Raw genomic sequence first — 57,267 nt, forward strand, 5'->3', positions numbered from 1 at the left:
CCTTGACGCCCATCTGGCCGGACGAGCCTTCGCCTTCCAGCGCGAGGCGGTAGATGAGCCGGATCGTGTCGGCGTGCAGCGGGTCGATTTCGAGCTTCTTCTTGACCTTCGCGCCGCGCTGCTCGGCAGCGACCACGCGGTAGCCGATGGGCGGTAGGGAGCCGTTCCAGAAGCCTTGCCGCGCATTCTCCTTCAATGCACGCAAGACGTGCTTGGCGTTCTCCTTGGACTGGTATTCGTCGAACAGCGACATGATCCGCCGCATCATGTCGTGGATCGGTTCGCCGCCAAGCTCCTGGGTAATCGAGACGAGCTTGACGCCATTCTTAGCCAGCTTGCGGTAATAGAACTCCATCTCGAACTCGTCGCGGAAGAAGCGCGAGAAGCTGTGAACCACGACGACATCGAACGATGCCGGTTTGGCGGTTGCAGCTTCTATCATCCGCTGGAACTCCGGGCGGCGGTCGTTCGTGGCGCTGTTACCCGGCTCCACGAATGTTTCAACAAGCTGGTAGCCACGCGCCTCGCAATAGGCTTCACCCTGGCGCTTCTGGTCGGGGATCGACACGTCATGTTCGGCTTGCCGGTTGCCGGTCGAGTAGAGTTCTTCGCCCCCCGTGCCGCCATCGCGGGTTTGAAGCGCATAGATCAGCGCGCCGCCGACCCCGACGAGCGCGATGGCGGCCGCGCTGGCGAGCACTTTGCGAGACAGACGGGTGACGCGCGGCGGCTCTGCGCGAAGCCGCATCGGCGCGGCGGTGTTGGTGTCATTCTCACTCATGACGATGGCCTCCCGTCCGTGCGGACAATCCTGACAGTCTGCTGGCGGTCGCCGCTGCCAAGGCGCAGCTCGGCCGCGCCGAACAGGCGATCCACGATCAGGATGTGTTGATGGATGCGGCTGTTGACGATCTGCGCCTCGCCATCCGCGCCAAGCACAAAGATCGGCGGCATCTCGCCCTGCACGATGCCGCGCGGAAATCCTGCGACTTCCTCGCGGCGATCGTCACGCATCTGTTGCAGGCGAAGGCGCTGTGCCCACAGTGGCGGGGCCGCAGCATTCGCATCGCCGATGGAAGCTGCGTCAGCAAGCCCGGTAGTCGCGGCGCGGATTGGCGCGTGCATGGCGTTTTCGACCTGGGCGGCGGCTTCAGCCATCTGGAGCTGACCGACAAGCACGGCGGCGAAGCGCTCGACCGCGGCGTCGGGATCGAAGGCGAGATCCGCATCGCCGACCGCGGCTATTCGGCGGCGAAGGCGTTGCGCCGCTTCATGGCGAGCGCGCCGGCGGAAGCCGCCGACTATCTCGTCCGGCTGCGCTGGAGCTCCTTGCGCTTGCGCAAGCCCGGCGGCGACAAGCTCGACCTCGTCGCGCATCTACAAAAGTATGCCGAGCGATCGATTGATCGACGAGATCGACGCCCTCGTCGAAGGCGCCGGGGAGTCGATGCGAACGCGCGCGACAAAGGCACTCATCGCTTTCCGCCGGCAATCTGCGCGCGACGCTCATCGATCATCGGGGGATCGCTATCCGGACCTTTTCGGACGAGCTTTGGACTGAGATCGCGCTTTGGAAAAGCCGCGGTCGGTCGCGATAAAGCGTTGGAGCATCGGAACGATCAGCTCGACCGGATCGGCGATGGTCTGCCCATTCGCAAAATGTGGATCGGTTAAGAGCGCCGTTGCCGAACACCGTCTATGCGTCGCAGAGATCGAACACCACAAGCGCCATCCTGCAATCCGCGCTGCTTTATCGAAAAGTCATGGTTGCGGGCATAGTGCTCGAGTTTTTCTGCAGCGAAGGGACAAGTTGTCTACGGGATCGTCGAAATGCATAGCATCGTTGCAAGAGCTCGGTTAATTGCTGGGCAAAAATATTGTCTGGAACACGCCACCTTTTTGTATGAAGTAATATAAAAAGGTGTCTTGAGTACGACAAATAAAAATACCTTGACGTATGCAGACAGCGATGCGGTTATATAACCAACCTACATGTCGTCAGAGCTCTCACAGATGGCGCGCAACCCATTGCTTCCGAAGCGTCGAATCCGCTGGCAGGGCGGATCCCTGAAAGGCCTGGTCGGCGTTCCGTCTTTGTCTCGTGACGTTCCCGTGTCCGCCCGTGAGAATGACGAAAGCAGCCAAATCTACCGAAAGGACAGGCGCGGCCGTAAGCCAAAGAGCCCAGATCTCTCGATTCCGGCGAGCGGAGCCCCTCACCGAGAACAGGACGCGCCGCATCCTCGAGCGCATCCTGATGCCGGACGTTTGAGACATCGCACCGGCTCTTTCCAGCTCGAGAGCAACGCCATCTGGGGCGCTAATCTGGATATGATCGCAATCGCCCATGGCCCTGTCGGCTGCGGCGTATTCACCCAAGCGTCACGTTTGATCCTGCCGGGGTTCACTCAGGGCGTCGACTCCTTCACCGCTCTCCACGCGTCCACGAATCTCGTCGAAGACGATCTAGAGGATGGCGGGGACACGAAACTTTCGCTCGCCCTCGAGGAACTCGACACGCTGTTCCCCCTCGCGCGTGGCGTTACGATCTTGAGCGAAGATCCTCTCGCGCTCGTCGACCAGAATATCAAAGGTATCGCCAAGAGCCGCGCCAAAGTGTCCGGCAAGCTCGTCATTCCACGCTTTTGTGAATATGTTCGCAGCTCACGACAATGGGTCACCGAGACTGCCGCCGCCCTCAAATCCGCCGCCTGTCGATCGAGGCCGCCGCGTTCTACGCGTTACGACGTCGCCTTGGCGTTTTGCAGAGAGGCGGCGGGGCTCGTTTGGATTGTCGACAAGCTCTTGCGAGATATTGGACTCGATCCCGTCCATAAACTGACGGGATCCTCGTCGAGCGATATGGCGCGCATCGGCGGATGCAAGCTCGCCATCGGCTTCGCGCAGACGCTCGATGTGCCGGCAGATCACCTTCCGGGAGGCGATGCGCAGCTTCTGAAATCGTGGTTCGATATGCCCCTCGTATGGACATGCTTTTGGGGACCCTCGGCGACCGACGCCTCACTGCGCGCGATAGCGCGCCGGTTCGATCCGAAGATTCAAGACCGTGCTGAGCGAACGATCGCCGCCAATAGAAAGAGCGTCGAAGCGATCGTCTCGCGCTACCGGCCCCGGCTGGAAGGCAAGCTCGTCGTCCACTTCCTTCCGATGACGGAGGAGCAACTCGAGCCGTATCGCCTCCTGGGCTTCAGGATCGGCAACGCCGGCGGATGGCCGGGGAAGACCGGTGTATGGCGCACTCCGCGTCTCGTCTGCCAAAGCGAAAAACCGAGCGACAAGTCGGTCGACTCCTATCTCGTCGTCGCCAGGCCTGATCTCGTCCTGGGGCTCGATCGCGACGAACACGACTGGCGAAAGCGCGGATTGCCCGCATTGTCCTTCTCTTCTCTCTTCGATCAAAAAGGCAATGCGTTCTGGGGCTACGACGGCTTCGCATGTCTCGCCGCCGAGCTCGACCGTTGTCTCAATGCGCCTTGGCGTGGGCTCATTCCGGCGCCCTGGCGAAAGAAGCAAACATTGAAACATCGAAACTCGGCCTCGGACAGGTCGAGCCCCGACGACGAAGGCGTTTCGACCGGTCCCTGAGTAACCGGCGCCTTCGCATTTTTTCTGGAGATGCGCGCATTTCGGCGCGCGAACAGTCGAACAGGCCGCGGCTTCGATCCGAAGCCCGCGAAGAAGAACCTGCGTCCAAACGACAGGATGAAAGGAGTGGGCCATGAATTACTGCAGCATTCCACAACCATCGACTCTGACATGGTCGCGTGGGGCGCTTCTCGCCTCCGTGTCCTTCGTCGCGGCGCTCTCGCGCATGGATCACGTGCATGCCCGAGATGCGACGCCAGTCCCCGATATTTCCGTCACGGCTCCGAGCCAGAGCCGTTCGCGCGCCGCGCCGAAGAGCCAACCGGCGGAAGGAAGCGAAGCCGCCGGATACAAGCCCGAGACGGTGACGAACGTCGGCCCCTTCGGAAAGAAGCCGATCCTCGACGTGCCTTACTCGGTCAACGTCGTTCCAACCGCGTTGATGGAGAACCGCCTGGCGTGGTCGACCGACGATCTCTACAAGATCAGCCCTGTCGTTCAGATACGTACGACCTATACGCGGGGCGCGAATTCGAATTTCAAAATACGCGGGTTCACATTCAACAATGCGAATGGCAGAGCCGAGGATGGAATGCGATTCCAAAATCAGGCTCTGGTTCCTCTGGAGGACAAGGAGCGCGTCGAAATCTATACCGGCCTCACCAGTTTTCTTTATGGACCGAACAATGTCGGAGGTCTCATCAACTTCGTCTACAAGCGACCGACGGAGGCGCCTCTCGCCAATGTCACAGTCGGCAATTACGGTGGGCTGTCGCCTTTCGTGCATGGCGATTTCGGTGGTCCGATCGACAAAGATGGTCAGTTCTCGTACCGACTGAATCTGGTCGGTCAGACCGGCGACACTGTGGTGAACAATCAGAGCATCAAACGAGACGTGCTCACGGCGGCGGTCACTTGGCGACCGACGCAAGACATGTCGCTCACGGCAATAGCCTCACACGCCGATCAGAATCTACGCGGCATCGAAGCCGGTTGGATCTTGGCGCAGAACGGCGACGGCTCAAGCAGGATTCGTCATCCGAACGCGCCGGATCCAAGCAAATTATACGCTCAGCCTTGGACGACCTACACGGTGCAAAGAGACAGAATTAGCCTCGACTACAACTGGCGAATCAATGACATTTTCACAGCGAGAACATCGTACATATATGTGCAGAACATCAGACGTGACAACGTCTTCAGTAACAATAATGTCGCCAATGCCGACTTGACATATAGCCAGACATCCACTCACTTCAGCAACGATCATGAGTTCGGCCATTCGGGCTTCGCATTTGTCGACGCCATTTTTGAAACGGGTTTTGTCCGCCATAAGCTCACAACTGGTTTCTACGGCAATGATTATCGCGCAACGAGCAGTCCGGAATTCTTCCGAAATTTGGTTCTGGGTGGCCTGAATTTCGCTACACCTGTCTACTATGCCCAGCCAGGATGGATTCAGACCGACTTCGGCTCGGTGAGAACCAGTAACTACAACAACAACAAGAATGTAATTCTCGGCGACGACATCAAGTTCGACGAGCAATGGTCTCTGCTGATCGGGGGAAATTACACATGGCTGCACGGAAGCAATTTCGATAATTCGACGGGCGAGGTTACGTCCTCCTACGATCAGGGCCGCCTTTCGCCCACTGCTTCCTTGATCTTCAAGCCGGTAGATTGGATTTCGACCTACGGAACCTATAGCGAGTCGCTGCAAAGTGGAGCGGTTGTTCCTACAGGCGGCACGCCAATTTACACCAATGGTGGTCAAACGCTGCCGCCCTACGTTGGGCGTCAATACGAAATCGGCGCGAAAGCCAATGTGGGTGGGATGTTTCTCACAGCCGCCTTCTTCCAGATCGAGCAGGCGCTACAATATGCGCGATACAATAATGACGGAGCCTTCACTTATGTGCAGGATGGTCGTCAACGCAATCGTGGAATAGAGCTGACATTCGCCGGCAACCTCTACGAAGGTTTGCGGATCTTCGGAGGCTTGACCCTACTCGACCCTCGAGTGACCCAGAGCAAGATATCTGTGGCGGCGCAATCGCTCAACGGCAAAGCGCCCCCCGAAATTTCTCGCGCGGTTGCAAAGGTTAGTTTGGAATATGATCTGCCCTTTATCCAAGGCTTGACTCTCACTGGCGGTTATTATTTCACAGGACAACAGGTGGTCGACAGGCTCAACACAGAATATTTGCCGTCGTTCGCCACAGAGGATCTCGGGTTCCGGTATCGGACGTCCGATGTCCTGGGGAGGAGGCTTCCGTTGGGCGAGGAATTCATCCTGCGCTTCAACGTAACGAACATCACCAACAAGGCCTATTGGCTGACGACGACCAATTATGTGGGACCACCCCGAACTTTCGCGGTTTCGGCTCAATTGAAATTCTGATGAGCGTCGGAGAACGTCATGTCGATCGTACGGCCCGAGAGCTTGCTCATTCATGCGAAACTATTTGCCTGCGCCCATAGTTGCAGATATTGCCTGATGGGCGACAAAAGGCTTGCGCGGATGACCTCGGTCCGTTTTCTCCGCCTCGTCGAGCGCTTTTTGGAATGGGAAGAGGTGACAGGCAAAACAATTCCTGTCGCCTATGTGCTGAATTATACGTCGGACTACGACCGCACGACGCTCGAACTCATCAGCGAGCTGGATCGAAAGTTTCCGAGGGACCGCCATCCGCTTTCTGCAATTACGTTGGGAGGGTTGCCACAGCGGACGAAGGACGAGCTGCGCGAATGGCTTTCGGAACGGCGGGCGTTCGGCTGCCGGACCGCCCATGCCTCACTCGCCGGCGCCGGCGCGGTCCATGACCGTTGGAACGGCCGCGCCGGCAATTTCGATCTCATCATGTCCACTCTGCAAGTTGCCGGCGAGCTCGGCATGGCTTTGGGGGCGCGTCTCTTCGTGGCGAAAAGCACGCTTCCTCACCTGCGAGAGCTCAACGAATTGCTGGACCGATTGCCCAGGAACGAAGGTGAGTGGCGGTACATGCTGCCATTTTTCTACTTTGGATGGGGTGTCCGGCACGAGGAGGAGCGCATCGACGAGGCAATACGTGACCGCCTCCCGCAATGGTGCGATCCATTGATACGATATTCGACGGAGGACGGCTCGTGGCGTTCGGAACGTGAGTGGATCGAAGTCGTGCGCACGGGGCGTGCAGAGTCCCGTGCTCTGCGCCTCGTCCTGAATGTCGATGATGACAATATCGAACGGTTGGAGAGCATGAGATGCGATGAGGTCGTCGCCGACTACGAAACACGCACGCGGGCGGCTTATGCGGCGATCCCGTCACTTTCCGAACTATGTGATCGTTACGGCGATCGCAACGGAACGAAAATCTATCCGCAGCAACGCTGCATCGAAGGGAAATGGCTCGATCGGCATCTTCAAGAGCATCCGACCGAGTTCGAGCGTCGGCTGACGCATCTCCAAATGGGCAATTGAGTGACACACCGCTCGAACGCTGTGCGAACGCATGCCGTCGTCATGGGTTTCCTGCTGTGCTGCGGGCTGATCCTGGCGCTTGCGCTTTGTCGACCTGAAACGAAGCGAAGAAACCCATCACCGGCTCCTTTTCGTGTAATCGACATGCTCGGACGGCCGCATGGTTTCGCGCAGGCGCCGCTGCGCATCGTCTTTTCTGCGCAGATCATGCCGTCATTCGTGACACTCACGCAAGACCTCCATGCTGTCATCGGCGCGAGCGAAGTCGCTCAAAGGGGAATGACCACGGCGTATCTCGATCGTATTTTCCCCGACTACAAGAAGCTTGCATCGATCGGCGGCAATTCCCTTCCCAATTTTGAGGAAATCCTGCGCCTTTCCCCGGATGCCGTCTTCGGGTGGTCGGCACATCGTGAGCTCCTCGAAAAAGGAGCGTCGTTCGAATTCGTTGCATTCGAGACCTCCTATCCCTTGACGGTGAGCCATCTCGCACTCTGGCGTAAATTGGCGGAACTCTGCGAATGTTCAGCGAGAGCGGAAGCCCTTATAGGGCGTTATCGTCAGGGAACGGTTTCGATCGACGCCAATATTCATACTGCTCGTGAGCGCGTAAGGGTGATGATTGTGATGTCCGACATGAACAGCATCTGGATAGGCGGCCCGAAGCATTATCTCAATGAACGGCTGGAGCGCGTCGGCGCGACGAATGTCGCCCGCCAAGGCGCCCTTGCGGCGCCTCTGTCGTTGGAGCAAGCCGCGCTCTTCGATCCTGATGTGATTCTCCTCCTGGGCTCCACCGGGTCACTTGCTCCCAGTGACTATCTAATGTCGCCTCAGTGGAGGTTGCTGCGCGCCGTTCGATCCAGGAAAATCTATCGCGTTCCCGATTTTCCGCTTTATGTCGTTCCGGTCTTCGACAATTTGCTCGATCAGTGGTTCGCGGAGGTCTTCCATCCGGATATCGGAAACCGTATGCGCACTGACGTACGTCAAACCTATGAAGAGGTCTACCAATACATTCTCGATGATGACGACATCGACACGCTGCTTGCTTTGTCTGCTAATCGCGGCTCTTGGGGCTACCATCGGTTCGAGTCCGGCTTCGCTGATCGATCTCGGTAGAACACCATTGTCGCTCTTACGTAACAGCATTCATTGAGCGCGCATCCGGTGCTTCGCTGGCCGTAGCTGTCGGACGAACGCATACGGCGTCGATCCGGAGCTCGAACAGCTTCTGAGAGCGAGAATCCCGAGCGCCGGTCCACGAGTCTCCTATCAGGATGCCGGCTTCGATCGGTTGTTGAGCCTCGTCGGCGCAGGCTATGGCGTATCGCCCGTGCTCGAAGGCGCGACGGGGGCTTCTTATGCGGGAGTCGTCTATCGTGAGCTGCATGACGGCAGTGGGCCGACCCGGCTGCATTTCACGGCCTATTGGCGGGATGGAAACAGCAATCCGACCTCGGCGCCCTTTCTCGATCTGCTCCGGGATCGCTATCAGGATCTCTCCGTTTCCGCTGCGCCGGGACGAGCTTTTTGGACTGAGATCGCGTTTTGGAAAAGCCGCGGTCGGTCGCTATGACGCGTTGGAGCATCGGAACGATCAGCTTGAGCGGATCGGCGATCGTCTGCCCATTGGCTCGGCCGAGCGTCTCCGCATAGGCGACGAGCACAGAGGCGGCCTTGCCGAACGGCCCGGGACGAAAGGCCATTACGCCGACATTGGTCTCCATGCAGGGCTGATTTGCCTCAATGGTCCACGACATTCGTATCGATTCGCACGAGCAGGAGATAATCAGTCGCTGGAGTTCTTTGGTCTTCAGACGAAGCGCGCCTCGATCGCATGGAAAGCTCGAAGCCGGTCCTCTCCCAATCCGCCGCGCCGGACCGCGGGAAGCACGACCGTCGTGGCCATCGAGACGCCGCCGATCCAGATCACGACGGCGAGGATGTGCAGAGCGCGAGCGATGACGACGTCGTCCATCGGACTATATCGCTCCGTGAGCCGCAGGTGAGAACCGCTCGCTGAAAATGCGGTCGCGAGGAACACCGGCGCGCAGACCGACGGCCTCCGTCGCGTCGATCAGCGCCGGCGGCCCGCAGACATAAATATCAGGGCGCGCAGAGCCGTCCGCGAGCGCCGCGGCGAGAGCTTCGGCCGGCGTTCCGGCAAAATCGGTCCATCCCGGATGCGCCTTCCAGACGCAAATCGTCGCATCGAGGCGCGGAAGAGTCTTCTTCAATTCTTCGATCGAGGCGATCGCGAACAGCTCCTCCTGCCTGTTGACGCCGAAGAACAGGCGGGCCTCGCGGGCGTCGCCGAACTCCGCCATTTGCCGCAACATCGACAATATGGGCGCGACGCCCGTGCCGCCGGCGACGAACCAGCGCGGCGCCTGGCTCGCCTCGTCCGCGGCGAAGCTGCCCTGCGGCCCTTTGACGAGCAGGAGATCGCCGGCTTTCGCCCGATCCTCGAGATAAGCGGAAAAAGCCCCTTGCGGATGCAGACGGATCAGGAATTCCAGCATTCCGTCCCAATTGGGCGTGTTGGCGAGCGAATAGGCGCGCGTGATCGGCGTTCCGGGAAGCGTGAGCTCCATGAACTGCCCCGGCGTGAACTCTGCCGCGCGCCCATGCGCGGGATCGTCTTCATATCGCAGAACGAGCCGCACGGCCCCGGCGCCGGCCGGCGAGATTTCCGCAATGCGCGCCTTGCGCTTCGGAATCGCCAAAAAGCCGATGGCGCTCTTGTCGAAAGGCGCGGACAGTTCGAGATCGCTGTAGGCTTTGGCGCGGCAGAGAAGAATGTCTCCGGCGGCGCGGTCGGCGTCGGTGAGGGCCGATTGGCTGTAGGGCTCGAGCGTCACGATCCCCGTCTTGCGCGTCACCCGGCACGTTCCGCAGCCTCCTTCGCGGCAGGCCGCGGGCAGGAAGATATTCGATTTTGCCGCCGCATCGAGAAGCGTGTCGGAAGAGTCGGCGTCGAAGGCGATCGACGCGCCGTCGCGCGTGACGAGATTGATCTTGAACATGAGCGGATTCCATTTCGGCGCGGCGTCGCCCGGGCGCAAAAGGGCGTCCGGGCGGCTTGCGTTCTATGATGTCAGGCGGCGCGGGCGAGCGAAGCTTCGATGTCGGCCTCGGCGTCGCCGATCGGCAGGACGCCGAATTTCTCGACGAGCACATCGACGAGCGCCGGCGTCAGAAAGGCCGGCAATGTCGGGCCGAGACGCACATTGCGCACGCCGAGCGCGAGCAGGGTCAGCAGCACGGCGGCGGCCTTCTGCTCGAACCAGGAGACGATCAGCGACAGCGGAAGCTCATTGACGCCGACGCCGAAGGCCTCCGCGAGTTTTGTCGCGACGACGAGCGCCGAATAGGCGTCGTTGCACTGGCCCATGTCGAGAAGACGGGGCAGGCCGCCGATCGTCCCGAAGTCATGCTTGTTGAAACGATACTTGCCGCATCCGAGCGTCAGCAGCACCGTGTCCTTCGGCGCATGTTCGGCGAAGTCGGCGTAATAATTGCGGCCCGGCGCCGCTCCATCGCAGCCGCCGATCAGGAAGAAGTGCCGGATGGCGCCGGCCTTCACCGCCTCGATGATCTTGTCCGCGGCGCCGAGCACCGCGTCGCGGCCGAAGCCGACGGTGATCGTCTGTTCCGCCGCATCTTCCGCGAAGCCCGGCAAGGCCAGCGCCGCCTGCGCGACGATCGAGAAATCGCCGTCGGCGATGTGGCGAACGCCCGGCCAGCCCACGGGGCCGCTGGTGAAGATGCGGCCGCGGTAGCGCGGCTGCGGCTCGATCAGACAGTTGGAGGTCATGACGATCGGGCCGGGGAACTCGGCGAATTCCTTCTGCTGATCCTGCCAGGCGCCGCCGTAATTGCCGGCGAGATGCGGATAGGCCTTGAGCCTGGGATAGGAATGCGCCGGCAGCAGCTCGCCGTGGGTGTAGACGTCGATCCCCTTGTCCTTGGTCGCCTCCAGGATCGCGGCGAGATCCTTCAAATCGTGGCCCGACACGAGTATCGCCTTGCCTCTCCTCGGCGTTGTCCGCACCTGCGTCGGCTCGGGCGTTCCGAAATTGCCGGTGTTGGCGGCGTCGAGCGCCTCCATGGCCGTGAAATTGGCGCGGCCGAGCGCCAGCGCCTCATCGAGTAGTAGGCCGATGTCTTCGGGTTCGCCGGCGAGAAGATCGAGCGCGCGTTCGACGGCCTCGTAGACGGCGTCGCGCTCCTCTCCGAGCACTTCCGCGTGATGCGCATAGGCGCAGGCGCCCTTGAGCCCGTAGAGAACGAGCGAGCGCACCCCCACGACGTCCTCGCCGAGAGCGGCGGCGTCTTTTCTGATCGCGGCCTCCCCGGCCTGGGCGAGCAGGCCGTTCAGGTCCTCGGCGGGAACGAAAGTCGCAGGTCCTGTCAAAGTCTCGGGACACTTCGCCGCCGCCAGCGCGGCTTCTTCATAGAGCGTCCTCGCGCGGTCGCGGAGTCTCGCGGCCTGCCGGATGAGTTCGACGAACTTGCCGGCGTTGAAGTTGACATTGGTCAGCGTGGTGAAGAAGGCGTAGAGAATGAAGCGGTTCGCTTCGACATCCGTCGCGCCGAGAGCGCGCGCGCGATGCAGATATTGGCCGATCCCCTCGCATATGTGCAGCAGGATGTCCTGCAGATCGGAGGTCGTGGCGTCCTTGCCGCACATGCCCTTCGGACCGGCGCAGCCCGCGCCTTCATCCGAACGATAGGTCTGCTCGCATTGATAACAGAACATCTGCGCGTCCCCTCTTCGTTGCAATGATCTGCGGCGCAGCTGGTGCGCCGCGCTAAATTAGGTATCAGAAATACTGATTATGCGCAAAAAAAATGGAGAGGGCCGGGCCTTTCGAAAAAGCGCGCGCGGCGGCGCTCAGTCGACCGCCTCCGAAGCGGGCAGAGGGCTTTTCGTTTCAAGACAATCGCTGATCGTGAAGCGATCGAGCTCGCGCAGGAATCCCTGCTTTGCGCCGGCCAACATGCCCTTCAGGCGGCAGCGCGGCAAAAGAGCGCAGTCGTTCCATCCCTCTTTAAAGCAATCGACGAGCGCCTCGTCCCGGTCGAGGCAGCGCACGACGTCGCCGATGCGGATCTCGCGGGGATCTCGCGTCAGCCGCACGCCGCCCTGGGCGCCGCGGATTCCCTCGACATAGCCGCCGGCGGCCAGCTCCTGCAGCACCTTGGCCATATGGTGACGGGAGACATGGAAATGATCGGCGATCGCAGCGGCGCTCAAGATCTCCCCTTTCCGATCCGCCAGGAGGATCAGCGCGCGCAGCCCGAAATCGGTGAAGCTGGTCAGTTTCATGGAACCACGCTATCACGGTATCAAAAACTCTGAAATAGACATGCCGCAGGCTCGAACATTGCCGCGCCCGGCGCACACATCATCGAAATCTGCTCGGCCGATCACGGAGCCGTCGCCTCGAACCAGCGCCCGCAGATCGCCGAGATCAGCGCGAGTATGAAATCGGCGTGCGCGTCGGCGCCGCCCATCTTCGCCGGGCCGACGTTGCCGGTGTTTCCACGCGTTTCGCCCGGCTACGACAGCCGCCGGACCGATATCGAGCCACGTCGCACGCGACGAGGATAATGTGATTTTCTGCCGCGCGGGCGTATCCCGGGCGACCGCACGCCTGCCGAACTTCGAGCATCTCTCGGCCCGTCATGTCATCCGAATTTTCGGCGCGGAGCGCGATAGCCGGCCCGGCGGCTGCTCGACAAGGCGCTCGGAAGGGGGCGGACGGCGGACGTGGGTGCAGGAAAACCGCCGCCGCCGTTTTCACGAAGGCGGAGGGAGTCGAAAAAACTCGCTTCTGGGAAAGATGCGGAGGAAGGGGGCCAGCCGAAAATAGGGCCTACGAAATCCGATCCTCGGTGCGAACCGGAAATCGACCATCGCACAAGTCGCGCTCGCGAGCCCGTTGACCGCATTGTCATTTCAATTATAATGGAAATATGGAAAAGAACGGAGCCATCGCGGCGCTCACCGCCCTCGCGCATGAAACCCGCCTCGATATCTTCCGTCTGCTCATGCAGGCGGGGCCGAGCGGCTTGCCTGCGGGACAAATCGGCGAGCGGCTTTCGCTCCCGCCCGCTACTCTGTCTTTCCATCTGAGCCAATTGAAGCACGCCGGTCTCGTGACCTTCCGGCGCGAGGGCCGCTCGCTGATCTATTCGGCCGCCTATCCGGTCATGAACGCTCTGCTCGCCTATCTGACCGAGAATTGCTGCCGCGGCGACGCCGCCGCCTGCGGCTCTTCGCCTTCGACCTGTCAGCCAGAGGAACGCAATGAAACGCCTGCGCGCGCACCTGTCCGTTGAAGACCCCGATCGATCCGCACGCTTCTACAGCGCGCTGTTCGGGATGACGCCGAGCGTCTCCAAGGCCGACTATGCGAAACGGCTCGACGATCCGCGCGTGAGTTTCGCGATCTCGGCGCGGGGCCGCTGTCCGTCGAAACCTTCGCTGACGAAAACGCATCCCGCTGCGGATCGTGAGGAGCCTTTCCGATGAACGAGCGCGTCTATAATGTGCTGTTTCTCTGCACCGGAAACACCGCCCGCTCCATCCTCGCCGAAAGCATATTGCGCAAGGAAGACCGGGGGCGTTTTGTCGCCTTCTCCGCCGGGAGTCGCCCCAAGGGCGTCGTCGATCCCTTCGCGATCAGAACGCTCGAAGCCTTCGGCTATCCGACCGACGGCCTGCGGTCGAAGAGCTGGGACGAATTCGTCGGCGCGGAGGCGCCGAAAATGGATTTCGTCTTCACCGTCTGCGACAATGCGGCGGGCGAGGCCTGCCCTTATTGGCCGGGGCAGCCGACGACTGCGAATTGGGGCATCGAGGATCCCGCAGCCGTCGAAGGAAGCGACATCGAAAAGGAGCGCGCCTTCAATCTCGCCTTCCGCTATCTGCGCAATCGCATCATCCAATTCACCGCGCTGCCGATCGGGAGCCTCGACCGGCTCACTTTGACAAATCGCCTGCGCGAAATCGGCGAGGGCGAAGGCGCGACCATGCAAAAGGCGGATTAGCGATGAGTGAAGCGACGACTTCCGAAACACTCGCGCCGCCCGCCCCGGCGATGGGGCTGTTCGAGCGCTGGCTCACTCTGTGGGTCGCGCTCTGCATCGTGGCGGGCGTCATGCTCGGCCAGCTCATGCCCGGCGCCTTCCATCTCATCGGCGCGACGACGGTCGCGCAGGTCAATCTGCCGGTCGCCGCGCTGGTCTGGCTGATGATCGTGCCCATGCTGCTGAAGATCGATCCGGCGGCGCTCGGCCGAGTGAAGGAACATTGGCGCGGGATCGCAGTGACCGTCGGGATCAACTGGCTGGTGAAACCCTTCTCCATGGCCCTGCTCGGCTGGCTGTTCATCGCGCATCTGTTCAGGCCCTTTCTGCCTGCCGATCAGATCGACGCCTATATCGCCGGACTGATCCTGCTGGCGGCGGCGCCTTGCACGGCGATGGTGTTCGTCTGGTCGAATCTCGTCGAGGGCGAGCCACATTTCACTCTGTCGCAAGTCGCGCTCAATGACACGATCATGCTCGTCGCCTTTGCGCCCATCGTCGCGCTTCTGCTCGGCCTCTCCTCCATCACGGCGCCCTGGAGCACGTTGACATTGTCGGTCGTCCTCTACATCGCCGCGCCGGCGACCGCCGCGCAATTATGGCGGCGGGCTCTGCTCGCGCGCGGCGGCGCGCCCGCGCTGCAAGAAGCGCTTCGAAAGCTCGGGCCGCTGTCGCTCGCCGCATTGCTGCTGACGCTCGTCATTCTGTTCGGCTTGCAAGGAGAAGAGATCGTCGCCCAGCCGCTCGTCATCGCTCTGCTCGCCGCTCCGATCCTGGTTCAGGTCTATTTCAACGCCGGCTTCGCCTATCTGCTGAACCGGGCGCTCGGCGTCGAATGGTGTGTCGCCGGGCCTTCGGCGCTGATCGGCGCGAGCAATTTTTTCGAGCTCGCGGTCGCGACGGCGATAGCCCTGTTCGGCTTCGGGTCCGGCGCGGCGCTGGCGACGGTCGTCGGCGTGCTCGTCGAGGTTCCTGTCATGCTCTCTGTCGTCCATATCGTGCGCCGCTCGCGCGGATGGTATGAAGGAGGCGATTCCGCCATGCGCGCCTAGGGCTTCCGCGTCCTTCGGCCAGAGCGCGGCGTCGGTCTGGCGCGCAGGAAATGCGCGAAAGATGCGAAGCCTTTCGCCTCGGGGCCATGGCCGCTGCGTGCAGCTGTCCGTCGGGCAAGCGCTCACCCGCTGTCGGCGCTGTCAGCGCCGAAGGGATGCGACAGAAATGGCCGCGAGATGTGGGCAACCGGTCAGCGCCATCGTCATTTCGAGCTCGGCGCGCAGAATATGCAGGACATGCGAGACGCCGATCGCTCCGGCCGCCGCGAGCCCATAAACATAAGGGCGCCCGATCAGCACCGCGTCGGCGCCGAGCGCCAGCGCCTTGAACGCGTCGGATCCGCGGCGTATGCCGCCGTCGAGCAGCAGGATCACGCGCCGGCCGACCGCCCCGGCGATCTCGGGCAGGACCTCGATGGTGGCCGGCTGTGCGTCGAGCGTGCGGCCGCCATGGTTGGAGACGATGACGCCATCCATGCCGACCTCCACGGCGCGGTGCGCGTCCTCCGCCGTCATGACGCCCTTCAAGAGCATCGGCAACGTCGTCGCCGCGCGGAGCCGCTCGATGTCCCGCCACGTGGGCGCCGCGGCGAGCAAGGGCCCGCCGAACAGAACCGGCTGGCCTGGCGCGCCCGCCTGCGCCGGCGCCGGCTTCATGCCCCGCAGATTGACGGCCTCGACGCCCGAAGGCAGCGAGAAGCCCGCGCGCTGTTCGCGGTTGCGCAGCCCGCTGACCGGCGCGTCCGCCGTCACGACCAACGCCTTGTATCCCGCCGCTTCCGCGCGCCGCGCCAGCGCATGGGTGAAATCTCTGTCGGGCTGGATGTAGAGCTGAAACCATAAAGGCGCGGCGGCGCCGCGCGCGATGTCTTCGAGCGGCGTTCCCGCTTGGGCGCTCACCACCATTCCCGTCCCCATCGCCGAGGCGGCGAGCGCGGCCGCTCGTTCGCCTTCGGGATGGACCATCGTCTGATAGGCGACGGGCGCGAGAAGGATCGGAAAGGCGAAAGTCGCACCGAACATCTCGAGCCGCGTGTCGCCGCCGCTCAGATCCTGCAGGATTCGCGTGCGCAGCGACAGGCGTCGGAAGGCCGCGCAATTCTCCTGCAGCGTCGTTTCATCCGCCGCGCCGCCGGCGATATAGGCCCAGACCGGCTCGGTCACTCTCTCGCGCGCGAGCGGCTCGTAATCCGCGACGCTGGCGACGGTCGGCGGAATCTGATCCAGCTTGGCGAGAGGGGCCTTCATGATCAAGTGTCCGCCCACTCGCGCAGCAGATTGTGATAGAGCGCCGTGAGGCGGGTCGCCGCAGGATGATCCGGATCTCGACCCGCCAGCGACTGGATCGTGTCATCGAGCTCGAGCAGCATCACGCGGCGTCGGTCCTCGCGCACGAGGCTCTGAATCCAGAAGAAGGCTGCGAAACGCACGCCGCGAGTGACCGGCGCGACATGATGGACGGCGCCGGAGGAGTAGAGGATCATATGGCCGGCCGGCAGCTTGACGCGATGCGGCGCGAACTCGCCCTGCACCGTCAGTTCCCCTCCGTCATAGTCCTCGGGATCGCTGAGAAACAACGTGGCCGACAGATCGCCGCGAATGCGGATGGGCGTGTCGGGCACGCCGAACACGGCGCTGTCGACATGATCGCCGTAAAAGCCCTCGTCGGCGTAGCGGTTGAAGCGCGGCGGCACGAGCTTCGCCGGAAGCGCGGCGGCGACGAAGCGGCTCGCGGCGGCGAGACGCTCGAGCAGAAGCGAGCCGAGCTCTGCGGCGAGCGGATCGTCGTCGGCGAGCTGTTCGTTGCGCTTGACGCGCGAGGCGAGCGCGCCGGCGGTGCGGCGTCCCTCGGCCCAACGCGCCTGCTCCAGCTTTCGCCGGCAGCGGCGCGCTTCGGCCGCCGAGAGCACGTCGGGAATCGCCACCATCATCGCCGCCTGTCTCCGATCGGCCCTCGTTCCGCCTCGACGAGATAGTTCTACGACAGAATGCGGGTCGCGCAAACGGCGCGGCGGCGGGACAGGTCGCCCGCCGCCGATCGGCTCAAAAGCGGAAGTTCATGCTCAGGCGGAAAGCGCGCGACGTGCCGAGAATGGCGCGTTGCGCGGCCCAGTTCGTCGCGATGACGTGCTTCCTGTCGCCGACATTGTCGACATTGAGGTTGAGATAGACGTCCTTATAGACCTCGGCGGAGGTCATCAGATTGAAGACGACGTAATCGGGCAGCTTGCCGAACACGCCGTTTGGAATGATGCGGATGGCCTCGTCCGGCCGACCCGCCCAGGAAGAACCGACATATTGAACGCCGCCGCCGACTGTGAAGATCGTATCGGGGATGTGATAGGTCGTCCAAAGGTTGCCGGAGACGTTGGGCGTGAACGCGAGCTGATTGCCGTTCGTTCCGTTACGGAAGCCGACCGGATAGTCGCCCGGCTGCGCCGCCATGCGCGCGAGATCGAGGAAGAGGCTGTGGGACCGCTCGGTCTCCATCAGCAGGAAGCCGCCGAAAACCTTCCAGTCGTCGGTCACATTGCCGGCGAGTCCGAGCTCGAGGCCGCGCGCGATCTGCTCCCCATATCCTTTGAGATCGATCGACTGCCCCGCGAGACAGCCGGCCGGCGGCGGACCGCCGAAACATCCCGTGATCGGGACGCGCTGCGTCGTGTAGAACAGAGCCGCCGTCGCCGACAGGCGCTTGTCGAACAAATCCCATTTTGCGCCGAGCTCGTAGTTCGCGATGCGAACCGGATCGGCGCCGGCCACGAGGCCGGGCAGCGCGTCGTCGCCGTCGCGCGATATGTCCGGATTGGAGAGCAGCGTCGCGCCCGGCGGACGATTCGAGAAGCTGACCGCAGCGTAGAGGCTCGCCTCCTCGACGGGCTTGAAGACGACGCCGACCTTGCCGCCGACGGTCGTCGCCGACGATCGGAAATTGTCGAGACTGCCGATGGGCGCGCCGTTCAGCCCCTTGCTCTCGACTCGGAAGCGATAATCTTCGACGCGAATTCCGCCGACGATCATCCACTGCGGGTCGAGACGGATCGAATCATAGGCGTAGCCTGCGATCGTCTCGATCTCGATGCCGTTGCTGCTGGTCGCGGTCGGAAGGTCTTGCAGGCGGTGCGGATCGGGGTGGAACACGCTGGTGAACGCGCTCGTTGTCGTGAAACGATCGGCGCCGGAGTGCTCGTAAGTGTATTCGACGCCGGCCGAGACCTTGTGCTCGATATCGCCGGTGTGAAACTCGGCGCGCAGATTTGTGAGATTGGTCAGCGTCGTGTTGGTGCGGTCATAGGCTTGGTTCTGCGTCGTCACCAGGCCCGTGGCGGCCGTATAGGCCGTCGGCACGGTGTAGCTCGCGAAACGATGGACCTGCGCCCAACGGGTCTGGTTGCCGACCGTGATATGCGGCGCAATGTCATATTCGATGCGCGCCACGGCGGAGTTGGCGTCGACATTGTCGTAGTCCCGCGCGAGGCCGTAGAATTTGTCGCGCGGCGCGCCGAGGGCGACCGGGTCCGTGCGGAACATTCGGGACGCGGAGGCCGCCGGAATGCCCCAGTCGGGCAGATCGCGCCTCTCCTGGTGCTCATAGCCGAATGTGATCCTGAAATCCGTTCCGAGACCATAGGTGATCGAGGGCGCTATGCCCCAGGGCCGCGCCAGCGCGACCTCGCGACCCGGCACGCCGCTGTTCTCCACCATGGCGTTGAGGCGGATGGCGGCGCCGGGCGCCACTACATAATTGGCGTCCACCGAGCCGCGCCTGCGCGATTCGGAATTATATTCATCGAAACCGAACCAGGCCTCGCCCGAGACGAAGTTCGCCAGTATCGGCGTCTTCGTCACGAGATTGACGTAGCCGCCGGCGCTGCCGCGGCCGTTGTCGGCCGCCGGTCCCTTGAAGACCTCGACGCGCTCCAGATTGAACACGTCGCGCGAGTAATTGCCGTTGTCGCGCGAATTGTCGATGAACACGTCGCTAGTGGTGCTGAAGCCGCGCAGCTTGAAGGCGTTCGTCGTGGTGGAGAAGCCGTTCTCGCCGGAATCGAAGGTGATGCCCGGCGTGTTGCGCAGCACGTCGGTGAGCGTGCGCGCCCCCGTCTCGCGCATGATCGCCTGCGGGACGACGGTGACGGACTGCGGCGTGTCAAGCAAGGGCTCGACGAATTTGGGCGACTCGACCCGCTTCGCCGTATAGGGCGCGGCGGCGCCGAAGGCCGGCGGCGCATCGGAGGATTCGCCCTCCGCGCCCACGGAGATGGCGGGGGTGGGCGCCGCGACCGGCGCGGCGGCGCGTCGACGCGCGGAAGGAGCCCGGCGGACGACACGCGGCGTCGCGACGGCGACCGGGCGCGTCGCGTGTCTGGCCGAACGCTTCTTCTCGTCCGGCGCGTCGACCCTCACGGCCGGCAAGGGCTCGGTTTCGGACTGCGCCCATGCCGTCTCCACTTCGCAGGATGCGAGAGCGGCGGCAAGCGTCATGACCGTGGCCGAGGCGCCACCGCCGACCGTCATTCCGACGTGAGGAGTGCGTGTCTCCTCGAAAGACGATCGCCTTTTCATATTCATAGCGCAGACCCCCGGCTATGTTGGAAACATTCCAGACATATGCTGGAAACACTTAGTTAATCCTCTTAGGGGTGCGCGCGTGTCAACGTTTCGAGCGTCACATCGGAATTGTTACAAAAAGAAACGAGGCCAGCTGTATAGTTCCGGAGTGAGCTGGGTCGGATCATTTTTGAAGCGATCGGGCTCGGTTTTCCAGATTTTGCAGGCGTATTCGTCGCAGATCGCAAGAACATACTCATCGTGGGCGGCATCGACCGGCAAGACGACGCTCGCCAAGGCGCTGCTCGCCGAGATCGCACATACGTCCGATCGTATGGTGCTGATCGAGGATACGCGCGAGCTGCAAAGCGTGATCGCGGCGCAGGGGCATAAGGCTGCGCGGGAATTAGCCAAACGGATCGAAGTCTGCGATGAGTCGATCCCACGGAGCATCTGCGAGGCGTTGGCCCCGCGGGCTCTATCAATTGCGCAAGCTCGACGAAGCCGTCGATAAAATCGACCGATCCTTGATGAGACAAGTCAAAGGACCGCGCTCGCGAACCATAGCAATGCTTTCGCCGTGCCAAATTAACAGACGCGCTGGATCGCCAATTTGCGCCCAATCATTAAAATGACAAAGTCCATCGATTTGCTATTAAAATCCTGATGCGCCGTATCGAGAGCGGCGCGCTCCAGGAGCAGGCTGACAGCGCCGCGCGAGCAATCCGGGAAGCAGGCTTTCTGCAAAACCTCACCACTGGCTCATCGCTACAGCGAAATGGCCTGCGGGTCACATCGCCATGACAGGGGAGACATGTGCTTGACAGATTCGCACTTCATTCCAGGCCATGAAGGCGAAATTGGCGCTGACAAATCCGGAGTCGGCTCGGTGGGAGCGGCGCAAGGCCTGATGCTCGCCATTGCCGGAGATACGGCTTCCAACTCGTGGTTCGAGCGGCATGAAGGGCCGACGCTCCTGGTTGCGGCGGCGATTTATGCCGGCTGGCTATTGCTGCTCGCTTCTCATGATTACGTTCCTTGGTGGATCACGGCTCCGCTGGCGGGCTACGTCGTGCAATGGCATTCCTCTTTGCAGCACGAGGCGATTCACGGCATGCGGGGAATACCGAAGTGGCTGCGTCGCGCGCTCGTCTGGGCGCCGATCGGGGTGTGGTATCCTTTCGAACTCTATCGGAGGTCGCATTCGCAGCACCACCGCAACCGCCATATCACCTATCCAGGGGAGGATCCAGAATCTTTCTATAACAAGGAAGAGGACTGGAAAGAGCATGGCGATCTGTGGAGGTGGCTTCTCACAGTCAACCAGACATTCTCGGGAAGGCTGTTTATCGGTCCTTTCCTGCAAATGCCGCGCCTTTTCATTGCGGAAGTCGGCAAAATAATCGCCGGCGACACTGCAAATGCCGGCATATGGTTTCGCCACTGCATCGGCTTAGCCTTGATGCTGCTGCTCGTGACGCGAGTATTCGAGATGTCCGTTTTGTCGTACCTCGTAGAATTCATCTATAGTGGTTTTGTTTTCGGCATGATGCGCAGCTTCACCGAGCACCGCTGGGGCGAGCGGCCGAGCGAACGGACTGCAGTGGTCGAATCGAACTGGGTGTTCGGTCTTCTGTTTCTATGGAACAACCTCCACGCCGTTCACCATCTGTTTCCGACGTTATCATGGTGGAAATTACCTCGTGTCTGGCGCCGGCATCGTGAGCGCATTCAGGCGCACAACGGCGGCTTTGTGTTTCGAGGTTATGGTGAGATCGCACGGCGATGGCTCACCACGCCGAATTTCATCCCGATTCATCCGCCCGGCCTCGCCAGCAAGAATTCGTTGTCTGATGCGGCTGTGCTCGAACCCGGTTTTGCAAAGCAACCGCGCATCACGTTGGGTACGCATGCGACGTGATGCAGCAGGTTCGTTGCGGCGGACAGCCAGCCTGCCGATGTACTGTCTTCCCGAGATGGCCGCCGCTAATGCCGCCCTCTGGACGGCCCTGCAGCTCGGCCTTTGCGCCAAGGGCGTCGAAACCGCCGACATCGAGTTGTATAGCGGATGTGCAGCTCCGGAGGGCATCGGGCCGGGGGTATTCTTTACCCAGATGTGCGGCTATCCGCTGTTCAAGCATTACCGCGACAAAGGACGCGTTCTCGGAACGCCGCATTATTCGACCCCTGGATGCGTGGGATCCACTCATCGCGCCTTCTTCATGGTCAGAAGCGATGATCCCGCCGAATGCCTGGAAGATATGCGCGGGCGGATATTCGGGTGCAACAGCTCAATGTCGAACTCCGGAATGAACTTGCCGCGACTGTCGCTCGCGCGGATTGCTGGCGGAAAACCCTTCTTTTCCTCCGTGTTCATGACCGGTGGACATGTCGCGAGTCTCGAACGCCTCGACGAGAGCAGCATCGACATCTGCTCGATCGACAGTGTGACCTGGGGATTTTTCAAGAAGTTCCGCCCCGTCGACTCCGAACGATACCGGATTCTCGACGAGACCGTATCCAGCCCGTCATTACCATATGTGACTGCGGTGAACACGAGCGAATCCGATGCGGCAGCTATTGCCGAGACATTGCATGAGATTATGGACGATCCACAGACAGCCGACATACGCGCAGCATTGGAGCTCGCTGGCCTTTCCACGCCCGATGTCGACGCCTACGAACGTCTGACGGAATTCGAGCGCGAAGCCGCCGATCTCGGCTTTCCCGAAATAAAATAAGCAAAAGTAGCCGAATTTTGAGCAAATATCTTGCGCGCTTGAACTAGCATTACAGTTGCTTTTTGAGATGAGCACGCCTTGCTTCGGCTTGATGTGCTCGTCGCCATAACGACCATGCTATGACGAACTCGGGACGAATTCGTTTTCGTGCGAGGCGCGTGGCGATGCGTCGGATTTCCTGCATCGACCAACGGATCAGTTCGCCGTCGATCGAGGCCGCGCGGTTTTTGTCGTCACTGCGCGCCGGATCTTTTTTGGGGGCGACGCAGCCGATGCATTGGCGTGAACGCGGATCGTCGCCATCATGGCGAAGGCCAGCATGACGAGCGAGACATGACGTCGCCATCCGTGCCATGAACGCGTTTCGTTGTGATCGAGGCCCAGCTCGTTTTTGGCGGTTTCGAAACTGTCCTCGATCGCCCAACGATGGCCTTCGATTTTCGCCAGCGCTTCGATCGTCGTTCCACTCGGAGCCCATGTCGTGAAGAAGGCGAGATCGCCGTCGACGATCTTGCGACGGATCAGCAGTCCGCGCGTCCAGACCTGGCCGTCGAGCGCCTCGTCGTATTCGCCGCCGGCGAGATCGGCAAGCTCGAGATAGGCCCAATCATGCAGCCGCTCGCCTTTCGTTCCAGCGCCGGCCGAAAGACGCTTCCAAGCGGACAGCGGCAAGCGGTCGGCGATTTCTTTCGCCGTGCCCGCGACGGCGTTCGGCTTGCCCCAGGAGTAGAACGTGTCGTTGGACTTCACACAGCACATAGCCTTTGCCAGCTCGCCGCAGCGCCATCTCTATGTCGACGACGCCATAGACCGTGTCGGCGGTGACGAAGGAGAACGGAACATTCGCCGCGATCGCGCGCTCGATCATGGCGAGCGCCAACGCCGGCTTGGTCGCGAAGCCGCCATTGGCGCGATTGATCAATTCCTGCGGAACATGCGCTTTCGCCATGCGCGTTTTGTCGTCCGTCCAGCTCTTCGGCAGATAGAGCTCGCGGTCGATGAAGGCATGGCCGCGACCCGAAACATAGCAAGTGAACACGCCGATCTGGCAGTTCGTGACCTTTCCTGCCGAGCCCGTGTATTGCCGCGAGACGCCGCAGGACGCTTTGCCTTGTTTCAGAAAGCCGGTCTCGTCGATGACGAGAACCGCATCGTCGTCGGCCAACGTCTCCAGCGCATAGTCGCGCACGATGTCGCGCAACGCATCCGCATCCCAACGTCCGCGGCCCAGAATGGCCTGTTGACGCCATGGCCCCGGATCGCCGGCTGCTTCCGCCCGCATCCAACCTGTCTTGCGCCGCTCTTCGCCGAGCAGACCGTCGAGGAAATCCTCCGCCGATCGCGCCACGCGGTCTTGCGTGAACAACGGACGCATCCAACGTTTCACGTCACGCAGCGACGACGCCCACAACTCAAGGGTCGTCTCGATCGAAGCTCCCGACATCCCATGATCCCCGAACCGAATCATGGCGACCCAGTGAGTCAGAAATCGTCGAAATACACAACTGTAATGGTAGGGTCCGGACTCATAACCCGCCATTGGGATTGCGGCGCAGCGTCTCCTGAGCGATCAGCGCCAGGCTCGCATAGCCCTTGCGCATGTCGGTATGGCCAGTGACGAGCCAGACCCGCGCGTCCACGGAGACCGGGATCATCGCCGCAACGCCTTGATCATGCGCGCCAAGGCCGACGTATCGACGTCGGCGCTGACCACGATTCTCTTGCCCATGGAAAGCGTGATCTCTATTCGACCGTAGTCTCGGACGCCGACGAGAGCGCCATGGCGGGCGGCGCCGCGATCGTCACCGGCAAAATGGCACGAGGCTCGCTCGGCTCGCCGGCGGCGAACCGCCGCCAAGGAGCGCAAATTCAATCGTCGCTTCGCGCAAATGTGCAGCCACCATCTCGTCGAGCCGGTCGCCTGCACGCCGGCGTCCGGCTGGGAGAAAGGCCAGGTCGAAAATCAGGTCGGCCTGGCGCGGGAACGGTTCTTCACGCCGCGCCTGCGGTTCAAGACCTATGACGATATGAACGCATGGCTTCTCGATAAATGCGTCGCCTACGCCAAGGCGCATCCGCATCCGGAGATCGCGGACAAGACAATCTGGGAGGCATTCGAGGAAGAGCGCCCGAAGCTCGTCCCGCCGCGCGGGCGGTTCGACGGATTCCACGAGTTGACGGCGTCGGTGTCGAAGATCTGTCTCGTGCGCTTCGACAACAATAAATACTCGGTCAATGCGAGCGCCGTCGGCGCCCCGGTCGAGATCCACGCCTACGCCGACCGCATCGTCTTCCGCCAAAAAGGGCGGGTGGTCGCCGAACATGCTCGGGCTTTTGGGCGCGGCGCGACGATATTCGATCCCTGGCATTATGTGCCGGTTCTCGCGCGCAAGCCCGGCGCGCTGCGGAACGGCGCGCCGTTCAAGGATTGGGTGTTGCCGGGAGCGATCGAGCGCGTGCGGCGCAAGCTCGCCGGCAGCGACGATGGCGATCGCCAGATGGTCGAGATTCTGGCCGCCGTCGTCGACGACGGATTGACCGCCGTGGAGGCCGCCTGCGCCGAGGCGATGAGCCAAGGCGTTCATTCCGCCGACGTCATTCTCGACATTCTCGCCCGCCGGCGCGAGCCGCCGCCTCCGCCGACGATCCCGACGCCCGAGTCGTTGACGCTGCTGCACATGCCGCTCGCCGACTGCGCCCGCTATGATCAATTGAGGAGAACAGCCTGATGGAACGCGCCAAGCTCTTCGATCTCATGGGAGAGCTCGAGCTCTTCGGAATGAGGAACGCCTATGACGAAGTGATGTCGAGCGGCATAAAGAGGCAGCATGAGCCGCCGCGCATCGTCGGCGATCTTCTCGAGGCGGAAATCGACGAAAAGCATGCGCGCTCCATCAAATATCAGATGACGATCAAATATCAGATGACGATCGCCAAGCTGCCGCTGGCGAAGGACATCGCCGACTTCCGGTTCGACGGGACGCCGATCAATGAAGCGCTGGTGCGCGATCTCTCGAACGGCGGCTTTCTCGACCAACAACGTAATTGCGTTCTCGTCGGCGGAACCGGCACGGGGAAGACTCATCTTTCGATAGCGATCGCCAGAAATTGCATCCGTGCTGGAAAACGCGGCCGATTCTTCAACACCGTCGAGCTCGTCACCAGGCTCGAGACCGAAGCGCGAGGAGGCCGTCAGGGACGCTTTGCGGAATATCTCACCAAAATGGACTTCATCATTCTCGACGAGCTCGGCTATCTGCCCTTCGCGCAATCGGGCGGACAATTGCTCTTCCATCTGATCAGCCGGCTCTACGAACGAACCTCGATCATCGTCACCACCAATCTCGCCTTTGGCGAATGGCCGAGCGTGTTCGGCGACGCGAAAATGACCAGCGCGCTGCTCGATCCCCTCACTCACCATTGCGACATCGCCGAAACCGGCAATGAAAGCTGGCGCTTCAAGAACCGCGCCTGACGCTCCCGATCATATCGCCACCTGGAACGCACTCGCCCCGGCTGCGTTATCCCGCCAGCTCCGCCGGGGCGAGCGCTCGCGTTCCGCCCTACGAAAATGGGGGTCAATTTTGAACGCCGATCGGGGGTCAATTTTGGATGCCGATCGACACTCGATATCGCTCGCCAAGCGCATTTGGCTCTAAGGTCTGTAGACATTCGAGTAGGAAGGGGATTCCCGCAAGGCTGAAATTTTGATTCAAGGCTGAAAAATGGAGGTTAGCCTTGATTCGCTTGGCATTGAAGGATGAGCAATGGGAAACGATAGCGCCGCTGCTTCCTGGCAAGGCAGGCGATCCGGGCCGTAGCGGCGAAGACAATCGTCTGTTCTTGGAGGGGGTGTTGTGGATCGCCCGTACCGGTTCACCCTGGCGTGATTTGCCCGATTGTTTCGGCAAGTGGTCCTCGGTGTGGAAACGCTTCCGCCGCTGGGCGTTGAAGGATGTCTTCGATCAGATTTTTATGGCGCTCTCGGGCGATCCTGATTTTGAATATGCGATGATCGACGGCACAATCATCAAAGTTCACCGGCACGGAACCGGCGCAAAAGGGGGACTCAAAGTCAGGCCATCGGCCGCTCGCGCGGCGGGCTGACGACGAAAATCGTCCTTTTGGTCGATGCTTTGGGCTATCTGGCGCGCTTCATCCTGTTACCGGGGCAGCGCCATGACAGCGTCGGCGTTGCGCCCTTGATCGAGGATGTCGACGTTGCCGCGCTCATTGCCGACAAAGCCTTCGATAACAACGCCCTGCGTCTGCGATTGAAGCAGCAAGGCGCTCTCGCCGTCATCCCTTCCAAAGCTGATCGCAAACAGCTTATCCCGCATGACGCCGAAATGTACAAATGGCGCCATCTGGTCGAGAACTGCATCCAACGCCTGAAGGAGTGGCGGCGCATCGCAACCCGCTACGATAAAACCGACGCCAGCTTTGCTGCTTTTGTCCAACTCTCCGCCGCATTGCACGCAATCGCCTAAATGTCTACAGACCCTAGAGCAATGGGAGTCCGCGCTCGAATATATCGAAGCGAGTCTTGTCGCAAACGATCAGCAGGACGGACGCCTCGGGACATCGCCGTCGATCGGCAGAATCGCGCCAATGTGCTTTCGAAGCTGAAACGCTATGACGAGGCGAAAGCCGAGCTCGAAACATGCCTTGATATTTTTGCGGACGATCCTGGCCGACGGGCTACGGTCCTGGGCTCGCTCGCGAACCTTTACGGCGGCATCGACGACATCGGACAGGCCATCGCGCAGCAACGTCGCGCCTCGGCTTTGCGCGACATTTTGCCCGATCCGAGCGAGCGCGCCCAATCACACGATAATCTGAGCGTCTACCTGATCTCGGCGAGCCTTTGCGCCTGCTCCTGCCTGTTGTCGCAATGGCGGGCGAGCCAGACTCTCGTATCGAACAGCCGGTCGAGATGGAAGCGAAGAGGCTCGCGATCGAAGTCGATCCTGCGATGGCCGATCTGCCGGCCGAACCGGTCTTTCAATGTGAGATCGGCGGTCGAACGCCCGGCCGGAACGACAGTGAGCTGAAAATCGACATCCATGATGTGGCTCGGACACAATGGCGCCGAAGCCCCATCGGCGGACAAGGGCTCCGATGCTGGAAGACTCGCCTCGTTCACAAAGATACGAGGTTTTTGAATGTGAGCAGCCGAGTCATATGCGTCAAGACGATGGCGGTAAAATCACAGGGCGATCGGGTGAAGAAGTAGGTGACAGATCGCTTTCGTGCTGAATCAGTCGACCTCCTGTGGTTCGGGCAGGAGGTCAGGTCGATGGACGAGAGCGGGTCGGATTGCGCGGCTTTGGCCGAGACGACGGTGCTCCTGCACTATTTCAACGACATGCCGGACGAACGGCAGCCCGGCAAGGTGATGTATCCGCTCGACGAGATCTTGCTCTTGTGCCTGCTCGCCGTGCTGGCCGGGGCGGAGGCCTTCACCGACATCGCGCGGTTCGGCGAGAAGAAGCTCGATCTTTTGCGTCGCTTCCGGCCTTTCAAAAACGGCGCGCCGGCGCATGATCACCTCGGCGACATCTTCGCCACGCTCGACGCCGAGGCGTTCCAGCGCTGCTTTGTCGCCTGGACCGCCGCGCTGACCAAGGCGCCCGCCGATGTCATCGCCATCGACGGCAAGACCTCGCGCCGGTCCGGGGCGAAGAAGAGCTCCAAGCAGCCGATCCACATGGTCTCCGCTTTCGCCGCCAGCCAGCGTCTGGTCCTGGGGCAGGTCGCCGTGGCGGAAAAATCCAACGAGATCGTCGCCATTCCCGCGCTCTTGGACATGATGGCGATCGAAGGCGCCGTCGTGACCATCGACGCGATGGGCTGCCAGCACGCCATCGCCAAGAAGATCAAGGACAAGAAGGCCGATTACATCATTGCGCTCAAAGGCAATCAGGGAACGCTCCATGAAGACGTAAAGCTGTTCGCCGCCGAGCAGAAAGCCAATGGATTCGGGGACGCCACGGTCAGCCGCCACGAGACGCTCGACGGCGAGCATGGCCGCATCGAGACGCGTCGCTATACGGCGTTCCACGACATCGGTTGGCTGAAAGAGAGACACGATTGGCCGAGGCTCGAAGGCGTGGTCCTCGAAGGCGTGGTCATGGTCGAGAGCCGGCGTGAGATCGACGGCGAGAGCACGCAGGAAACGAGGTTCTACATTACCTCGTCGACGCTCGCCGCCGCTCTGGCCGGCCCGATGATCCGCGATCACTGGGCGATCGAGAACAGCCTGCGCTGGGTCCTGGACATGGTCTTCCGCGACGACGAATGCCGCGTGCGAACCGAAAACGCCCCGGCAAATTTCACCACGCTCGAGCACATGGCCAATAATCTGATCCGCAAAGCGCCCGGAAAAGACTCCCAGCGCCTCGAGCGAATGACCGCCGCCTGGGACGACGAATTCCTCGCAAGCCTCGTCGCAGCCTGAAAATCCTTCACCCGATTCCCCTGGGTAAAATCACGCCTTCGCTGATACAGAGAGTCTCAGAGCGGGGACTTCACGTAACACAGCTCTGCGTCGATGCCGGTGGCGTCGAGATACAGAGAGTCTCAGAGCGGGGACTTCACGTAACGCGCTGCTGGCCCGAAAGGCCAGAAGCGCGCCCGAGACGCACATCAATTCGGACTCGGGCGCCGGGCCCGCTCTGCCGGACGTCATGATGGCTGCGTCATGTGCCGGAAAATCGGAGCATCCTGGCGCGGATTCGCGGATCGATTTCAGCCGAGCGAGGGCATCGCCGTTCTGAGCGCTGCGTCTCGTGGATCGAACGGTAAGGACGCGCCCATGCGATTGGTGACATAGGCGTATCCGATCCCGGCTCGCGGATCGGCGAAACCAAAGGAGCCGCCCGCTCCGGGATGTCCGAAGGAGCCCGGATGGCCGAACGGCGCGGTCGGGCCGGGCTTGGCGAAGCCGAGCGAGAAATAAATCTCACCCCCGAGGCACTCGTCGAAAAAGCCGTGCTCGGGCGCGATCGGCGGCGCCATCAGCAGTCGTAGGGTCTCGGGGCGCAGCTGCAATTCTCTCCCTCCGGTCGCGAAAGCTCCATAGGCGCGCGCGATTGCCCGCGCCGTCCCGACGCCTCCGCCCGAAGGAACTTCGAGGTCGCGCGCATAGATGCGCTCCTCGTCCAGGCAGATCGTTGCTCCCGGGTTGGTGACGAGCGCCCGGTAGATGTTCGAGCGAGGGTAGAGCGTCGCCAAGCTCAACCGGATCGGAAAACCGCGGAGCCGCTCGAGAACGCTCGGGCTTTCCAGGATGGCGAGCCGAGAATTGGGAATCGCCTCGGGCAAACGAATATACAGTTCGAGCCCGAGCGGCGCGGCGATCTCGTCCTGGAAGAATTGCCCGAGGCTGCGGTGGAGCGGATCGATCCGGCGCAACAATTCGCCTTCATAGAAGCCGAGACTGATGGCGTGATAGGCCTGCCGTTCTCCTGGCTTCCAGGCTGGCGTCTGGCGGGCGAGAACGAGCGCCAATCGATCGAGATCGGCGACAATCTGCCGATCGACCGGCTCGTCGAACGCGAACAGACCGGCTTGATGCGCCAGGAGGTGCCGGACAGTGATCTTCTCCTTGCCGTGCTGGGCGAACTCCGGCCAGTAGGCGCACACACGCTCTTCGTAATCGAGCCAACCTCGGGAATGCGCGAGCGCGAGCGTCATCGTGGCGAGGCCCTTGGTCGCGGAGTGCACGATCACCATCGTGTCCTCCTCCCAGGGTTCGCCGGTCGCCTTGTCGCGAATCCCGCCCCAGAGGTCGACCACCTTTTCTCCCTGGCGGTAAATGCAGCAGGCTGCGCCGAGCTCTCGCCTGCGGGAGAAATTCTCGAGAAACGCGTCGCGGACAGGCTCGAAGCCCTCCGCGACATGGCCGTGAATTTCGGCTCTGGAAACGGCTGTCATGGCGCGCCTTCCGATCGACGGGGAGCCGCCGCCGCGGACGTGGCCGGATCAGCCTTCCGCAGAAAAGCGTCGATGCGGGCGAACAAATCGTCATTTCGGCCGACCCAGACATGCCCGCCCGCGGAATAGATGACGAGTTCGGCGCCCGAGACGCTGCTCGCTATGTGCCGCGCCGCGGGGGCCGTTTCGAAGCGGTCGTCCTCCAGCGAGGCGACGAAGGTCGGCGCGACGATCCGCCTGAGCTCCATCGGCGTCGGATCGCCCGCGAGGATTCCGTCGTTCAGCAGGCCTTTCACCCTCGAGCCGATCGGCTGAATATCCCGAAGGATGGACCGGACGCGCGCCTGCTCCTCGGGTGTGATGGAATGCACGAGGACCGGATCGGTCGCGAGAAGCGCGCCGATCATTGCGTCCTCGGCTACTACCTGCCCGAGCCAGAAGAGGAATTCGGACCTGAGGCCATGCTCGATGATCGCCCGGGCGAGCGCATTGGGGGGCCGCGCCGGAGGATGGTCCGGCGCATAGGCCGCGGGAACGATCGCCGCGAGGGCGCTGCAACGATCCGGATGCCGGATGGCGAACTGCAAGGCTGACAATGCTCCGGCCGACCCTCCGATCACGGGACAACGGGCGACGCCGAGTTCGTCCAGGAGATCGACGAAGGCGTCCGCCTGATTCTCCGACGACGGCGTTTCCGGAAAAGCCGAGCGTAGATATCCGAAACGCGACGGCGCGATGACCGTCCATCCGGCGCTCGCCAAGGGCGCGGCGAATGCGAGCCCCTGGCCGAATCCCCCGCCCGTTCCATGAATCACGAGGCAAGGCGGCCCAAAGCCCGCGGTCGCATATTCCATTGCGCCGAAACGGCCTTCGAAGACAGCGCTGCCCGTGCTGACGCGCGAGCGCGCTCGCGCGATTTCCGTGGAGAACAGGCGCCACGCGTGGCCGCCGATCGCTGCGCGGGCGGCGGCCAATCCGAATGACAAGACGCCGCGCCGTTGAATCTGCATCGACCGTGACCCACGCGTTCAAATTCTATTTCGATTCGCGGCTCGTGTTCCCTTGCGGACCGCTTCGGTCCGCCGCCCGGCCGCAGGCCGATCAGTGTCGCCGGCGGGAGCCGGCTCGAATCCGAACACGCTCCGGCCGGCGTATTCATGCGAGCGCCGCATCTCCTGCGCGACGAATTCCGGCAGCGACGGACCCGTGACGCTCGGTTCGATGCGCCTCGCCTGCTCGTCGAGCCGTCGAAGCGCCTCAAGCCTGTCCTCGTTTCCGAGCTTGGCCCTTGCGACCGCGCTCTTCAGGACGTCGATCGTCTTGTCGTATACATCGAGCGGAACCGGAAAGGGATGCCGGTCCTTGCCGCCGTGAGCGAGCGAGAAGCGCGCCGGATCGGCGAAGCGGCAAGGGGCGCCATGCACAACCTCCGCCACCATGGCGAGCGACCGAACCGTGCGGGCGCCGACGCCCGGCGCGAGCAGCAGATCAGCGAAGTCTTTCGGTCCGCGATCCGCCGCGGCCGCGAGCGCGCCATGCAGCCGGCGCAGCATCACATCCTTCGGGCGCACGTCGTGATGGGCGGGCATGACGAGATGCGGAAGCAAGGGCTGCGCGGACGGAGCGTCGGTTTTCCCCTCGATCGCGGCCGTCTCGCGAACGATCCCGTCCGGCCCGAGATCGCGCAGAAGATCGAGTTGACGCAGACGCGACGTCTGCGCCCTGCGGTCGGTCAGATTGACGATCTCGCCCTGGTTTTCGCCGTCGATCGCCGTGTGCGGCGCCTCGACGAAGTCCTTCAGCCCTTCCGAGAGCCAATGATAGCGGCGGGCGAATCGCGTCTCGCCGTTCATGCCCTGCTGAACGACGACCCATTTGCCGTCGTCCGTCACGATGAAGCCATGCAGATAGAGATCGAAACCGTCCTGCACGGCGGCGCTGTCGATTTTGGCGACCAGCCGGCTGGCCTGCGCGAGTGCGTCTCCATCGAAGCCGACGCGCTCGCCGATGGCCGTCAATTCCACCGGCGTCTGGAGGGAATGCCGGCCGCGGCCGCCGCAGACATGGACGCCGAGTTCGCCCGAGAGCGGCGCGAGACCACGTTTGAGCGCGCCGATCACGCTGGTGGTGACGCCCGAGGAATGCCAGTCCATTCCCATGACGGCGCCGAAGGACTGGAACCAGAAAGGATGGGCGAGACGACGCAGCAATTCGTCGCGGCCGTAATGATGTGCGATCGCTTCGGCGATCACCGCGCCGAGGCTCGCCATGCGCCGGCCGAGCCATGCGGGAACCCGGCCGTTGTGAAGAGGCAGATCGGCGCTGCCCGCTCGTCGAGCCATGAAGCCTCCAGAAGCGGATCGACGATCAAAATGCGCCGGCGCCGGCCGGCATGCAACCGTCGTGAGGACGAGGTTCGTACCCATCCGTCGAGCGAATTGGACGATCGGTTCAGCCCGCCGAGCTGACGTTCTCGAGAAATCTCACCCAGGCGTCCGGCAAACCGCGAGCCCGCGCTCCTTCCCGAAGCAGGGACAAATAGCGCGACGAGGGCCGGCCATCCTCGGCATTGCCTCGGGCGACATAGGTCATCGCCGTCACCGCGCCGCCGTCGCCGATTTCCACGGACAGCCAGCTCGGGCGGTATCTTCCGCCCGGCGTCCCTTCGCTCGCGTCCAGGCGAAGCATGTCTTTCCTGGTGATCTTGTAGAGGACGCCCCACACCTCGGAATTCTCGTCGCGTGAAATATTCGCCGGCGCTGCTTTTCCCTTCGGTCTCCCGTCGAGATTGAATCGCAGCCGATAGCCGGCGAGGCGCCCGGCGCGCCATTCCAACGGCCGCATCCCACGACGGACGAGAAAGACATCCGCGTGCATGTTCGAGCCGTAAGCGAAATACCAGACCTCGTCGGACGGATCGCCCGAAAGCTCCAGCTCATGGAGTCGGTAGACCCATTTTGAGATCAACCACGACTTCGACGTCCATCTCCGCCACTGCATTCGCATCATGACTGCTCGAAGTTCGGCAAGATTTCGCGACAAACGGGCGCTCGGCGCGACATCGTCATGCGAGAGCCGTTGCGATGCGTTCGGCCGTGTCGCTGCGATACGGAACATTCTCGCATAATCAGGCGCTTCTTCAAGTTAGTAGCGCGGAACCGAGCTCCATGTGTGTTCTTTGACGATACGGCGGGATGCGGGTCCGTTCGCCGGCAGTGAGCCGGGGACGATGACAATTGCCACGATCCAATAGCTAGAGCGCTTTCCGCTCCGATCGGATCGGAAACCGCTCTAGCGGGCCGAATTGTCTGAAAGATAACAAATTATGTACCTTTACATACAAATGAATTGTCGCTTGACTAAGCCTTTCTCATGTATACCGTTATGTAGCTCTGATAAATGTCGAGGGGCGTATGGCCGATCGCAAGAACAATCCCTTTCTGCAGGCGGACAAGATCCATTGGCGCTCGGGGCGCGCTAAAGGCACGGTCGGGGTGCCTGCGGTTCCAGAAGCTGTCCCACAGCCCATGCCGGCTCCCGATTCGACAACGCCTTACAAGAAGGGCCCGACCGGCCGTAAACCGAAAGACCGCACCCCGCGCCCGAAGCCTTTGAAGCCGATCAGGGCGGATGCCGCCGAGCAGCAGATCGAGCGGCGGTTTCCATCCGCTGGCAAGCTCGTGCGCTTCGACGGGCTGTTCGAATATGTCAGCAATTCTGGTTGGGGGACGAATGCCGATACGGCATCCATCGCGCACGGCCCGGTCGGCTGCGGAGTCTTCACTCAGAGCACGCGAGAAATTCTGCCTGACCGCATCCAGGGAATCGAAAGCTTCTCACAGCTTCATTTCTCGACCGACGTCGACCGCGACGAACTTATGGCCGATGGCGGCGGCGCGAAGCTGGGGCGAGCGCTCGACGAGCTGGCGGAACTCTTTCCCCTCGCGCGCGGCGCCGTCGTCTTGAACGAGGAACCCATCGGACTGGTCGAACACAGCATACAGGCGGTGACACAGGCGAAACGCGACGAGACAGGACAGTTCATTTTTGCTTTGTCCTGCGAAAGCCATCATTCGACGAATCTGGCGCTCGACCTCCAGGAGAAGACCGCCAACAGGCTCGCGGCCGAGCACGTCGGCGCCCTCGGCTCGACGGCCTATGACGTGGCGCTGACCTATATGCGTCCGGTCAACGGGCTCGCCTGGATCGTCAGAAAGCTGCTCTCCGACATCGGCCTCAATGTCGTTCATCAGCTCCTCGAATCGTCGATCTCGGAAATGGCCCTCGTCCAGCGGTGCAAATTGTCGATCGGCTTCGCGTCGGTCCTCGACGTGCCGCTGCGTCACCTCGCGACCGGAGCGGCCCGAAAGCTCGAGAGCTGGTATGGCGTGCCGGTCCAATGGACTTGCTTCGCCGGCCCCTCTTCGACGGAGGCGTCGTTGCGCGCGGTTGCGACGCATTTCGACGACAGCGTGAAGGCGCGAGCCGAGGCCGTCATCGCGCGCGGTCGCGCGCAGACAGAATCCGTCATCGCGAAATACCGGCCACGGCTCGAGGGCAGGCTCGTCATCCATTTTCACGAAATGTCGGACGAGCAGCTCGAGCCCTATCGGCTGCTGGGCCTGCGCATCGGCAATGCCGACGGATGGCCCGGTCCTCTCGGCCGCTGGAGGACGCCACGCCGAATTTGCGATCGCGACCACCCCTCCGAACAGGCGATCGATGCGCTCGTCGCCGAAGCGAAACCCGATCTCGTCCTGCATCGAGAGCGTGACGAATGGGAATGGCTGAAGCGCGGCCAGCAGGTGTTTCGGCGATCGCTCCTCTGCGATCGTGGCCCCCCCAATCATTATTGGGGCTATGACGGCTTTGCGCTGTTCGCGGCGGAGCTCGATCGTCTCGTCAATGCGCCCTGGTGCAGAGTCGTCGAAGCGCCCTGGCGCGAGGGCGGCGGATGAACATCGCCGTCTGACCTTTTCATTGTCGACCGCCGATTTTGTCACGCGTCGCGGCTCGTCCGCGCGCCGAGGGCGCTTTTGCGCGCCGAAAACGACAAGGATCGCCTCGATTTTCGATGGGCGCTTCCGCATGTGATGAAGGACCTGAGACAAATGACCGATCGTTCCGATATCTGGAAAAAGCCGCTCGGCCTGATCGCTCTCCTCGCCGGCGCATCGACTCTCACGCTCGTCGCCTCCTATTCGGTGGCGCGCGCGCAGCAGGCGCGACGCGCTCAGGATGTGACGCCGGTGCCGGACATCAGCGTGACCGACAGTCGCGAACGAGCTTCCAGGGACAAGGCGAAAGCGAAGGAAGGCAGCGAGGCGGCGGGCTACAAGCCCGAAACGGCGACCAATTTCGGGCCGTTCGGGAAAAAGCCGCTTCTCGACGTGCCTTATTCTGTCAACGTCGTGTCATCGCCACTCATGGAAAACATCTTGGCGTCGAGACAAGAAGATGTGTTCAAGATCAGCCCCGTCGTCCAACTTTCTACGCCTGCCGGTATCAACCGGTCAGGAAGCCCGGCAATCATACTACGGGGATTCGGGCCAGCTTATAACGCAGAGGATGGGACGCGTTCTTATGCCAATTATCCGGTCACTCTCCAAGATAAAGAGAGAGTCGAAATATTCACCGGATTGACAGGTTTTCTCTTTGGGCCGACGCAAGTCGGCGGGATTGTCAACTATGTGTACAAGCGGCCCACTCCGACGCCGTTGGCGAGTATCTCGATCGGCGACTATGGTCATCTACAAGGGTTCGTCCACGGAGATTTCGGAGGACCAATCGACAAGGAGGGGCGCTTCGGCTACCGACTGAATGTGGTGGCGCAACATGGCGACACTCCGCTCAAAGATCAGAGCCTAGACAAGCAGCTGGTCACCCTCGCATTGGATTGGCATATTACGCCTGACACGACACTCGGCGTGATTGGAAGCCATCAATATTGGGACCTTCATTCTCTCAATGGTCTATGGCAACAAAATACTGATTCTCGTGGAGCGAGTCAGTTTCATTTTAACTGGGTGCCTAATCCCTCCTCCCTTTATTCACAACCTTATACCTCAATGCCTTATGAGGTGCATAGGATCGGGGCCAGCCTTGATTCGAAGTTAAACGACGTATTATCAGCTCGATTTGCCTACTATTTCACAGACGTTTATCGACCAAGCTACGTAAATTCTTTTAATACGCTGGGAGCAGGAAGTGATGCGGGATTCTATAACCAGGGCGTATTTAGAAATGGCGCGCAGCGTTACCAGACTTCTACGGGTTACGCGTTCCTGGATGCGCATTTCCATACTTGGCTTTTTGACCACAAATTAACAGCCGGCTATTACGGAAGCAGCATCCAGTCATACTCGCAAGCCTACTCAAGTCAGAGATACACCGTAAATAATCTTAATTATCTTACAGGTCCGATATATAGCCAGCAACCAAATCTGCAAAGTAGCTTAAGCTATACGGGATCTTGGTATACATCAAATATAGCTGGTCAAAATAATTTTGTTATAGGAGATGATATACGTATTAACGAACATATTTCAGCATTGGTTGGGGTAAACTATGCGCAGATTATCCAAAAGAACTACAACGCGACGCCGCCTTTCATCCTGAGCGGGGCTTATGATAAAGGAAAGTTCACGCCTAGTCTGTCACTCATTTTCAAGCCGGTTCCATGGCTTTCAACCTACCTCACCCGCAGCGAGTCCCTCGAGCAAGGCCAAATTATACCCTCAACAGGAGCGATCACATATACAAACGGCGGGGAAATTCTTCCTCCTTTTGTGAGCAGAGAATATGAGCTCGGTGCGAAGGCCGATATTGGCGGTATGCTGCTGACGGCAGCGCTGTTTCAAATCGACAAAGCGCTGCAGTACGCAGTCAACAATAACAATGGCACATCGACCTACGTCCAGGACGGCCGTCAAGTTCATAAGGGCGTCGAACTGACGGCTGTGGGCAATATCCGGGAAGGGCTTAGGATTTTTGGAGGCGTGACTCTGATTGATCCAAAAGTGAAGAGCCAGCAGGCAAATCCAGCATTGATTGGTAAAATGCCTTTGTATGTTTCGAGCCGAATGGCGAAGCTCACTGCCGAATATGACCTTCCCTTCGCGCCTGGGCTCACGCTTACCGGCGGTGTCTATTACGTCGGTAAGCAGCCCGGGGATGCCATAAACTCGGTCTTTATTCCCGGCTATGTGACAGAGGACATCGGCCTCCGCTACACGAGCATCCTTCCCTGGACCCAGGAAGCGGTGTTCAGGCTCAACGTCACGAACCTCGCCAACAACGCCTATTGGATCAATCCACTCGGCGTGGGAGCGCCGCGCACAGTCGCGTTCTCGGCGCAGATCAAGTTCTGACGGGATGAGGCGATACATGAGCAAGTGATTCCATTTTCGGCCGGTCGATTTGAATAAGGCCCATGGCGCGCCCCACTCCCCAAGGGAGAAGGGGTGGCCGGCGCCGCGAGAACGATGGGCCGGAATCCGTATCAAACGGAAATCGTATGATGCGCCCATTCAACGCATACCCGTTCATCGCGTTCAGCCTGTTCGTCATGAGCACAGGTTTGTTACCGCCGCGGGTGAAGATCGCAGCGCCGATCCCAGCCTCGATCTTTGACATGAACGGACACGCTGTGGCAGTGCGAGCTCGGCCAAACAACGTCGCCGTTCTCGCGCCGGTGTTGACGCTCTATACTATGGCCGCCGGCGGCGCGCAGACAGTGAGCGCAGTTTCGAAATTCGTTCAGGCGACCGAGACGCGAACGCTTCTCGGGACCATCTTTCCCCGGCTCCAGACCTTGCCGCTTCTCGGCTCGAGTGGCGCGATACCCGACCCCGAGCTCGTGATGCTCTTCGAGCCGGATGTGCTTTTCGCGTGGCGAGGCCAGTCCGAAGCTTTACGCCAAGTCGGATATCCAGGATTGATCGAGCTCGAAGGAGGAGACACGAAACGGCTCTGGGACTTGATCGGCCGGTTCCTTGCTCGCGAGGCTCGGACGACCGCCCTATGGCGGCAGGCAGAGGAACAACAGGAGACGCTGCAGGCGAAGCTGCCCTCCGGCAGGCCGCAGACCGCGCTACCCATGAGTCCGCGCGACGGCGTTACGTCATGGATGGCCCGGCGCGGCTATCCCGTCAACGCTCTGCTCGAAAAGCTCGGCGCCGCCAATCCGGCGCGCGATTTGCTCTTCAACGGACTCGTCGGCCCCGAGCAAATCCTGATCTACGACCCCGATATCATCCTGGTCCCGGGACGCGCTGACACTGACGATCTCGCTTCCATCTATCAGAGCTCGACATGGCGGGCGCTCCGCGCGGTCCGTGAAAAACGCGTTTATTTCATGCCCCGCATCGCGCCGATCAACGTGCCCGTCGAGCATACGCTCCTTCTCACTTGGCTCGCCGAGATATTGTACCCCGAGCTGCCGAACATGACCCGCCAAGCCTATCGAGCGGCCTACAGAGAAGCGTACGACCACAGTCTCAGCGATGCGGAGATCGACGCCGCACTCTACGTCGAAGCCAACGCCGACTCGCTCGGATATGCGCGATTTCACGTAAGCCCCTGACGCCGAGGAGATGAGAGATGAGCCGTTTCGTCGGACCTGTCAGGTCGTTATCTATCGAGGCCAATGCCTTGCCTTGCGCGCACATCTGCCGCTATTGCTCGATCGGCGACCGCGGGGCGTACCTCGATGTTCGTCGCTACCTTGCTTTTACGGAACGGTTCCGGGACTGGGCCAAGGCGGAACGGTCGGACATTCATGTGCAGGGCGGCTTCTGGCCATCCTATAATTTCGACGTCGACACGTTCGAGACGATCCAGCGATGGACTCGGCGTATCCATGACGCCGAATTCAACTGGATATCCCTCGGCGGATTGAAAATGCGCGGCGACGACGAAATGCGCCGTTGGCTGTCGGAGCTTCAGGAGGCTGGACTGATCGGAATCAGCGGCACATTCGTCGGCCACGGCGCCGTGCACGATCGCTGGAACGGGCGACGCGGCGACTTCGATTTCATGATGCGGACGATGCGCACAGGCGTCGGGCTGGGCTTGAAACATACGAATCAGCACATCGTGATAAAGGATAGCCTGCCGCTGCTCGGCGAAGCATTCGACATGTTCGACGCCCTGCCGACGCCGCATTCCGGGCGCTCGACGCGCATTCCCTATCATATCGGCCACAACGTCCACCATGAAGATCAGCGTATCGACGAGAACGATCGCGCGACCCTGCCGGAAACCGTGACGGACCATTTCCCGAAAGGAATGACATTGCGTTCGGAGCGCGAATGGATCGCGGCCATCGGCAATGAACAAGAAGCGTTCAACGGTATTTCTCTTCGTCTCGAACTGGATGCGACAAACATCGATAGGCTCGAAACGACGCCTTTCGCCGAGATCTTCGACGATCTCGAGACATCGGCGCGCGCCATGTTATCCAGAATCCCGAGCGTTCAGGAGTTGGCCGCAACATACGGGGATCCCGAGGGCATGAAGATTTATACGTTTCTGACAGATGTCGATCGTCTCTGGATTCGCCGTTTTCTCAGAGACCACCCAATGAACGTGCCGTGGAAGACATTGCACTATCATCTCGGCGAGTCCTTCAAGCCGCCGAAGCTGTGGGGTCTGGAAGAGGCGGCCGCATGAACGAAAGCCGGAGGGCCCTTTCTTCTGACTGGCGTCTGCAACACTTCGGCGCAGCGGCTGGCCGTGGCTGCGTTGGAGCTAGCTTGCCTTTCATACTATTCACTGTGCTCGTATTGCTGATGTTGTTTTCTCTGACGCTCGGCCGCTACCCCGTTCCGTTCACGGACGTATCAGCCGCTCCACCGTGCAGCGCGCGACATCCTCGCCCTCGCGCCGCAATTGCCGCCACACCTTTCGGGCGCCGTAGACCGAAAAATTCTCCGCGAAAACGCGGCGGATCTTCTCGGTGAGCCCGGCGTCGCGCCGCGCCCGCACTGAGCGCTTCGAGGGATCACGCCGCTGCGCCGCATGCGTCCGATAGCTGGACGGGGCGATCGGCAAGACCTCGCAGATCGGCTCGACCCCGTAGCTGTCGCGGTTCTCGTCGATGAAGGCGATCATGGCTTCGACCGGCGGTCGAGCTCCGCCTGGGCAAAATAGGCCGACGCCTTGCGCAAAATCTCGTTGGCCTGCCGGAGTTCGCGGTTCTCCCGCTCCAGCGCCTTTAAGCGCGCCCCTTCGTCGGTCGTCAGACCGGCGCGCGATCCGGCGTCGCGCTCCCCTTGCCGGACCCACTGCGCAGCGTCTCCCCGGTGCAGCCGAACTTCGAGGCGATCGAGTTCAGCGCCGCCCATTCCGACGGATATTCGCCGCGATGCTCCTGAACCATCCGCACCGCCCGTTCGCGGACCTCAGATGAAAATTTGTTCGTCGTCTTCTTTGCTTCCATGACCCCAGTCTCTCAAGAGTTGGGGCCTCCGGCAAACCCGGGGCGGTTCAGAGAAAAGCGATGCGAGCGATTGTGATGCTCGTCCAAATCCGTCGCATGTCTGCCTTGTCCATCGCCTTATCCTTTAATCTCATGCCATCGTGCGGTGGAGCAACGCAGTCCGGGCGGCCATTTTTGCCGCGAGGGCGTTCACGATCAGCCCGGTGTCTCGGCTTGTGCCGCCGTCTGGCGGCGCTCGGCGGACTTCCTGGGCTTCGGAGCCGCTGCGACCTTCGGCGCTGAGGTCAGGATACGTATATATTCGAATGATATAGATGCCTATTTCAAAAAAAATGCACGAAGCCCACGACTTGGACGCGGGCCGATGCCTCGATCTCCTTTCATGAGACCGCGTTTTGCGGCTCGCTGCGGAAATCTCGCGTTTTCACCTTGATTTCTTTGATGCGCCCGTAGGCACCGTCGACGAGATTGCGCACCTGGAACATTCTCGGCGGCAAGTCGCGCGGGTCAGGATCGGAGCCGCCGTCGTGGACTTGGTCGCCGCGCCCGTGCGGGACTGGGACATTCACGTCGCGGCTGCCGACGCTGGCGAGGTCGGCGGATAGATCCGTCACCTGCCGGGCGACAAGATGGACGACATCGCCCTCGCGCTGAATGCGGCCGTGCGCGGCATCGGCAACACCCAGGCGCGATCGTTGTTAAAGCCCGGCAGGTCGTTGCCGAGGCTTTTGTAGAGCGCGATCAACTCGTCGCTCAGCGCGAATTTGACATCGAGAAGCGCGGCGCGCCCAAGCGCGCCGCTGATCTGGCCGAACACGACGCCATCCTCGGTCCCGGCGGATTTGGCCGAGACGCCTGGATGTTCACGAAGAACACGGCTGTGACGTCCGTCGAAGTGCGTGGGCGCGTGCAAACGCTTTCGGGGCCGGGCGTGATCGCGTCGGCGATCGCAGGACTCGGCGTCGCGCTCAGTTCTGACGTCGCCGCCGAGGCGGCGTTGAAGAGCGGCGCGCTCGTCCGCTTATTGCCCGATCATGCTCTGGCGTCGGTCGACGTACACGCCGTGTTTCCGCAGGGGCCTCGACCATCGGCAAAGGTGAAGGCGGTGGCGGAGTTTTTGGCCACGAGTATCGCTGCGCTCAGGAAGTGAAACGCCTCTTTGCCTTCTCGCTCTACATGGCTGCCACCGAGGAGACAAAGAAGCGTTTCGGCGGTGGTGAGCCAAGAACACAGATTGGCCGGACCTTGCGATTCACGGTCTATCCGACCAATCGCCATATCTCGCTGAAGGTTCGAAGCTTCGCCGACCATCTGGCCGCGAGCGTGGTCTCGCCGAACCCGTGATCGCCTTTGCGGCGCCGGGGCTTTTTTTCTTGCACTCAGCACGATCGATTGAGGATTGTGATGCTCGCCGCGACTGATTGCATGGCAATCAAGGTTCTCTATTTTCTACCTTTCCCGACGGTCCTTTTAGCCTCGACAGCAAGCGGAACGAAGCAAAAGCTTCGCCCACCCAATGATCCTTTATAGGGAACTCCGCGGCTATGGCGGAATAATTGAAATTGCACGGAGGTGTTCGGCACGGCCAGCGTCAGTGACGTTTCGTCGGCCGCGATGATATCGACTTCGAGCGCCTCTCCGGGGCGGTCTATATCAGTAAGAGTTATTCGCCTTTCCACAACAATTGCTCCCAAACAAAATTCTTTGAAATTTGATCGACGCCAACCGTGCTGCCGGCCGGGAAACTTCAGTTCCTATACGCCGGGGACGTCACAATGAGGCGCCGGAGATAGCGAAGTCGGTTAGCTCGCAGCGGGAACGCGAATGCGATCGTTCATCGTGAGGCCTCTCGGTTCGACGGGCAGCGTCTGGCGCGGCCGCAGACTAATTGTCCGCTCGGCGCGTTCCGATGTTCGCCAACGCCTCTCGTATCATTTCGTCGACCGCATATCGGACGGTGCTCTCGAGCGCGTCGAGCCCATCTCTGCCGATCAGATAAAGCGCGTTGTCGACATGCGACTCGAGGATACAGCGGGAAATGACCGGCTGGTCGACGCCTGCGTTTTTCGATCTTTCTCCGATGCTCGCCATCGCGGCGTCACGTAGCGCGCGCCCGAACTGCTCGCGTGTGCTCAACAGAATCGTCGCCAATGAAACCGCGTCACCCAGGTGCTTCTCACGCATGTTCGCGTTTCCGGTCGGTTTGCGATGATGCTCGAACAGCTCTAGCTTTCTGCCGCGCTGTCGCTTCCTTTCCTCGGGCGGGAAGCTGGAATTTGACGAGTATACTCCGTAGATAAATACTCTTCAAGCTGGCTGGCTCTCGTCATGGAAATGCGAGAGACGCTGGCGCGCAACCTGAGGAAATATCGGCTGGCGCAGGGCCTGTCGCAGGAGGAGCTCGGACATCGGGCGGAGCTGGACCGCACCTATATCAGCTCGCTCGAACGCTGCGTTTATGCGGCGACGGTCGACGCCGTCGAGAGTCTCGCCGCCGCTCTCGGCATCCCGGCGCTCGAACTCCTGACGCCTTCGAGCGAAAATGGGGACGCGACCTCGTCATCTTCGGCATCGGCTGAAGGCGCCGGCGCAAAACCGCCGGCCCGGACCGATTCGAAGTCGCCTCGAAAAGGCCGGAGGCCGGCGCAAAGGCGCGCAGCCGTTCGAAAGAAGCCGGGTCCGTAGTCGAGCGACCACGGACCCGAGCGCGAGCGTCACAACGGCGAGATCGCCGCTTCCGCCGACGCCAGCCGGGCGAGGTCCGCCAGGGCCGAGCGCAGTTCGGGCCAAGGAAATTCCGCGTCCTTCGGGCTCGGCTCGCCGAGCTGAATGACGATGGAGAGCTTGGCCGCGACGCCCGGCAGGCTGGCGGCTTTCGTCGTCGGGACCGAAGCCGTGAAACCGCGCTCCTTATCGAGAGCGGCTTCGAGTTCCGCGTCGACGGCGTCGAAGCCGAGCGCCGCCGCCGCGTCATCCCATCGTTTTTGATGTTCCTCGAATGCCGCGATCAGCGTTTCTTTCCGGATTTCCGGCTCGTCCGCCAGCAACTCCTCGATCTCGTCGACAGAATGAGCGATTTTCGGCTCCTCCTCGCCGGAACGCCAGATCGCGACCTCCGGGAAGCCGACCGAATGAACGAGATGCGTCTCGATGCGCTGCCATCGGCGCGTCAGCGCGACGACCTGCATACGATTGGCCTGCCAGCTTCGCCAGAGTTGCAAGGCGGGGTCGGACGAAGCGCTTCCCGTCTTCTTGCGGGACGGCAGGGCGCTCTTCAAAATGGCGCGCCAGCTAACGGCAGGCGGAGTCGTGCTATCTTCAGAATCAGCCATGATCCAGGCTCCACTTCAGCTTGGGTTGTGGTCAGGCCGGGCGGGATGCTCCAACATCCCGTTCGGCCGCTGCTCGTTTCAATTGCAGCAGGAGAAGGATAAGCGGAACAGAACGTTTTGGCAACGCTGTCCGCGAGTCTCGAAGAGACGCCATCGGATCAATTTGGCGAGCGCATCCGTTCCGACCAAAATCCGGACGTTTTCCAAAGTAGCCGACTCGATGGAAAAACAAATAATACGGTTTCCGGCCGATCGCTTCGGGCCGGCAATCCAATCCCTTCGTCCTGAGGCGCTTTTTGCGGAACGCAAAAAGCCTCGAAGGGCGATCCAGCGCGCGGCTTCGACCCTTCGAGACGCCCGCTCCGCGGGCTCCTCAGGGTGAGGGCTGTTGCTTCATCCCGCACTGATCAACCCGAAACCGTATAATTTCAAAGCATCGATCCGGCGTAGGACCATGCCGTTGACGTTTGCTCATCATCGTAATTAAGTGTCGACCATGGTCGAATTCGAGATGCGACGATTGCCTTTCAAGCGCACGATCGCTGCGATCGTCGTCTCATGCGTAATCGCCCTGCAAGGTCTGACCTATGCCGTCTCGCAGTTCGGGACGGACTTTGGTTTTGCGATGCAAACCCACGCTTCGCAATGCTCCGCCGCCGACGGTGGGACCGCCCCTGGCCCATCCGACCACCGTGAATGTCCGCTACCCTGTTGTCACGGCAGCGGGCGCGAAAGCGCTGGAGCATTCTTCGTCGTTTGGCTTGCTGCTTTCTATCTCATCGATCCATCTGCGAACGGCTCGGCGAGTTGTCGTACTGCCCTTTTTGAGAACCAGCAATTACCTGTTGCGAGCGGATGGGAGACGTCATGGTCGTCCCGAGCGCCGCCCGGATTTCGAGCGTTATCGGTCTAACGTTCGCAGCGTTTGGAGTCTTCAGCTCTGAGCCGCGCGAATTTCCGAGCCACTCTCGACATTCCGCGTCCCCGGCTTCTCTCTGTTTCCTGAAAATCGGAGGAGAGCGGATCGATCGAAATCCCCCATGGACTTCGGCTATGTCCGTCCAAGCATCAGATTTGTTGCGTGAATTGATCGTACGTTACGCGCGCGAAACTCTGCGTTTTCTGACGCGGAAGGTGGGCGCGGACGACGCTTCCGATTTGGCCCAGGAGGCGATTTTGCGCGTCCTGCGTCACGCCGAACGTGAAACAGTCGCGGAGCCGCTGGCTCTCCTCCGCACCACGGCTGTCAATCTCGCCCGAGACCACGTGCGCCGGAAACGAACGGAACGCAAATTCGTCGTCGACGACGACGATGCGGTCGGGGAGATCCACGATCCTACTCCATCTCCAGGCGCGAGAATTGAAGCGGAGCAGACAGCGGCTCGCTTCTTCGAAGCGCTCGACGCATTGCCGCCGCGTTGTCGCGAGGTTTTCATGATGCGGCGCTTCGACGATCTGCATCAGGAAGAGATCGCCCGACGACTCGGCATCTCACGAAATATGGTCGAGAAACACCTGCGGACCGCCGTCGCGAAGCTCAAGGAGGCGCTTCGATAGGTCATGCGACCCAGGAGCCGACTCCTGTTTTCGGGCCGTTCCACGTCTTATAATATAGCCGAGGGAGCGGCCCGACCGACCTGAGACCGGATTTTCTGCCTCCGGAATGTGAAACAGGAGAATTATGCCCGAGGACACCGCGCCAGACGATAGAGAGCGGGCGGATCGGATCGCTGCCGCTATTCGTTGGTGGGTTCGGCTCGACGCGGGCGGTTTGTCTCCATCCGAGCTGGCGGCGTTTCGAGCATGGCTCGCGCGCGACCCCGGGAACGAGGCGGCCTGGGAGGAGACGTGTGATTTTTGGGGCGCATGGCAGGCGTTGCCGAAATCTTCGGTGCGCGCTTATGTCGCCTCGAAACGCCGGCCGATGCGGCGCCGTCGTTTGTATTCGGCGGCGATTATCGGAGCCATGACCGCGGCGACCGTGGCCATCTTTGCCGGAGACCTGTGGATTTGGTGGAGCGCAAATGTCCGGACGTGGACAGGCGAGCTCAGAACCGTCGTCCTGCCAGATGGTTCGCGCGCCCATTTGAACGCCGATTCCGCTTTGAAATTCGATTACTCGGGTGACAAGCGGCGACTCGTATTGCTTGCAGGCGAAGCCTGGTTCGAAGCCGAGAAAGACGCGAGCCGACCGTTCGTCGTCGAAGCCGCCGGAGGCGAGATCAAGGCGCTCGGAACGGCGTTCGACGTTTCGATCAACAAAGAGCGCACGGAAGTGACGGTTACGGAGAGCCGTGTGGAGGTGACGGGCGAAGGCGGCAAGGTGGTCGTCGAAGCCGGCCGCCAAACGGCCTATGCGCCCGGATTTCCGGCCTTCGATTCTTACGAAGTGGATGTCGAACGCGTCACATCGTGGCGTCGCGGCAAGCTTATTTTCAAGGACAAGCCTCTCGGAGATGTGCTCGCGACGCTGGGCCGCTTTCATCGCGGCGTGGTGCTCATGGCGAGTCCCGCGATACGCGACCTGCGGGTGACGGGAGTCTTTCGGACCGACCAACCAATGGAAGCGCTTCGCGCCATCGAAGCCCATCTCGGCCTGAGAGCCCTGCATCTGTCGGACTATCTGATCGTGCTGCTGTGATATAATTGCCACAGCAAAATATATTTGCGCTTCCCGACTCCTGTTTTTCGATCCTCCGCGTCTTTCAAGACAGGGCCTCGCGCTCGAGGAGAATGCGGAATGTCGAAAACAGGGAAAGTCGCACTCATAGGAGTCAATCCGGCAAGTGTGACTGCCGTCGGTCTGTTCCTGACGGGCGCTTCCGCGCTAGCAATCGACGTCTCTCCTGCTCGAGCGAACATAGCCCCGCAGGTCTATCAGATACCGGCCGGTTCGGTCGCCGATGCGCTCAATATGCTCGCGGATGAGAGCGGCGCTCAGCTCATCTATCGTGCAGGCGCCACTCGAAATTTGAGAACTCGCGGCGTCGTCGGCAAGCGAACGCTCGACGAGGCGTTGAGGGAGCTCTTGGAAGGCACGGGCCTCACCTACAAAGTCGAACCGAACAGCAATATCGTCTCGATCGTTCTGGCGCAGTCGCGTGACGTATTGAACGACGCCTCTCCTTCTGGAGCGACGCAGCTGCCCGAGATCGAAATCGGCGCCGTTACGCCAAATGACTCTTCGAGAAGGCGGGCCGCGGGGCCGTCACCTTCTGGGGGACAGTCTCGCAGCGACTACCGAGCGCCAGATGATGTCACCGTTTCGAAGTCGGCCTTGCCGCTCTTGGAGACGCCTGCCTCGGCGCAAGTGATCCCATCTGCAATGATCAAGGACACACAAGCGGAGAGCCTTGGCGACATTCTCCGCAATGTCAGCGGCATTCAGAGCGTCTACACCTTGGGTGGGGCATACGAACATTTCGTCGTTCGCGGCTTCGAGCAGAGCTTCACGACCTATCGCAACGGCGTGCAGGTTCCCTTCTTGCGATTTCAGACCGCCAATGTCGATCGCGTCGAAATCCTGAAAGGCCCGTCGGCGGCGGAATATGGGATGTCGGATCCTGGCGGCGTCATCAATATTGTCACCAAAGAGCCATCCGTGACTCGATCCCATTACATCGAACAGCGCATCGGTTCGTATCGTCATTATCGAACAGAGGCCGGAACGACAGGCGCGATCGACGCCGACGGCGCGCTCACCTATCGCATCGACGGCTCTTATCTGACGAGCGGCGGTTTTCGCGAGCTCGCCGATATCAAAAGATATTTCATTGCGCCGGCGTTGCGATGGCAAGCGTCGCCGTCGACGCGGATCAATTTCAATGCCGAAATCGACAATGGCCGCTTGAATTACGATCAGGGCCTGCCGGCTGTGGGCAAGACTCTCGCGGACTTGCCGATCGAGAGGAATCTCAGCCAGGGAGGGCTATATGACTCCCATCGCAATACATTGTTCGACATCAATGTCGAGCATCGTTTCGACGAGCGCTGGAAGGCGGCGGCCGGATTTCTCTGGTTCAGCAACCGAAAAGACTATCATCAGTTCTATACCTTCGCGAACGCGCTGCAGCCCGGAGACGTCTACGCCGATCGGCTGACTTGGTTCGGGCCGGAGCGCTATGACACCAAGACCATCTGGGCCGATGTGGCCGGAGAATTCGATAGCGGCCCGTTGAAACACCATATCCGGGTCGGCGGAGAATATTCGAAGATGAGAGGCCAAGCGGCCGCAACAGAAGAATATATCGACACGATCGACATTTACAATTATCGCCCGTGGCTGTCGTTCGTCGACGCCTCCGGATACAAATTCATTCCGCCCGCTTTCGTCGTACGCCAGAATGATCAATCGCATGGCGCTTTCATTCAAGATCAGGTGACGGTCACCGACAGCCTCAATCTCCTGCTCGCAGTGCGTTATCAGCTCGTGGAGCGCCAGCTGCTCTATTCCTATTGGTCGCCGTTCACTTTCGAGCGGCGCGAGGACAGCAAGTGGAGTCCCCGCTTCGGCGTCTCTTACAAGCTGACGCCTTCGGTCGCCGCTTTCGCGAGTTACTCGGAGTCCTTCGGGCCCGCATTTCTCTACGAGCCGAGCGCTCTCTACAGGCCACAAGAATCACGACAATATGAGATCGGATTAAAAGCGGACCTGTTCGACGGATTGCAAGCCTCGGTAGCTTTGTTCGACCTTGCCAAGCGCAATATTCCGACGCCATCGCCGGACAATCCAGCGGTCGACATCGCCATCGGCGAAGCGAAGAGTCACGGCCTGGAGGTCGACCTGCAGGGACGAATCGTGCAAGGCGTCGACGTCATCGCGAGCTACGCGCTCACCGGCACGAGAATCACGGTCGACAACAATGGTTATGTCGGTAATCAGTTGCCCAATGCGCCACGCCATCAAGGCAGCGTGTGGCTGAAATATTCATTCGACAGCGAAGCGCTGCGAGGCCTCAGCGTCTCCGGTGGCGTTTATGCGGCGAGTCGTCGATATGGCGACGCGGCGAACAGCTTTTCCGATGAGGGCTACGCCAGGGTCGACCTCGCCGCGGCCTATAAGTTCGACATCGCCGGCATGACGACGACCGCGCGCTTGAACATCGAGAATATCACTGACGAAAAATACTACATAATGCGTAATCGCTGGTCGAATATGCCTGCGGCGCCGCGTTCCGTCATGGGATCGCTTCGCATCGAATTCTGATTTCCAGCGTACGGCAACGCGTCGAATTTGAAGCAAGGAGCGGACCGATGCGGCTTCGCAGCGCAATCGCGCTCGTCCACCGCTGGGCGGGTTTGGCCATGACGGCCTTTCTGATCATAGTGGGCCTGACCGGAAGCCTGCTCGCCTTTTACTCTGAGCTCGATCGATTTCTCAATCCGAGTCTCTACCCCGCGCCTCGTCCCGGCGTTGCTCGTCTCCAAATGGCGGAACTTATCGGTCGGGCCGAGGCGATCGCGCCAGACATGGAAGCGACTTCGGTCTATCTACGCGAGCCGGAGCGCGCCGAAATTCGTATGCGGCCGCGAGCCCTCACCACCGCCGAATCTCCGCAAGAGCGCGATTTCGACACGCTGCTGCTCGATCCCTACACCGGCTCCGAGCTCGCCCGCTACGAATGGGGAAACATCAGACAAGGGCGCGTCAATCTGATGCCCTTCATCTACCGGCTTCACTACGAACTCGCGCTCGGCCGTCTTGGAGGTTGGGCGCTCGGCCTGGTGGCTCTGGGATGGACATTGGATTGTTTCATCGGCCTCTATCTGACGTTTCCGGCCTCCATGTGGGGAGGCGGCGTTCGCCGCGCGCTCTCGGCTATACGCGATTGGTCACAGTCCTGGCGCGTCAAATGGCGCGGCGGCGCCTATCGCATAACATTCGACATTCACCGAGCCGGAGGATTGTGGCTCTGGAGTGTTCTGCTGATCTTCGCATGGTCGGGCGTCTATATGAATTTCGGAGACACCGTATACTTCCAGGCGACATGTCGTCTGTTCGATTATCATCCTGCATGGGAGGCTCTCCAAAACAGAGCTTCTTCGGATGGACGTCTATCATGGAGCGGGGCGGAGGCAGTGCTGCGCCGCCTTGCTGCCGAGCAGTCGCGTAGCTTCGACGCCAAGGCGTTCGAGCCGACGTCGATGCGCTATTCGAGCGACCGCAACGTCTATAGCCTCGAGTTTCGCTCGTCTCGTGACATCCAGGATCGGCGCGGCGTGACCGAAGTGATTGCCGATGGCGCGACAGGAGAACTGGTCGCTTTCTCTCTCCCGACCGGTCTGTATGCAGGAAACACGATCACGAGCTGGCTCTATGCGCTGCACATGGCCAATGTGTTCGGGCTGCCGTACCGGCTCTTTGTCTGCGCGCTGGGAATCGCGGTGACTGCTCTCACACTGTCGGGTCTGGTCATCTGGCTCAGAAAACGACGCGCTCGACTCGAGCGTCGATTGCGAGAGACGATTTCCTTCGCCGTCGAAAAACAAACGCATGCCTGAGTTTCGCGACGGAAGTCTTGCTGTTCTGAGCGCCGGTTTGACGCGGAAGGAGCTAGGACGATGAACATTTCTGTTCTCGACGATGTTTCGGCCGAGGAATGTCGTTTCCATCCTCGACTGCCGGCCATCACCCATAGATTTGCACGCTCGCTCCTGGATCATCACACGACGCTCATGAAAGAGCTCGTCGATGGCCTCGGTTCGCCGCTGCACTTCGTATTCCCGCAGATCTTCGCAGAAAACATATCCGAGCTCAAAGGCGTGGCGACCCAATTTGGAGTAGATACGACGATCCTCTTCGCCAAGAAAGCAAATAAAGCCGCCTGCTTCGCGGAACAATGCATGGACGCTGGAATCGGGATCGATGTCGCAAGCCTCGGCGAGCTCGAAAAAGCTCTTGCAGCCGGAATTCCAGGACATCTGATCGGTGTGTCTGGCCCAGCCAAAACGCGCAAGCTTCTCTATGTCGCATCATGCCACGGATGCACGATCGCGATCGACAGTCTCGGAGAACTCGACCATGCGGTCGCGGTAGCGCGCGAATGCGGCCGGCAAATTCATATCGTTCTGAGATGCCAGACCGACAATCAGCGCGAAAGCCGTTTTGGCCTTTCCATCCCCGAAATCGACGTCGCGTTCACCACCTGCTCGAGCGAAACGGACCACGTGCGTCTGTTGGGGCTGTCCTTTCATCTCTCGGGCTATTGCATCGACGCGCGAGCCAGAACGGCGGGCGCACTGATCGATCTATGCGATCGGGCGAGGGCCATGGGACTGAGGGAATGTCGTAGCGTCGACATCGGTGGAGGGCTCCCAGTCCGCTATATCGAACCCGAAGTCTGGGACGCATTCCAGTATCTCGACTCACCACGAAACTATCATGCGTCGAAAACCTTCGGTGAATTTTACCCCTATGGCGGCGCCAGGGCTAAAGCCCAGGCGTTCGCCGATATCCTCGGATTTTGCCTCGATGGCGCGATCGCTCTGGGAGAAAAATTCAGACGACGTGAGATGAAGCTCGTGGTCGAGCCCGGGAGAGCCCTGCTCGATCAAGCCGGAATGACGGCCTTCCGCGTGCAAGGCGTGAAGGACAGGACTGAAACCAGTGGGTATGCGGTCGTCACTGTCGAGGGCTCCAGCTTCAATTTGTCGGAGCAATGGTTCAACAGCGAATATCTGCCCGACCCCATATTGATCTCCTCACATCCGCGGCCGCGGAGAGAATTTGCGGCCTGCATCGGCGGCGCGACTTGTCTCGAGTCCGATATGCTGGCGTGGCGAAAGATCAGGTTCGATCGAGAGATCGGCGTCGGCGACCTCATCGTTTATCTCAATACGGCGGGATATCAGATGGACTCCAACGAATCGCCTTTTCACGAAGCAAAACTGCCTCACAAGGTCGCGCTCGAATTCGAGCATGAGCGCATTCGATGGCGGCTAGACGGTATCGCTTGAACGATGATTGGAGCGCGAAAATGAGCGACGGCATTCGACAAATCACAGACGGGGCCTTGCCGATTCTCTCTCGAGCGACGCTTGGGCGACTGGAAATCGACTATTGCGAGGTGATCCGGGTCGTCGAGAACGCCTTCATCGCATTGCGAACCGGCGACTCGGAAAATCCATTGAAGACGATCGTGCAGCCACGGGACAAGCGGTCGCTCGGATATTCGATGGTCGGCTGCGACGGCGCGAGCAAGACGATCGGCTTCAAAGTCGTATACGAATTCGATCCTGAGCGGACCAAAAACGCCTATCGCTTCCATTCTTTCATTTTCTTGTGTGACGATCTGACCGGCATGCCTATCGCGATGCTGGACGTGGTCGAGCTCGGTCCACTCAGAACTTCGGCGACATCGGCTCTCATGGCAAGAGCGGCGCAGCCAAGCGCGGCGAACGCACTCGTCGTCGGCTCCGGCGTTCAGGGGCAAATCGCCTTGCCGATGCTTGTCGCGGCGATCCCGGGGCTGAACCGGCTGCAGATCTTCGGAACCCATCAAGCCGGCCTGCATGCCGCGCGCGAAAGCGTCGAGAAACACTATCCTGGGCGAACGGTCGAATTCGTCTCCGATTTGAAGGAAGCGGCCAGGGATGCGGACATCGTCATCGGCGCCGCTGGACTTTCATCGAAGCAATTTGTTCGGCTCGAATGGATGAAGCCCGGCGCGGTCGCAGTCCTGCTCGGATATGGAGTCCATGCAGACGTATTCCATGGTGCCGACTTTCGCATCGTGACCGACACATCGCAGATGCTCGTGACCTGTAACGACCTCGCCGGTCCGAATGGCGAGATCCCGACCGTCGATGCCGAACTGCCGGACATTCTGCTCGGAGAGGCGAAGGCGCGGCGCTCCGATCGGGATGTCGTTTTTGCCTACAACAGCGGGATGGTGGTCACAGATGTGGCGCTGGGGCGGTATCTCGCTGACCGCGCGCTTGCGCAAAATCTCGGAGAGCGGGTGAAGCTATGGTGATATCAGGCACGGGCGCTTCGTCGTCGTGGAAGAACGAGGCTGTGCAGATCATTCTGCTGTCCTGGCCGTTGATCCTCACGAACTTCGCATATGTCGCGCTGACGACGATCGATATCGTCGTGCTCGGAACGCTCGGAGCGAAGGATGTTGCCGCGGGAGGCCTCGCGATCGCTCTGTTCAATCAGTTCCGAACGACTGGGACTGGCCTCATCACCGGCGTGAGCAATCTGGTCGCGGAAGCGAACTCCCGCGGAGACGAAGAAGCGGTCCGTGATTTGTTCAGGGCCGGCCTGTTCTGGGCGACCGCGGCCGGGCTCGCGTTCGCTCTCGTTTTTCTTCTGCTCGATTGGCCGCTCACATGGCTCGGTCAGGACCCCGTCGTCGTGGCGCAAGCTATGGACTATCTGCGCATAGGGGCTCTGGGGTTGCTTCCGTGTCTGTGGTTTCAGACCCTGAGGCACTTCACGGTCGGCCTAAAGCGGCCAGGGCCTCTTCTCATGATCACGATCGCTTCGATCGGTCTCACACTGGGGCTCAACTACGGTTTCGTCTATGGGCGTTTCGGCTTCCCCGCGCTCGGGTTTGTCGGCGTCGCGGTGACGACGACGATCGTGTTCTATCTGTCGCTTCTGATGTTCGTGGGCGTTATCGGCGCGGATCAAAAATTATCGACCTATATGAGGATGAGATGGTCGTTGCCGAGCGCCGGGGCGATTGCTTCCGTTTGGCGGATGGGATTGCCGATCGCGGGAACATACGCTTCGGAAGCCGGCTTTTTCAGCGTGGTGACATTGCTGATCGGTTCAATGGGCGTGCAGGCGCTCGCTGCTCAAACGGTCATCAACCAGATCGTCTACATCGTCTTCATGATTTCCGCCGGAATATCGCATTCGGCGTCGGTTCACATAAGCGAGGCATGCGGCGTCACGGAGTTCTCCCGAGCGAGACGACTCGGCTACCTCGGTCTGGGCATCGGAGGGCTGGCGATGTGTCTCATCGGCCTGGTCTTTATGATGGTCCCGGAACGCATCGCCTCGATCTTCATTTCCGCGGATCTGGCGCAGGACGGAAACACTGTGGCGCTGATCATAGCGGGGCTCACCATAGCCGCGGTGCTGCAGATTTTCGATGCGGGCCAGAATATCGGCGGCGGCATATTGCGCGGAGCGGGAGATACTGCCGGCCCCTTTCAAATTTCGCTGATCGGCTATTGGCTCGTAGGCCTGCCCAGCGCCTATGCGCTCGGCGTGTCGGCCGGCTACGGAATTTACGGCGTGTGGATTGGTCTGACCATTGGACTTGCCGCCACAACGTTGCTCCTGGTGATCTTGTTCGAAAAGCGCGTCGCCGAGTTGACGAATCGGACCTGTTGTAACGCGAATATTCAAGCGTCGTGAACGAGAGGAAATCCGTGATGCGGTATACCCTTGTTTCTGAATTGTGCAAATCTCTCGTGCGCCCCGAGGTCACGGCGCTCCCCCCTTACGATCCGGGCGCCGATCCGACAGTGGTGAAGGCCGAGTCCGGAGTATCGAAAGTCACGAAACTATCGAACAACGAGAATCCTTTGGGAATCTCCCCGCTAGCGATGGCTGCGCTCGCCCAGGAGATTTTCGATTGCGGAAAATATCCGGACCCGGCGGCGAATTCTCTGCGGAAGGCTTTGGCCGCTCGCCTCGATGTCCCCAAGGATCGCATCATCATCGGAAATGGTTCCGAAAATATCTTGGAGTTGCTCTGCCAGGCCTTTCTCAGCCCCGGCGATCGCGTCGTCACGCAGCCGCCCTGTTTCGGCTTGCATGAAATTTTTCCGATGATGATGGGCGCGTATGTCGACAAAGTTCGGCCTAGGCACGACTTTTCGTTCGACGCGTCAGCGTGGGAACGCGCGCTCTCGTCGCCGACGAAGATGATCATGCTCTGTAATCCGTCGAACCCGCTCGGTGTTGCGCTCACGAAGGACGAGTTCCGTTTCGTCATAAACTCCGCCTCGAGAGACGTCGTTTTGGTGATCGACGAAGCCTATTTCGAATTCGCCAAAGGCTCTCTTTCTTTTCCCGATTCTCTGGAAGAGCTGCGAGCACAATCGAGAGTTTGGATCGTTCTCAGGACCTTCTCGAAGGCATATGGACTGGCGGGGTTGCGCGTCGGCTATGGAGCCGCCTCTCATTCGAGCGTCGTCGATGCGCTCGACCGCGTGCGCACGCCGTACAACGTCAATCATCTCGCGCAACGGGCGGCGATCGCAGCGCTCGAAGATGAGCAACATTTACGGCAGACCATCGATCTCATCGACGTGGAGCGACGCTATCTGACCTGTCGTCTACGGGAGGAAGAGTTCGTCGTGGCGCCATCGCTCGCGAATTTTTTGTTCGTCGACACCGGGCGACCGTCTGACCTCGTCACGAAAGAGCTCCAGAAAGACGGTGTCATTGTGAAGGGTTGGAAGGAAGCCGGCTTCGAGTCTTTTGTGCGTGTCACGATCGGCGAACGTGGAGACAATGACACATTCGTGGACGCGCTCGCTAGAGCTACGGCGCGTATCCCGCCGCTTTCGCGGGACCATGACAGAACCGTGGCCGCAGGATTCGTCGAGGAAAAGATTTGATCAATTCGATATGAACCGAGATGTCGTCATGTTGTCGTACCATCACGATGGACTTATAAAGTCATCCATATCTGAACTCGTCGGAAGATCACCGCTCTTCGAAATGCCGTTGAAGGGTTCGGGAGCGCGTCTCCTGCTGAAGCTCGAACAGTTCAATCCGACGGGTTCGGCGAAGATCCGCATGGCGCGTCGAATGATCGACGAAGCGGAAGCGTCAGGAAAGCTTCGCCCCGGCGGTCGGATCGTAGAGTCGACGTCCGGGAACACTGGGATGGGATTGGCGCTCATCGCCGCGGAGCGCGGCTACCAGTTCACGGCGGTCGTGGATCGTCACGCGAGCGTCGACAAATTGCGCGCGATGCAAGCATTCGGCGCGGAGCTCGTTTATGTGGGTGACGACACCGGTGGACTGGCGACTGCGGATCGCGATGCGATGGCGGAGCGGATCTCGATCGAGACCGGCGCCTATTGGACGCAGCAACATAATAATCCGGCCAACGCCAACGGCTATCGGGAGCTCGCCGACGAACTCTTTGCGAATTTGGGGCCCAATCTTACACACCTTTTCGGAGCTGTGGGAACGGGGGGCTCTCTGTGCGGAACGGCCCGTGCGCTGAAGACGCGGATTCCAGAACTCGTGGTCGTCGGCGTGGAGCCCGAGGGATCCGTCATTTTCGGCGGCGTCGGAGCGCCGTACCACCAATCGGGCACCGGGACACCGGCAGGAGCAGAAATCGGCGCGGTCATCGACTACAGCGTGATCGACGAAGGAGAAAAAGTCTCCGACGCGCAAGCCTTCGGAACGGCGCGATATCTTGCTCGCCATCATGCGGTTCTCGTGGGGGGATCGGCAGGTGGCGTGATCTATCGCGCCTTGCGACGGGCGAGGGAGCTTCTCGAGGGTAAGCTGATCGTCGCGATAGTGTGCGACGGCGGAGAGAAGTATTTGAATACGGTGTTCGACGACAGTTGGATTCGATCCCACGCGCTGGATGAGCCGAGGGTCTGCGAGGAGCTGACGGACATGCTGCTGCCTCCGCGAACGCGACGAACGCACGTCTTCCAATTCGATAGCGCGAGCGACGGACATCATTCGCTCGAGACAGCTGTGCTTGGATTGGGCGAATTGGATCCGTAGGCGCCGCGTTATCGCGCAGATCTTCAACGTCGAGGTCGAAGGGCATCGTCGATTTTCTTGGCTTCTGCAGGACGCGCGAGATGAATGAGTTCATGCCTGTTTTCATAAATCCAGCGCGGCTTCTTCCGCACGAGGAGACCGTCGACGACAATGTCGTCGAGCTCGGGAAGTCGATCGCGCAGGAAGGCGTTTGGACGACGCTCTTGTACGTCGATCGAGACAGCCTAGTGGTGATGGATGGGCATCATCGGCGAGCCGTCGCATTGACGATGGCTCTGACGGTCGTGCCGTGCCTCATGCTGTCTTATGACATGGTTTCTGTCA

48 protein-coding genes, 9 pseudogenes and 1 other annotated feature (2 of these 58 cut by a window edge) are annotated in these 57,267 nt (G+C 60.8%); of the genes and pseudogenes, 35 read left to right on the forward strand and 22 right to left on the reverse strand.

The genetic code is table 11. The annotated features are described in order from the left end of the window. Together AC6IW9_RS10740 and AC6IW9_RS10745 are read right to left on the reverse strand one after the other, a co-directional pair. Nucleotides 1-781 carry the 5' portion of a recombinase family protein gene (locus tag AC6IW9_RS10740; protein WP_497763768.1) on the reverse strand. It extends 698 nt beyond the left edge of the window, so the window shows 781 of its 1,479 coding nt (coding positions 1-781); its start codon is at nucleotides 779-781; its stop codon lies beyond the left edge, outside the window. After that, nucleotides 778-1,146, reverse strand: a pseudogene (locus AC6IW9_RS10745) (TrbG/VirB9 family P-type conjugative transfer protein); the annotation flags it as partial. The gene AC6IW9_RS10740 and the pseudogene AC6IW9_RS10745, both read right to left, overlap by 4 nt. Before the next feature lie 256 nt (nucleotides 1,147-1,402). Between AC6IW9_RS10745 and AC6IW9_RS10750 the strand changes: the two are divergent. Then, nucleotides 1,403-1,561, forward strand: a complete 159-nt coding sequence (locus AC6IW9_RS10750) for a hypothetical protein (protein ID WP_497772589.1) — start codon at nucleotides 1,403-1,405, stop codon at nucleotides 1,559-1,561. Here AC6IW9_RS10750 and AC6IW9_RS10755 read toward each other — a convergent pair. Further along, a pseudogene (locus AC6IW9_RS10755) lies at nucleotides 1,528-1,650 on the reverse strand (DUF2274 domain-containing protein); the annotation flags it as partial. The gene AC6IW9_RS10750 and the pseudogene AC6IW9_RS10755 overlap by 34 nt on opposite strands. A 618-nt stretch (nucleotides 1,651-2,268) precedes the next feature. On the opposite strand from AC6IW9_RS10755, the gene AC6IW9_RS10760 reads away from it, so the two are divergent. The 5 genes from AC6IW9_RS10760 (at nucleotide 2,269) to AC6IW9_RS10780 (ending at nucleotide 8,645) form a co-directional block, all read left to right on the forward strand. Further along, nucleotides 2,269-3,606, forward strand: a complete 1,338-nt coding sequence (locus AC6IW9_RS10760; protein ID WP_497763769.1) for a nitrogenase component 1 — start codon at nucleotides 2,269-2,271, stop codon at nucleotides 3,604-3,606. Between the two features lie 133 nt (nucleotides 3,607-3,739). After that, nucleotides 3,740-6,007, forward strand: a complete 2,268-nt coding sequence (locus tag AC6IW9_RS10765) for a TonB-dependent receptor (RefSeq protein ID WP_497763770.1) — start codon at nucleotides 3,740-3,742, stop codon at nucleotides 6,005-6,007. A gap of 18 nt (nucleotides 6,008-6,025) precedes the next feature. After that, nucleotides 6,026-7,066 carry a hypothetical protein gene (locus tag AC6IW9_RS10770; protein ID WP_497763771.1) on the forward strand — a complete coding sequence of 347 codons (1,041 nt, stop codon included), beginning with the start codon at nucleotides 6,026-6,028 and terminating at the stop codon, nucleotides 7,064-7,066. Between the two features lie 42 nt (nucleotides 7,067-7,108). Then, entirely contained in the window at nucleotides 7,109-8,188 is a 1,080-nt protein-coding gene (locus tag AC6IW9_RS10775; protein ID WP_497763772.1) for an ABC transporter substrate-binding protein, read from the forward strand. A gap of 178 nt (nucleotides 8,189-8,366) precedes the next feature. Next, entirely contained in the window at nucleotides 8,367-8,645 is a 279-nt protein-coding gene (locus tag AC6IW9_RS10780; protein WP_497772590.1) for a hypothetical protein, read from the forward strand. On the opposite strand, the pseudogene AC6IW9_RS10785 reads toward AC6IW9_RS10780, so the two are convergent. From AC6IW9_RS10785 to AC6IW9_RS10805, 5 genes and pseudogenes are all read right to left on the reverse strand, one after another. Further along, nucleotides 8,611-8,775: pseudogene (locus AC6IW9_RS10785) on the reverse strand (DUF2274 domain-containing protein); the annotation flags it as partial. The gene AC6IW9_RS10780 and the pseudogene AC6IW9_RS10785 overlap by 35 nt on opposite strands. Nucleotides 8,776-8,882: 107 nt before the next feature. Then, entirely contained in the window at nucleotides 8,883-9,047 is a 165-nt protein-coding gene (locus AC6IW9_RS10790; RefSeq protein ID WP_497772591.1) for a hypothetical protein, read from the reverse strand. Between the two features lie 4 nt (nucleotides 9,048-9,051). Then, nucleotides 9,052-10,095 (reverse strand): 2Fe-2S iron-sulfur cluster-binding protein, encoded by a 1,044-nt coding sequence (locus AC6IW9_RS10795; RefSeq protein ID WP_497763773.1) that lies wholly within the window; start codon nucleotides 10,093-10,095, stop codon nucleotides 9,052-9,054. A 71-nt stretch (nucleotides 10,096-10,166) separates the two neighbouring features. After that, a complete protein-coding gene (gene hcp / locus AC6IW9_RS10800; protein ID WP_497763775.1) occupies nucleotides 10,167-11,831 on the reverse strand; it encodes a hydroxylamine reductase in 1,665 nt (554 codons plus the stop codon). Nucleotides 11,832-11,966: 135 nt separating this feature from the next. Continuing rightward, a complete protein-coding gene (locus AC6IW9_RS10805; RefSeq protein ID WP_497763776.1) occupies nucleotides 11,967-12,401 on the reverse strand; it encodes an Rrf2 family transcriptional regulator in 435 nt (144 codons plus the stop codon). 650 nt (nucleotides 12,402-13,051) lie between these two features. Between AC6IW9_RS10805 and AC6IW9_RS10810 the strand changes: the two genes are divergently transcribed. The 3 genes from AC6IW9_RS10810 (at nucleotide 13,052) to arsB (ending at nucleotide 15,219) form a co-directional block, all read left to right on the forward strand. After that, a complete protein-coding gene (locus AC6IW9_RS10810) occupies nucleotides 13,052-13,417 on the forward strand; it encodes an ArsR/SmtB family transcription factor (protein ID WP_497763777.1) in 366 nt (121 codons plus the stop codon). A gap of 189 nt (nucleotides 13,418-13,606) precedes the next feature. Beyond that, entirely contained in the window at nucleotides 13,607-14,128 is a 522-nt protein-coding gene (locus tag AC6IW9_RS10815; RefSeq protein WP_497763780.1) for an arsenate reductase ArsC, read from the forward strand. A 50-nt stretch (nucleotides 14,129-14,178) separates the two neighbouring features. Then, nucleotides 14,179-15,219, forward strand: a complete 1,041-nt coding sequence (gene arsB, locus AC6IW9_RS10820; protein WP_497772494.1) for an ACR3 family arsenite efflux transporter — start codon at nucleotides 14,179-14,181, stop codon at nucleotides 15,217-15,219. A 141-nt stretch (nucleotides 15,220-15,360) separates the two neighbouring features. Here arsB and AC6IW9_RS10825 read toward each other — a convergent pair whose 3' ends face one another. The 3 genes from AC6IW9_RS10825 to AC6IW9_RS10835 form a co-directional block, all read right to left on the reverse strand. Then, on the reverse strand, nucleotides 15,361-16,467 hold the full coding sequence (locus AC6IW9_RS10825) for an alpha-hydroxy acid oxidase (protein WP_497763781.1): 1,107 nt from the start codon (nucleotides 16,465-16,467) through the stop codon (nucleotides 15,361-15,363). A gap of 2 nt (nucleotides 16,468-16,469) precedes the next feature. Continuing rightward, nucleotides 16,470-17,150 carry a Fe2+-dependent dioxygenase gene (locus AC6IW9_RS10830; RefSeq protein ID WP_497763782.1) on the reverse strand — a complete coding sequence of 227 codons (681 nt, stop codon included), beginning with the start codon at nucleotides 17,148-17,150 and terminating at the stop codon, nucleotides 16,470-16,472. Between the two features lie 112 nt (nucleotides 17,151-17,262). Further along, on the reverse strand, nucleotides 17,263-19,704 hold the full coding sequence (locus AC6IW9_RS10835; RefSeq protein ID WP_497763783.1) for a TonB-dependent receptor: 2,442 nt from the start codon (nucleotides 19,702-19,704) through the stop codon (nucleotides 17,263-17,265). Between the two features lie 300 nt (nucleotides 19,705-20,004). On the opposite strand from AC6IW9_RS10835, the pseudogene AC6IW9_RS10840 reads away from it, so the two are divergent. The 3 genes and pseudogenes from AC6IW9_RS10840 to AC6IW9_RS10850 all read left to right on the forward strand — a co-directional run. After that, a pseudogene (locus AC6IW9_RS10840) lies at nucleotides 20,005-20,137 on the forward strand (type IV secretion system DNA-binding domain-containing protein); the annotation flags it as partial. 447 nt (nucleotides 20,138-20,584) lie between these two features. Beyond that, nucleotides 20,585-21,691, forward strand: a complete 1,107-nt coding sequence (locus AC6IW9_RS10845; protein ID WP_497763784.1) for a fatty acid desaturase — start codon at nucleotides 20,585-20,587, stop codon at nucleotides 21,689-21,691. Beyond that, nucleotides 21,681-22,511: a phosphate/phosphite/phosphonate ABC transporter substrate-binding protein gene (locus AC6IW9_RS10850; RefSeq protein WP_497763785.1), complete on the forward strand. Its 831-nt coding sequence runs from the start codon at nucleotides 21,681-21,683 to the stop codon at nucleotides 22,509-22,511. The genes AC6IW9_RS10845 and AC6IW9_RS10850 overlap by 11 nt, the downstream gene beginning before the upstream one ends. Before the next feature lie 195 nt (nucleotides 22,512-22,706). On the opposite strand, the gene AC6IW9_RS10855 is transcribed toward AC6IW9_RS10850, so the two are convergent. The 3 genes from AC6IW9_RS10855 to tnpB form a co-directional block, all read right to left on the reverse strand. Further along, on the reverse strand, nucleotides 22,707-23,183 hold the full coding sequence (locus AC6IW9_RS10855; RefSeq protein WP_497763786.1) for a transposase family protein: 477 nt from the start codon (nucleotides 23,181-23,183) through the stop codon (nucleotides 22,707-22,709). Then, nucleotides 23,119-23,955, reverse strand: a complete 837-nt coding sequence (locus AC6IW9_RS10860) for an IS701 family transposase (RefSeq protein ID WP_497763787.1) — start codon at nucleotides 23,953-23,955, stop codon at nucleotides 23,119-23,121. Before AC6IW9_RS10860 ends, AC6IW9_RS10855 begins: the two co-directional genes overlap by 65 nt. A gap of 82 nt (nucleotides 23,956-24,037) precedes the next feature. Further along, nucleotides 24,038-24,166, reverse strand: a complete 129-nt coding sequence (gene tnpB, locus AC6IW9_RS10865; RefSeq protein WP_497763788.1) for an IS66 family insertion sequence element accessory protein TnpB — start codon at nucleotides 24,164-24,166, stop codon at nucleotides 24,038-24,040. A 201-nt stretch (nucleotides 24,167-24,367) separates the two neighbouring features. Between tnpB and AC6IW9_RS10870 the strand changes: the two are divergent. The 4 genes and pseudogenes from AC6IW9_RS10870 to AC6IW9_RS10885 all read left to right on the forward strand — a co-directional run. Beyond that, nucleotides 24,368-25,307 (forward strand): annotated as a pseudogene (locus AC6IW9_RS10870) (Mu transposase domain-containing protein); the annotation flags it as partial. Further along, complete coding sequence (gene istB, locus AC6IW9_RS10875) at nucleotides 25,240-25,986, forward strand: IS21-like element helper ATPase IstB (RefSeq protein WP_497763790.1); 747 nt, start codon at nucleotides 25,240-25,242, stop codon at nucleotides 25,984-25,986. The pseudogene AC6IW9_RS10870 and the gene istB, both read left to right, overlap by 68 nt. Before the next feature lie 278 nt (nucleotides 25,987-26,264). Beyond that, a pseudogene (locus tag AC6IW9_RS10880) lies at nucleotides 26,265-27,001 on the forward strand (IS5 family transposase). Nucleotides 27,002-27,022: 21 nt separating this feature from the next. Next, nucleotides 27,023-27,244, forward strand: a pseudogene (locus tag AC6IW9_RS10885) (hypothetical protein); the annotation flags it as partial. A 113-nt stretch (nucleotides 27,245-27,357) separates the two neighbouring features. Here AC6IW9_RS10885 and AC6IW9_RS10890 read toward each other — a convergent pair. Next, nucleotides 27,358-27,579, reverse strand: a complete 222-nt coding sequence (locus tag AC6IW9_RS10890; protein WP_497772592.1) for a hypothetical protein — start codon at nucleotides 27,577-27,579, stop codon at nucleotides 27,358-27,360. A 231-nt stretch (nucleotides 27,580-27,810) separates the two neighbouring features. On the opposite strand from AC6IW9_RS10890, the gene AC6IW9_RS10895 reads away from it, so the two are divergent. Then, nucleotides 27,811-28,971, forward strand: coding sequence for an ISAs1 family transposase (locus tag AC6IW9_RS10895; protein ID WP_497763791.1), 1,161 nt, complete (start codon nucleotides 27,811-27,813; stop codon nucleotides 28,969-28,971). Between the two features lie 290 nt (nucleotides 28,972-29,261). Here AC6IW9_RS10895 and AC6IW9_RS10900 read toward each other — a convergent pair whose 3' ends face one another. The 4 genes from AC6IW9_RS10900 to AC6IW9_RS10915 form a co-directional block, all read right to left on the reverse strand. Beyond that, a complete protein-coding gene (locus AC6IW9_RS10900) occupies nucleotides 29,262-30,449 on the reverse strand; it encodes a serine hydrolase domain-containing protein (protein WP_497763792.1) in 1,188 nt (395 codons plus the stop codon). Further along, the gene (locus AC6IW9_RS10905) at nucleotides 30,446-31,435 is read right to left on the reverse strand and encodes an alpha/beta fold hydrolase (protein WP_497763793.1); all 990 of its coding nucleotides are present in this window, start codon (nucleotides 31,433-31,435) and stop codon (nucleotides 30,446-30,448) included. Before AC6IW9_RS10905 ends, AC6IW9_RS10900 begins: the two co-directional genes overlap by 4 nt. Before the next feature lie 42 nt (nucleotides 31,436-31,477). Further along, the gene (locus AC6IW9_RS10910; RefSeq protein ID WP_497763794.1) at nucleotides 31,478-32,791 is read right to left on the reverse strand and encodes a DUF763 domain-containing protein; all 1,314 of its coding nucleotides are present in this window, start codon (nucleotides 32,789-32,791) and stop codon (nucleotides 31,478-31,480) included. A gap of 109 nt (nucleotides 32,792-32,900) precedes the next feature. Next, nucleotides 32,901-33,416 (reverse strand): gamma-glutamylcyclotransferase family protein, encoded by a 516-nt coding sequence (locus AC6IW9_RS10915; protein WP_497763795.1) that lies wholly within the window; start codon nucleotides 33,414-33,416, stop codon nucleotides 32,901-32,903. Nucleotides 33,417-33,862: 446 nt separating this feature from the next. Here AC6IW9_RS10915 and AC6IW9_RS10920 point away from each other — a divergent pair, with 446 nt between their 5' ends. The 4 genes from AC6IW9_RS10920 to AC6IW9_RS10935 all read left to right on the forward strand — a co-directional run bounded on the left by AC6IW9_RS10920 (nucleotide 33,863) and on the right by AC6IW9_RS10935 (nucleotide 40,121). Then, nucleotides 33,863-35,407 (forward strand): nitrogenase component 1, encoded by a 1,545-nt coding sequence (locus tag AC6IW9_RS10920; protein ID WP_497763796.1) that lies wholly within the window; start codon nucleotides 33,863-33,865, stop codon nucleotides 35,405-35,407. Nucleotides 35,408-35,560: 153 nt separating this feature from the next. Then, nucleotides 35,561-37,819 (forward strand): TonB-dependent receptor, encoded by a 2,259-nt coding sequence (locus AC6IW9_RS10925; protein ID WP_497763797.1) that lies wholly within the window; start codon nucleotides 35,561-35,563, stop codon nucleotides 37,817-37,819. A 146-nt stretch (nucleotides 37,820-37,965) separates the two neighbouring features. After that, on the forward strand, nucleotides 37,966-39,033 hold the full coding sequence (locus tag AC6IW9_RS10930; protein ID WP_497763798.1) for an ABC transporter substrate-binding protein: 1,068 nt from the start codon (nucleotides 37,966-37,968) through the stop codon (nucleotides 39,031-39,033). Between the two features lie 17 nt (nucleotides 39,034-39,050). Next, nucleotides 39,051-40,121, forward strand: coding sequence for a radical SAM family protein (locus AC6IW9_RS10935; RefSeq protein WP_497763799.1), 1,071 nt, complete (start codon nucleotides 39,051-39,053; stop codon nucleotides 40,119-40,121). Nucleotides 40,122-40,286: 165 nt separating this feature from the next. Here the strand turns inward: AC6IW9_RS10935 and AC6IW9_RS10940 are convergent. Further along, nucleotides 40,287-40,890: pseudogene (locus AC6IW9_RS10940) on the reverse strand (IS3 family transposase); the annotation flags it as partial. Beyond that, nucleotides 40,488-40,604, reverse strand: a sequence feature (AL1L pseudoknot). (Overlaps the previous pseudogene by 117 nt.) Nucleotides 40,891-41,500: 610 nt before the next feature. After that, the gene (locus tag AC6IW9_RS10945; protein WP_497763800.1) at nucleotides 41,501-41,707 is read right to left on the reverse strand and encodes a hypothetical protein; all 207 of its coding nucleotides are present in this window, start codon (nucleotides 41,705-41,707) and stop codon (nucleotides 41,501-41,503) included. Between AC6IW9_RS10945 and AC6IW9_RS10950 the strand changes: the two genes are divergently transcribed. The 3 genes from AC6IW9_RS10950 to AC6IW9_RS10960 all read left to right on the forward strand — a co-directional run bounded on the left by AC6IW9_RS10950 (nucleotide 41,660) and on the right by AC6IW9_RS10960 (nucleotide 43,575). Continuing rightward, entirely contained in the window at nucleotides 41,660-42,040 is a 381-nt protein-coding gene (locus tag AC6IW9_RS10950) for a LysR substrate-binding domain-containing protein (protein WP_497772495.1), read from the forward strand. The genes AC6IW9_RS10945 and AC6IW9_RS10950 overlap by 48 nt on opposite strands. Beyond that, nucleotides 42,037-42,234: a hypothetical protein gene (locus AC6IW9_RS10955; RefSeq protein ID WP_497763801.1), complete on the forward strand. Its 198-nt coding sequence runs from the start codon at nucleotides 42,037-42,039 to the stop codon at nucleotides 42,232-42,234. The genes AC6IW9_RS10950 and AC6IW9_RS10955 overlap by 4 nt, the downstream gene beginning before the upstream one ends. Before the next feature lie 990 nt (nucleotides 42,235-43,224). After that, nucleotides 43,225-43,575 (forward strand): helix-turn-helix transcriptional regulator, encoded by a 351-nt coding sequence (locus tag AC6IW9_RS10960; protein WP_497772496.1) that lies wholly within the window; start codon nucleotides 43,225-43,227, stop codon nucleotides 43,573-43,575. A 29-nt stretch (nucleotides 43,576-43,604) separates the two neighbouring features. On the opposite strand, the gene AC6IW9_RS10965 is transcribed toward AC6IW9_RS10960, so the two are convergent. Further along, a complete protein-coding gene (locus AC6IW9_RS10965; RefSeq protein WP_497763802.1) occupies nucleotides 43,605-44,222 on the reverse strand; it encodes a hypothetical protein in 618 nt (205 codons plus the stop codon). A 1,053-nt stretch (nucleotides 44,223-45,275) separates the two neighbouring features. On the opposite strand from AC6IW9_RS10965, the gene AC6IW9_RS10970 reads away from it, so the two are divergent. The 11 genes and pseudogenes from AC6IW9_RS10970 to AC6IW9_RS11020 form a co-directional block, all read left to right on the forward strand. Then, nucleotides 45,276-45,779 carry an RNA polymerase sigma factor gene (locus AC6IW9_RS10970; protein WP_497763803.1) on the forward strand — a complete coding sequence of 168 codons (504 nt, stop codon included), beginning with the start codon at nucleotides 45,276-45,278 and terminating at the stop codon, nucleotides 45,777-45,779. Between the two features lie 124 nt (nucleotides 45,780-45,903). After that, a pseudogene (locus AC6IW9_RS10975) lies at nucleotides 45,904-46,065 on the forward strand (FecR/PupR family sigma factor regulator); the annotation flags it as partial. 123 nt (nucleotides 46,066-46,188) lie between these two features. After that, on the forward strand, nucleotides 46,189-46,863 hold the full coding sequence (locus AC6IW9_RS10980) for a FecR family protein (RefSeq protein ID WP_497772497.1): 675 nt from the start codon (nucleotides 46,189-46,191) through the stop codon (nucleotides 46,861-46,863). Between the two features lie 99 nt (nucleotides 46,864-46,962). After that, nucleotides 46,963-49,428, forward strand: coding sequence for a TonB-dependent siderophore receptor (locus tag AC6IW9_RS10985; RefSeq protein ID WP_497763804.1), 2,466 nt, complete (start codon nucleotides 46,963-46,965; stop codon nucleotides 49,426-49,428). 47 nt (nucleotides 49,429-49,475) lie between these two features. After that, a complete protein-coding gene (locus AC6IW9_RS10990; RefSeq protein WP_497763805.1) occupies nucleotides 49,476-50,723 on the forward strand; it encodes a PepSY-associated TM helix domain-containing protein in 1,248 nt (415 codons plus the stop codon). Nucleotides 50,724-50,783: 60 nt separating this feature from the next. Next, on the forward strand, nucleotides 50,784-52,178 hold the full coding sequence (locus AC6IW9_RS10995) for an alanine racemase (RefSeq protein WP_497763806.1): 1,395 nt from the start codon (nucleotides 50,784-50,786) through the stop codon (nucleotides 52,176-52,178). A 20-nt stretch (nucleotides 52,179-52,198) separates the two neighbouring features. Continuing rightward, nucleotides 52,199-53,197 (forward strand): hypothetical protein, encoded by a 999-nt coding sequence (locus AC6IW9_RS11000; RefSeq protein ID WP_497763807.1) that lies wholly within the window; start codon nucleotides 52,199-52,201, stop codon nucleotides 53,195-53,197. Beyond that, nucleotides 53,191-54,594, forward strand: coding sequence for an MATE family efflux transporter (locus AC6IW9_RS11005; RefSeq protein ID WP_497763808.1), 1,404 nt, complete (start codon nucleotides 53,191-53,193; stop codon nucleotides 54,592-54,594). The genes AC6IW9_RS11000 and AC6IW9_RS11005 overlap by 7 nt, the downstream gene beginning before the upstream one ends. Nucleotides 54,595-54,611: 17 nt before the next feature. Next, nucleotides 54,612-55,805, forward strand: coding sequence for a histidinol-phosphate transaminase (gene hisC / locus AC6IW9_RS11010; protein ID WP_497763809.1), 1,194 nt, complete (start codon nucleotides 54,612-54,614; stop codon nucleotides 55,803-55,805). 28 nt (nucleotides 55,806-55,833) lie between these two features. Then, entirely contained in the window at nucleotides 55,834-56,943 is a 1,110-nt protein-coding gene (locus AC6IW9_RS11015) for a PLP-dependent cysteine synthase family protein (RefSeq protein WP_497772498.1), read from the forward strand. Nucleotides 56,944-57,023: 80 nt separating this feature from the next. Then, on the forward strand, nucleotides 57,024-57,267 hold the 5' portion of the coding sequence (locus tag AC6IW9_RS11020; RefSeq protein WP_497763810.1) for a ParB N-terminal domain-containing protein. The gene runs 194 nt beyond the window's last position; the window shows 244 of its 438 coding nt (coding positions 1-244); the start codon lies at nucleotides 57,024-57,026; the stop codon falls past the right edge of the window.

Source organism: Methylosinus sp. shoA (genome assembly GCF_059718125.1).

Coding starts and splice junctions, on each gene's coding strand:
- AC6IW9_RS10765 (WP_497763770.1), top strand. CDS start 3,740: ATGAATTACTGCAGCATTCCACAACCATCGACTCTGACATGGTCGCGT.
- AC6IW9_RS10770 (WP_497763771.1), top strand. CDS start 6,026: ATGTCGATCGTACGGCCCGAGAGCTTGCTCATTCATGCGAAACTATTT.
- AC6IW9_RS10775 (WP_497763772.1), top strand. CDS start 7,109: ATGGGTTTCCTGCTGTGCTGCGGGCTGATCCTGGCGCTTGCGCTTTGT.
- AC6IW9_RS10790 (WP_497772591.1), bottom strand. CDS start 9,047: ATGGACGACGTCGTCATCGCTCGCGCTCTGCACATCCTCGCCGTCGTG.
- AC6IW9_RS10795 (WP_497763773.1), bottom strand. CDS start 10,095: ATGTTCAAGATCAATCTCGTCACGCGCGACGGCGCGTCGATCGCCTTC.
- hcp (WP_497763775.1), bottom strand. CDS start 11,831: ATGTTCTGTTATCAATGCGAGCAGACCTATCGTTCGGATGAAGGCGCG.
- AC6IW9_RS10805 (WP_497763776.1), bottom strand. CDS start 12,401: ATGAAACTGACCAGCTTCACCGATTTCGGGCTGCGCGCGCTGATCCTC.
- AC6IW9_RS10810 (WP_497763777.1), top strand. CDS start 13,052: ATGGAAAAGAACGGAGCCATCGCGGCGCTCACCGCCCTCGCGCATGAA.
- AC6IW9_RS10815 (WP_497763780.1), top strand. CDS start 13,607: ATGAACGAGCGCGTCTATAATGTGCTGTTTCTCTGCACCGGAAACACC.
- arsB (WP_497772494.1), top strand. CDS start 14,179: ATGGGGCTGTTCGAGCGCTGGCTCACTCTGTGGGTCGCGCTCTGCATC.
- AC6IW9_RS10825 (WP_497763781.1), bottom strand. CDS start 16,467: ATGAAGGCCCCTCTCGCCAAGCTGGATCAGATTCCGCCGACCGTCGCC.
- AC6IW9_RS10830 (WP_497763782.1), bottom strand. CDS start 17,150: ATGATGGTGGCGATTCCCGACGTGCTCTCGGCGGCCGAAGCGCGCCGC.
- AC6IW9_RS10835 (WP_497763783.1), bottom strand. CDS start 19,704: ATGACGCTTGCCGCCGCTCTCGCATCCTGCGAAGTGGAGACGGCATGG.
- AC6IW9_RS10845 (WP_497763784.1), top strand. CDS start 20,585: ATGTGCTTGACAGATTCGCACTTCATTCCAGGCCATGAAGGCGAAATT.
- AC6IW9_RS10850 (WP_497763785.1), top strand. CDS start 21,681: ATGCGACGTGATGCAGCAGGTTCGTTGCGGCGGACAGCCAGCCTGCCG.
- AC6IW9_RS10860 (WP_497763787.1), bottom strand. CDS start 23,955: ATGTCGGGAGCTTCGATCGAGACGACCCTTGAGTTGTGGGCGTCGTCG.
- tnpB (WP_497763788.1), bottom strand. CDS start 24,166: ATGATCCCGGTCTCCGTGGACGCGCGGGTCTGGCTCGTCACTGGCCAT.
- istB (WP_497763790.1), top strand. CDS start 25,240: ATGGAACGCGCCAAGCTCTTCGATCTCATGGGAGAGCTCGAGCTCTTC.
- AC6IW9_RS10890 (WP_497772592.1), bottom strand. CDS start 27,579: ATGGATGTCGATTTTCAGCTCACTGTCGTTCCGGCCGGGCGTTCGACC.
- AC6IW9_RS10895 (WP_497763791.1), top strand. CDS start 27,811: ATGGACGAGAGCGGGTCGGATTGCGCGGCTTTGGCCGAGACGACGGTG.
- AC6IW9_RS10900 (WP_497763792.1), bottom strand. CDS start 30,449: ATGACAGCCGTTTCCAGAGCCGAAATTCACGGCCATGTCGCGGAGGGC.
- AC6IW9_RS10910 (WP_497763794.1), bottom strand. CDS start 32,791: ATGGCTCGACGAGCGGGCAGCGCCGATCTGCCTCTTCACAACGGCCGG.
- AC6IW9_RS10920 (WP_497763796.1), top strand. CDS start 33,863: ATGGCCGATCGCAAGAACAATCCCTTTCTGCAGGCGGACAAGATCCAT.
- AC6IW9_RS10925 (WP_497763797.1), top strand. CDS start 35,561: ATGACCGATCGTTCCGATATCTGGAAAAAGCCGCTCGGCCTGATCGCT.
- AC6IW9_RS10930 (WP_497763798.1), top strand. CDS start 37,966: ATGATGCGCCCATTCAACGCATACCCGTTCATCGCGTTCAGCCTGTTC.
- AC6IW9_RS10935 (WP_497763799.1), top strand. CDS start 39,051: ATGAGCCGTTTCGTCGGACCTGTCAGGTCGTTATCTATCGAGGCCAAT.
- AC6IW9_RS10960 (WP_497772496.1), top strand. CDS start 43,225: ATGCGAGAGACGCTGGCGCGCAACCTGAGGAAATATCGGCTGGCGCAG.
- AC6IW9_RS10965 (WP_497763802.1), bottom strand. CDS start 44,222: ATGGCTGATTCTGAAGATAGCACGACTCCGCCTGCCGTTAGCTGGCGC.
- AC6IW9_RS10970 (WP_497763803.1), top strand. CDS start 45,276: ATGTCCGTCCAAGCATCAGATTTGTTGCGTGAATTGATCGTACGTTAC.
- AC6IW9_RS10980 (WP_497772497.1), top strand. CDS start 46,189: ATGACCGCGGCGACCGTGGCCATCTTTGCCGGAGACCTGTGGATTTGG.
- AC6IW9_RS10985 (WP_497763804.1), top strand. CDS start 46,963: ATGTCGAAAACAGGGAAAGTCGCACTCATAGGAGTCAATCCGGCAAGT.
- AC6IW9_RS10990 (WP_497763805.1), top strand. CDS start 49,476: ATGCGGCTTCGCAGCGCAATCGCGCTCGTCCACCGCTGGGCGGGTTTG.
- AC6IW9_RS10995 (WP_497763806.1), top strand. CDS start 50,784: ATGAACATTTCTGTTCTCGACGATGTTTCGGCCGAGGAATGTCGTTTC.
- AC6IW9_RS11000 (WP_497763807.1), top strand. CDS start 52,199: ATGAGCGACGGCATTCGACAAATCACAGACGGGGCCTTGCCGATTCTC.
- AC6IW9_RS11005 (WP_497763808.1), top strand. CDS start 53,191: ATGGTGATATCAGGCACGGGCGCTTCGTCGTCGTGGAAGAACGAGGCT.
- hisC (WP_497763809.1), top strand. CDS start 54,612: ATGCGGTATACCCTTGTTTCTGAATTGTGCAAATCTCTCGTGCGCCCC.
- AC6IW9_RS11015 (WP_497772498.1), top strand. CDS start 55,834: ATGTTGTCGTACCATCACGATGGACTTATAAAGTCATCCATATCTGAA.